The organism is Streptomyces sp. NPDC057424 (assembly GCF_042803315.1).
GTDB lineage: Bacteria > Actinomycetota > Actinomycetes > Streptomycetales > Streptomycetaceae > Streptomyces.
This window is the reverse complement of sequence record NZ_JBHVCP010000005.1, coordinates 167,344-223,036: the sequence shown is the minus strand read 5'-3', so window position 1 is coordinate 223,036 and position 55,693 is coordinate 167,344. Positions and strand designations below refer to the sequence as shown.

Annotated in this window: 55 protein-coding genes and 2 pseudogenes (2 of these 57 running past the window's edge); 25 read left to right on the top strand and 32 right to left on the bottom strand. The window is 71.8% G+C overall.

Going from position 1 to position 55,693, the window contains the following annotated elements:
* The 11 genes and pseudogenes from ACFU3E_RS07525 to ACFU3E_RS07475 all read left to right on the top strand — a co-directional run.
* Positions 1-570, top strand: partial view of a hypothetical protein gene (locus ACFU3E_RS07525; RefSeq protein WP_384153510.1) — the 3' portion only. 3,150 nt of this gene lie to the left of the window's left edge; only the last 570 of its 3,720 coding nucleotides appear in the window; its start codon lies beyond the left edge, outside the window; the stop codon is at positions 568-570.
* Between the two features lie 249 nt (positions 571-819).
* A complete protein-coding gene (locus ACFU3E_RS07520) occupies positions 820-3,492 on the top strand; it encodes an ATP/GTP-binding protein (protein WP_384153507.1) in 2,673 nt (890 codons plus the stop codon).
* Between the two features lie 125 nt (positions 3,493-3,617).
* Positions 3,618-4,511, top strand: a complete 894-nt coding sequence (locus tag ACFU3E_RS07515; RefSeq protein WP_384153504.1) for a phosphorothioated DNA-binding restriction endonuclease — start codon at positions 3,618-3,620, stop codon at positions 4,509-4,511.
* Positions 4,512-4,575: 64 nt separating this feature from the next.
* On the top strand, positions 4,576-4,854 hold the full coding sequence (locus ACFU3E_RS07510) for a CopG family transcriptional regulator (RefSeq protein ID WP_384153501.1): 279 nt from the start codon (positions 4,576-4,578) through the stop codon (positions 4,852-4,854).
* Positions 4,851-5,276: a PIN domain-containing protein gene (locus tag ACFU3E_RS07505; RefSeq protein WP_039657652.1), complete on the top strand. Its 426-nt coding sequence runs from the start codon at positions 4,851-4,853 to the stop codon at positions 5,274-5,276. The genes ACFU3E_RS07510 and ACFU3E_RS07505 overlap by 4 nt, the downstream gene beginning before the upstream one ends.
* Positions 5,277-5,749: 473 nt before the next feature.
* On the top strand, positions 5,750-6,586 hold the full coding sequence (locus tag ACFU3E_RS07500) for a DUF2182 domain-containing protein (RefSeq protein WP_384153498.1): 837 nt from the start codon (positions 5,750-5,752) through the stop codon (positions 6,584-6,586).
* Between the two features lie 249 nt (positions 6,587-6,835).
* Entirely contained in the window at positions 6,836-7,492 is a 657-nt protein-coding gene (locus ACFU3E_RS07495) for a DUF1326 domain-containing protein (RefSeq protein ID WP_384153494.1), read from the top strand.
* 41 nt (positions 7,493-7,533) lie between these two features.
* Positions 7,534-7,713 (top strand): annotated as a pseudogene (locus ACFU3E_RS07490) (hypothetical protein); the annotation flags it as partial.
* A gap of 6 nt (positions 7,714-7,719) precedes the next feature.
* Positions 7,720-8,007, top strand: coding sequence for a hypothetical protein (locus ACFU3E_RS07485; protein WP_384153546.1), 288 nt, complete (start codon positions 7,720-7,722; stop codon positions 8,005-8,007).
* Positions 8,008-8,056: 49 nt separating this feature from the next.
* Positions 8,057-8,620 carry a hypothetical protein gene (locus tag ACFU3E_RS07480; protein ID WP_384153491.1) on the top strand — a complete coding sequence of 188 codons (564 nt, stop codon included), beginning with the start codon at positions 8,057-8,059 and terminating at the stop codon, positions 8,618-8,620.
* Positions 8,621-8,927: 307 nt separating this feature from the next.
* The gene (locus ACFU3E_RS07475) at positions 8,928-9,821 is read left to right on the top strand and encodes a phosphorothioated DNA-binding restriction endonuclease (RefSeq protein ID WP_384153488.1); all 894 of its coding nucleotides are present in this window, start codon (positions 8,928-8,930) and stop codon (positions 9,819-9,821) included.
* Between the two features lie 138 nt (positions 9,822-9,959).
* On the opposite strand, the gene ACFU3E_RS07470 is transcribed toward ACFU3E_RS07475, so the two are convergent.
* Positions 9,960-10,511: a Pycsar system effector family protein gene (locus ACFU3E_RS07470; protein WP_384153485.1), complete on the bottom strand. Its 552-nt coding sequence runs from the start codon at positions 10,509-10,511 to the stop codon at positions 9,960-9,962.
* An 85-nt stretch (positions 10,512-10,596) separates the two neighbouring features.
* Positions 10,597-11,814 (bottom strand): DUF4407 domain-containing protein, encoded by a 1,218-nt coding sequence (locus tag ACFU3E_RS07465; RefSeq protein ID WP_384153482.1) that lies wholly within the window; start codon positions 11,812-11,814, stop codon positions 10,597-10,599.
* Between ACFU3E_RS07465 and ACFU3E_RS07460 the strand changes: the two genes are divergently transcribed.
* On the top strand, positions 11,798-12,364 hold the full coding sequence (locus ACFU3E_RS07460; RefSeq protein ID WP_384153479.1) for a hypothetical protein: 567 nt from the start codon (positions 11,798-11,800) through the stop codon (positions 12,362-12,364). The genes ACFU3E_RS07465 and ACFU3E_RS07460 overlap by 17 nt on opposite strands.
* A 26-nt stretch (positions 12,365-12,390) precedes the next feature.
* Here the strand turns inward: ACFU3E_RS07460 and ACFU3E_RS07455 are convergent, their stop codons facing one another.
* The 5 genes from ACFU3E_RS07455 to ACFU3E_RS07435 form a co-directional block, all read right to left on the bottom strand.
* On the bottom strand, positions 12,391-13,059 hold the full coding sequence (locus tag ACFU3E_RS07455; RefSeq protein ID WP_384153476.1) for a Crp/Fnr family transcriptional regulator: 669 nt from the start codon (positions 13,057-13,059) through the stop codon (positions 12,391-12,393).
* Between the two features lie 228 nt (positions 13,060-13,287).
* On the bottom strand, positions 13,288-13,698 hold the full coding sequence (locus ACFU3E_RS07450; RefSeq protein WP_384153473.1) for a hypothetical protein: 411 nt from the start codon (positions 13,696-13,698) through the stop codon (positions 13,288-13,290).
* A 65-nt stretch (positions 13,699-13,763) separates the two neighbouring features.
* The gene (locus tag ACFU3E_RS07445; protein WP_384153470.1) at positions 13,764-14,468 is read right to left on the bottom strand and encodes a TIGR03943 family putative permease subunit; all 705 of its coding nucleotides are present in this window, start codon (positions 14,466-14,468) and stop codon (positions 13,764-13,766) included.
* Entirely contained in the window at positions 14,465-15,490 is a 1,026-nt protein-coding gene (locus tag ACFU3E_RS07440; protein WP_384153467.1) for a permease, read from the bottom strand. Before ACFU3E_RS07440 ends, ACFU3E_RS07445 begins: the two co-directional genes overlap by 4 nt.
* A gap of 229 nt (positions 15,491-15,719) precedes the next feature.
* Entirely contained in the window at positions 15,720-17,588 is a 1,869-nt protein-coding gene (locus ACFU3E_RS07435; protein ID WP_384153464.1) for a prolyl oligopeptidase family serine peptidase, read from the bottom strand.
* Between the two features lie 103 nt (positions 17,589-17,691).
* Here ACFU3E_RS07435 and ACFU3E_RS07430 point away from each other — a divergent pair, with 103 nt between their 5' ends.
* The 3 genes from ACFU3E_RS07430 (at position 17,692) to ACFU3E_RS07420 (ending at position 19,861) form a co-directional block, all read left to right on the top strand.
* Positions 17,692-18,516 carry a class I SAM-dependent methyltransferase gene (locus ACFU3E_RS07430; protein WP_384153461.1) on the top strand — a complete coding sequence of 275 codons (825 nt, stop codon included), beginning with the start codon at positions 17,692-17,694 and terminating at the stop codon, positions 18,514-18,516.
* Between the two features lie 75 nt (positions 18,517-18,591).
* Complete coding sequence (locus tag ACFU3E_RS07425) at positions 18,592-18,966, top strand: nuclear transport factor 2 family protein (RefSeq protein WP_384153458.1); 375 nt, start codon at positions 18,592-18,594, stop codon at positions 18,964-18,966.
* A 100-nt stretch (positions 18,967-19,066) separates the two neighbouring features.
* Positions 19,067-19,861, top strand: coding sequence for an SURF1 family protein (locus ACFU3E_RS07420; protein ID WP_384153455.1), 795 nt, complete (start codon positions 19,067-19,069; stop codon positions 19,859-19,861).
* A gap of 499 nt (positions 19,862-20,360) precedes the next feature.
* Here ACFU3E_RS07420 and ACFU3E_RS07415 read toward each other — a convergent pair whose 3' ends face one another.
* The 4 genes from ACFU3E_RS07415 to ACFU3E_RS07400 form a co-directional block, all read right to left on the bottom strand.
* Complete coding sequence (locus ACFU3E_RS07415; protein ID WP_384153452.1) at positions 20,361-21,401, bottom strand: hypothetical protein; 1,041 nt, start codon at positions 21,399-21,401, stop codon at positions 20,361-20,363.
* 116 nt (positions 21,402-21,517) lie between these two features.
* Positions 21,518-22,093, bottom strand: a complete 576-nt coding sequence (locus ACFU3E_RS07410; RefSeq protein ID WP_384153449.1) for a SigE family RNA polymerase sigma factor — start codon at positions 22,091-22,093, stop codon at positions 21,518-21,520.
* A gap of 521 nt (positions 22,094-22,614) precedes the next feature.
* On the bottom strand, positions 22,615-23,700 hold the full coding sequence (locus ACFU3E_RS07405) for an aspartate-semialdehyde dehydrogenase (RefSeq protein WP_384153446.1): 1,086 nt from the start codon (positions 23,698-23,700) through the stop codon (positions 22,615-22,617).
* Positions 23,700-24,977 (bottom strand): aspartate kinase, encoded by a 1,278-nt coding sequence (locus ACFU3E_RS07400; RefSeq protein WP_384153443.1) that lies wholly within the window; start codon positions 24,975-24,977, stop codon positions 23,700-23,702. The genes ACFU3E_RS07405 and ACFU3E_RS07400 overlap by 1 nt, the downstream gene beginning before the upstream one ends.
* A gap of 234 nt (positions 24,978-25,211) precedes the next feature.
* On the opposite strand from ACFU3E_RS07400, the gene ACFU3E_RS07395 reads away from it, so the two are divergent.
* Both ACFU3E_RS07395 and ACFU3E_RS07390 read left to right on the top strand, forming a co-directional pair.
* Complete coding sequence (locus tag ACFU3E_RS07395; protein ID WP_384153440.1) at positions 25,212-25,922, top strand: response regulator transcription factor; 711 nt, start codon at positions 25,212-25,214, stop codon at positions 25,920-25,922.
* Positions 25,919-27,313: a sensor histidine kinase gene (locus ACFU3E_RS07390; RefSeq protein ID WP_384153437.1), complete on the top strand. Its 1,395-nt coding sequence runs from the start codon at positions 25,919-25,921 to the stop codon at positions 27,311-27,313. Before ACFU3E_RS07395 ends, ACFU3E_RS07390 begins: the two co-directional genes overlap by 4 nt.
* A 6-nt stretch (positions 27,314-27,319) precedes the next feature.
* Here the strand turns inward: ACFU3E_RS07390 and ACFU3E_RS07385 are convergent, their stop codons facing one another.
* The gene (locus ACFU3E_RS07385; protein WP_384153434.1) at positions 27,320-27,844 is read right to left on the bottom strand and encodes an SgcJ/EcaC family oxidoreductase; all 525 of its coding nucleotides are present in this window, start codon (positions 27,842-27,844) and stop codon (positions 27,320-27,322) included.
* A gap of 173 nt (positions 27,845-28,017) precedes the next feature.
* Here ACFU3E_RS07385 and ACFU3E_RS07380 point away from each other — a divergent pair, with 173 nt between their 5' ends.
* Entirely contained in the window at positions 28,018-28,854 is an 837-nt protein-coding gene (locus ACFU3E_RS07380) for a PhzF family phenazine biosynthesis protein (RefSeq protein WP_384153431.1), read from the top strand.
* Between the two features lie 87 nt (positions 28,855-28,941).
* Here ACFU3E_RS07380 and ACFU3E_RS07375 read toward each other — a convergent pair whose 3' ends face one another.
* From ACFU3E_RS07375 to ACFU3E_RS07365, 3 genes are all read right to left on the bottom strand, one after another.
* Positions 28,942-29,601 (bottom strand): DUF5063 domain-containing protein, encoded by a 660-nt coding sequence (locus ACFU3E_RS07375; RefSeq protein ID WP_384153428.1) that lies wholly within the window; start codon positions 29,599-29,601, stop codon positions 28,942-28,944.
* On the bottom strand, positions 29,594-30,193 hold the full coding sequence (recR, locus tag ACFU3E_RS07370) for a recombination mediator RecR (RefSeq protein WP_003991835.1): 600 nt from the start codon (positions 30,191-30,193) through the stop codon (positions 29,594-29,596). The genes ACFU3E_RS07375 and recR overlap by 8 nt, the downstream gene beginning before the upstream one ends.
* A 94-nt stretch (positions 30,194-30,287) precedes the next feature.
* Positions 30,288-30,629, bottom strand: a complete 342-nt coding sequence (locus ACFU3E_RS07365; RefSeq protein ID WP_078885280.1) for a YbaB/EbfC family nucleoid-associated protein — start codon at positions 30,627-30,629, stop codon at positions 30,288-30,290.
* Positions 30,630-30,905: 276 nt separating this feature from the next.
* On the opposite strand from ACFU3E_RS07365, the gene ACFU3E_RS07360 reads away from it, so the two are divergent.
* Complete coding sequence (locus ACFU3E_RS07360) at positions 30,906-31,664, top strand: SLATT domain-containing protein (RefSeq protein WP_384153424.1); 759 nt, start codon at positions 30,906-30,908, stop codon at positions 31,662-31,664.
* A gap of 331 nt (positions 31,665-31,995) precedes the next feature.
* Here ACFU3E_RS07360 and ACFU3E_RS07355 read toward each other — a convergent pair whose 3' ends face one another.
* From ACFU3E_RS07355 to ACFU3E_RS07345, 3 genes are all read right to left on the bottom strand, one after another.
* Positions 31,996-34,047 carry a serine/threonine-protein kinase gene (locus ACFU3E_RS07355; protein ID WP_384153421.1) on the bottom strand — a complete coding sequence of 684 codons (2,052 nt, stop codon included), beginning with the start codon at positions 34,045-34,047 and terminating at the stop codon, positions 31,996-31,998.
* 77 nt (positions 34,048-34,124) lie between these two features.
* A complete protein-coding gene (locus tag ACFU3E_RS07350; protein ID WP_384153418.1) occupies positions 34,125-34,583 on the bottom strand; it encodes a MarR family winged helix-turn-helix transcriptional regulator in 459 nt (152 codons plus the stop codon).
* Positions 34,580-35,203 (bottom strand): DJ-1/PfpI family protein, encoded by a 624-nt coding sequence (locus tag ACFU3E_RS07345; RefSeq protein ID WP_384153415.1) that lies wholly within the window; start codon positions 35,201-35,203, stop codon positions 34,580-34,582. The genes ACFU3E_RS07350 and ACFU3E_RS07345 overlap by 4 nt, the downstream gene beginning before the upstream one ends.
* A gap of 161 nt (positions 35,204-35,364) precedes the next feature.
* On the opposite strand from ACFU3E_RS07345, the gene ACFU3E_RS07340 reads away from it, so the two are divergent.
* From ACFU3E_RS07340 to ACFU3E_RS07330, 3 genes are all read left to right on the top strand, one after another.
* Positions 35,365-36,720, top strand: coding sequence for an aspartate aminotransferase family protein (locus ACFU3E_RS07340; RefSeq protein ID WP_384153412.1), 1,356 nt, complete (start codon positions 35,365-35,367; stop codon positions 36,718-36,720).
* Between the two features lie 122 nt (positions 36,721-36,842).
* On the top strand, positions 36,843-37,544 hold the full coding sequence (locus ACFU3E_RS07335; protein ID WP_384153409.1) for a GntR family transcriptional regulator: 702 nt from the start codon (positions 36,843-36,845) through the stop codon (positions 37,542-37,544).
* A gap of 121 nt (positions 37,545-37,665) precedes the next feature.
* On the top strand, positions 37,666-38,316 hold the full coding sequence (locus tag ACFU3E_RS07330; RefSeq protein ID WP_384153407.1) for a hypothetical protein: 651 nt from the start codon (positions 37,666-37,668) through the stop codon (positions 38,314-38,316).
* 9 nt (positions 38,317-38,325) lie between these two features.
* Here ACFU3E_RS07330 and ACFU3E_RS07325 read toward each other — a convergent pair whose 3' ends face one another.
* Both ACFU3E_RS07325 and ACFU3E_RS07320 read right to left on the bottom strand, forming a co-directional pair.
* Complete coding sequence (locus ACFU3E_RS07325) at positions 38,326-38,619, bottom strand: hypothetical protein (protein WP_384153404.1); 294 nt, start codon at positions 38,617-38,619, stop codon at positions 38,326-38,328.
* Positions 38,620-38,754: 135 nt separating this feature from the next.
* Complete coding sequence (locus tag ACFU3E_RS07320) at positions 38,755-40,038, bottom strand: adenylosuccinate synthase (RefSeq protein WP_384153401.1); 1,284 nt, start codon at positions 40,036-40,038, stop codon at positions 38,755-38,757.
* A 186-nt stretch (positions 40,039-40,224) separates the two neighbouring features.
* Here ACFU3E_RS07320 and ACFU3E_RS07315 point away from each other — a divergent pair, with 186 nt between their 5' ends.
* Entirely contained in the window at positions 40,225-41,106 is an 882-nt protein-coding gene (locus tag ACFU3E_RS07315; RefSeq protein ID WP_384153398.1) for a diacylglycerol kinase family protein, read from the top strand.
* 14 nt (positions 41,107-41,120) lie between these two features.
* Here the strand turns inward: ACFU3E_RS07315 and ACFU3E_RS07310 are convergent, their stop codons facing one another.
* The gene (locus ACFU3E_RS07310; RefSeq protein WP_384153395.1) at positions 41,121-41,618 is read right to left on the bottom strand and encodes a GbsR/MarR family transcriptional regulator; all 498 of its coding nucleotides are present in this window, start codon (positions 41,616-41,618) and stop codon (positions 41,121-41,123) included.
* A 73-nt stretch (positions 41,619-41,691) separates the two neighbouring features.
* Here ACFU3E_RS07310 and ACFU3E_RS07305 point away from each other — a divergent pair, with 73 nt between their 5' ends.
* Both ACFU3E_RS07305 and ACFU3E_RS07300 read left to right on the top strand, forming a co-directional pair.
* Positions 41,692-42,639 carry an ATP-binding cassette domain-containing protein gene (locus ACFU3E_RS07305; protein WP_384153392.1) on the top strand — a complete coding sequence of 316 codons (948 nt, stop codon included), beginning with the start codon at positions 41,692-41,694 and terminating at the stop codon, positions 42,637-42,639.
* Positions 42,636-44,234 carry an ABC transporter permease gene (locus ACFU3E_RS07300; RefSeq protein WP_384153390.1) on the top strand — a complete coding sequence of 533 codons (1,599 nt, stop codon included), beginning with the start codon at positions 42,636-42,638 and terminating at the stop codon, positions 44,232-44,234. The genes ACFU3E_RS07305 and ACFU3E_RS07300 overlap by 4 nt, the downstream gene beginning before the upstream one ends.
* Positions 44,235-44,281: 47 nt before the next feature.
* Here the strand turns inward: ACFU3E_RS07300 and ACFU3E_RS07295 are convergent, their stop codons facing one another.
* The 11 genes and pseudogenes from ACFU3E_RS07295 to ACFU3E_RS07245 all read right to left on the bottom strand — a co-directional run.
* Positions 44,282-45,502: a cytochrome P450 gene (locus ACFU3E_RS07295; protein ID WP_384153387.1), complete on the bottom strand. Its 1,221-nt coding sequence runs from the start codon at positions 45,500-45,502 to the stop codon at positions 44,282-44,284.
* 51 nt (positions 45,503-45,553) lie between these two features.
* Positions 45,554-46,219: a response regulator gene (locus tag ACFU3E_RS07290; protein ID WP_384153384.1), complete on the bottom strand. Its 666-nt coding sequence runs from the start codon at positions 46,217-46,219 to the stop codon at positions 45,554-45,556.
* On the bottom strand, positions 46,216-47,556 hold the full coding sequence (locus tag ACFU3E_RS07285; RefSeq protein ID WP_384153381.1) for a sensor histidine kinase: 1,341 nt from the start codon (positions 47,554-47,556) through the stop codon (positions 46,216-46,218). The genes ACFU3E_RS07290 and ACFU3E_RS07285 overlap by 4 nt, the downstream gene beginning before the upstream one ends.
* Positions 47,557-47,664: 108 nt before the next feature.
* On the bottom strand, positions 47,665-48,348 hold the full coding sequence (locus tag ACFU3E_RS07280; protein ID WP_384153379.1) for a response regulator: 684 nt from the start codon (positions 48,346-48,348) through the stop codon (positions 47,665-47,667).
* A complete protein-coding gene (locus ACFU3E_RS07275; protein WP_384153376.1) occupies positions 48,345-49,724 on the bottom strand; it encodes a sensor histidine kinase in 1,380 nt (459 codons plus the stop codon). The genes ACFU3E_RS07280 and ACFU3E_RS07275 overlap by 4 nt, the downstream gene beginning before the upstream one ends.
* Complete coding sequence (locus ACFU3E_RS07270) at positions 49,717-50,934, bottom strand: acyltransferase family protein (RefSeq protein WP_384153373.1); 1,218 nt, start codon at positions 50,932-50,934, stop codon at positions 49,717-49,719. Before ACFU3E_RS07270 ends, ACFU3E_RS07275 begins: the two co-directional genes overlap by 8 nt.
* A pseudogene (locus ACFU3E_RS07265) lies at positions 50,933-51,928 on the bottom strand (alpha/beta hydrolase); the annotation flags it as partial. The pseudogene ACFU3E_RS07265 and the gene ACFU3E_RS07270, both read right to left, overlap by 2 nt.
* Before the next feature lie 197 nt (positions 51,929-52,125).
* Positions 52,126-52,989, bottom strand: coding sequence for an alpha/beta hydrolase (locus ACFU3E_RS07260; RefSeq protein ID WP_384153370.1), 864 nt, complete (start codon positions 52,987-52,989; stop codon positions 52,126-52,128).
* Between the two features lie 189 nt (positions 52,990-53,178).
* Entirely contained in the window at positions 53,179-54,336 is a 1,158-nt protein-coding gene (gene kynU / locus ACFU3E_RS07255) for a kynureninase (protein ID WP_384153543.1), read from the bottom strand.
* A 100-nt stretch (positions 54,337-54,436) separates the two neighbouring features.
* Positions 54,437-55,267, bottom strand: coding sequence for a tryptophan 2,3-dioxygenase family protein (locus tag ACFU3E_RS07250; protein WP_384153367.1), 831 nt, complete (start codon positions 55,265-55,267; stop codon positions 54,437-54,439).
* A gap of 150 nt (positions 55,268-55,417) precedes the next feature.
* Positions 55,418-55,693: the 3' portion of a DUF3151 domain-containing protein gene (locus ACFU3E_RS07245; protein ID WP_384153364.1), read on the bottom strand. It continues 138 nt past the right edge of the window; 276 of the gene's 414 nt are visible here — the last part of the coding sequence; the start codon falls outside the window, past its right edge — the gene reads right to left on this strand; the stop codon is at positions 55,418-55,420.

The window sequence follows — 55,693 nt, the reverse complement described above, 5'->3', positions numbered from 1 at the left end:
ACCGTCCGCCCCGACGGCCGCCTCCTCGTCGGTGACGACCAGGTTGCCCGCCTGCCGAGCGGGTCGGTGCAGGCGCACGGCCTCACCCAGGGCAGTGGGACCGCCGCCCTGGCCTTCAGTCCGGACGGCTCCCGCCTCGCGGTCGGCGACTTCACCGGCCGCGTAGCCCTGTGGGACAGCACACTGCGCCACCGTACCGGCATCCTGCGCAGCGTCTTCCCCACCCCACTCGGCGACACCCCCGAAGCCGTCAGTGCCCTCGCTTTCAGCCCTGACGGCGCCACTCTGGCCGTCGCGGGTGACGCGGGCACCGTCCAACTCTGGGACACCGCCACCCAGCAACCCCTCGGCGGACCCTTGACGACCCCCGGCGAAGGGGTCGACTCCCTGTCCTTCAGCCCCGACAGCACCACCCTGTACGTGGCCGGCGACCACGTCCCGCTCCAGCGGTACACGATCGACCCCGCTCGGGTCGTCACCCGTGTCTGCACCCGCGTCGGCACCGACCTGACCCGAACCCAGTGGCACGCGTACGCTCCAGAGATGCCCTACCGCCGCGTCTGCGGCTGACGCCCTCCCTGGGCAACTCTCTCACCGGACCCGGCTTGTTCGCCCGCCCCGGAGCTTGAGGGCCGGTCTCACTCCGTGACCAGCGCTCCTTCTCCAACCTCAACCACGAAACGGACAAGAGCTCACGTTCCGCACTCTCAATGCGCTGCCACGTGCCGGATGTGACCTGCACACGCTGCCTGAATGCGGGCTTGCCAGGCTGCCCTCAAGGGAGCATAGATTGGCTCCAGTTGATCGTCAGGGGGAGCGGTGGCAGGGCGGGACCTTCGAACGCTGTTCAGCTCGAACGACCGGAGCATCGCCGCCAGTGAGGCGTTCACGAACCGGCAGGCACAGTGGCAAGCGGTGACCGCCTGCCTCGCTGAGCACATACGGCACATGACCCGTGCGGACTTCGACGTGGAGGACCTGGAGGCTCCCCGCCGCAACATCCTGGTGTTCCACGGTGTGGGCGGTATCGGCAAGTCCACGCTCTCCCGCAAGATCGAGGCGTCGCTCGCCAGCAGCGAGCACCGTCCTGTGCAATGGGAATCGCCGTCGCACCCCGAGGAGCGGACGCTGCCGGTCCGCATCGACCTCGCGCGCGCTGCGGGCATGGACTTCGAGCGCGTCATCCTCACCATCCGACTTGCCGTCGCCGCGCTCGGCCGGCCGATGCCCGCCTTCGACCTCGCCCTGCGCCGCTACTGGGAGCACAACCACCCGGGCGAACCGATCGAGGACTACCTGCGCCGGGGTGGAATGCTGAGCCGCTTCAGTGCCGCTGCCGCCCTGCCGCAGCAGATGCAGTCGGCCCTCAGCGACGTGGCCCAGGCGCTGCTCCTGCCCGGCACCGTCGGGGGTGCGCTCGCGCACGGGGCTGGCGCGCTCATCAAGGCGTTACGTGAGCGGCGCCAGTCCGTACGCGCCCTCGCCGGCTGCTCCCGTCTGGCCGACCTCCTGGAAGCCGAGCCCGACCTGGACGCCCTCAGCTTCTACCCGCACCTGCTCGCCTGGGACCTGGCCCAGCTCCCGGCCGACAAAAGCGCAGTGCCCGTGATCCTGCTGGACACCTTCGAGGACACCGGCGACCGCACCCACCGTGACTTCGAGCGCCTGCTCCAGCGCGTCGTGTGGCTGATGCCCAACGTGTTCTTCGTCGTCACCGGACGCAACCGCCTTCAGTGGGCGGAGACGAGCCTGGAGGGGCAACTCGACTGGACCGGGCCGAACGCTTGGCCCAGCCTCGTCTCCGATGCAGCACATAGCGGGTCGGGTGTATCCGGCCGCCAGATCCTGATCGGCGACTTCTCCTCCGAAGACTGCGAGGACTATCTGGCCCGCAGGCTCAGCCGCGACGGGCAGCCGCTGATCGTCGAACCGGTCCGCCGGATCATCGCCGAGCGCTCCCACGGGCTACCCCTGTACCTGGACCTGTCGGTCATGCGCTACCTGGAACTTCGGCGCAGTGGCAGGCAGCCGCAGGTCACCGACTTCGACCACGACTTCCCCGCCCTGATCGCCCGTACCCTCAGCGACCTGACCGCCGAGGAACGCCACGTGCTCCGCTCGGTCAGCCTGCTCGACGCGTTCTCTGTTCCTCTGGCCACCCAGATCGCCGGCATGGACCACGACGCGCCCGCCCTACGGCTGACCGAGCGCCCCTTCATTCGGGAGTCCTCCTCCGGTGTGTGGCCCTTCCATGTCCATGACTTGATCCGCGCCGCTATTCGCAACGCGGACGACGGCAGTGACGACCGCTGGTCGGAGCAGGACTGGCAGCGCGCGGCCCAGCGTGCCTTCGGCGCCCTGGAATCGCAGTGGCGCCAGGACCTGCGACGCGACCGCGCCGTGCTGGTCGGCTGTCTCCAGCAAGGGCTACTCCTTGCACGGGACTTCCGTCTCGATCTCGGCTGGCTCGCCGATGCCGCATTCCAGTACGTAGGGGACTCCATCTGGGAACCGCTGGCACTTCCCGCCGCCGATGCCATGTCGTCGGGCGGCCTGCGGACTGCGGCGGACGCCCTGGTGGAAACGCTCAGCGCCATCGCCCGGCGCCAGCACGAACACCGTGAACGCACAGCCGGTCGGCTCTCCGCCGTCCTTGCATCGGAGCTGCTCCCGGATGACCTGGTAGAACTGGCCACGTATTACCTGGCGAAGGCCCAGCGGGACCTCGGCCTGACCGATGATTCGCGGCGCGGCATGCAGCGCGTCGCGTCCGCCGACGGTCGGCTCGCTTCCGCCGCTCGACGGGGCCTGGCACACCTGAGCCGACTGTCCGGAGATTTCCCTGCGGCGGTGGAAGCCGCAGGGAGGCTGGGCTGGGAAGGACGGCACCATCGGGTCCTGGGAGACGTGTGGTGGGTGCAGGGAGACATGGAGCGGGCGACCGCCGCCTACCTGGCAGCCAGGAGCGAGGCCGAAGAACACGGTGCGGCCGGCGAGACCGCCATGGTCCAGGCACATCTCGCCTTCGCCGTCTCCTTCGCCGACCCGCTCCGCGCCGACGATGAACTCGACCTGGCGGACCGGCTGCTGTCCCGCCTCAGCCTGCGCTCCAGCGAGATGACCGCTCGCATCGCCGCACTCGTACGCGACGCCGGGTTCGACGCAGACCTGCCCGACCGGGCGGCCGTCCTGCTCGCCGAAATCGGCGCCTCCGGCATTTCCTACGCCGCGGTGAAACTGCAACTGGCCCTGTGCTTCCACCACGCCGTCCTCGACGCCCAGGACGACCTCACCACCGCGATCACCCGCCTACGCGAACTCACGCAGAGCAGCGACTACGCCTACTACGTCGAAATCGCACACTTCATGGCCGGCCTTCCGTTCCCCGAGCACACCACGCGAGCACGTTGGATCGACGGAGAACGACAGACGCGCGAACGATGGCGGCACCTGGTTGAGACCCGTCGCAGTCGCCTCGGCACGACTCGTTAGGCCGCAACAGGCAACGTCGGCACGAAGCCAGTGACCCCACGGTGTCCGGGCGCCATCTGGGAGTCGACCCGCTCCCCATGCCCCCTCGAAACCACCGCACCCCAACGCCACTACGATCGCCGGTCATGGACTGGCTGGAGCGTGCCGCGAAGCTGAGGCAGTGGAGCAGAAGCGGGACCCGCGCTCCGCACAAGCCGCTGCTGTTCCTGTACGCGCTCGGGCGTTTCCAGCAGGACGCCGACGGTGAACTGCGGTACAGCGCGGTGGAGGACGACCTCAGACGGCTGCTGGCCGAGTACGGTCCGCCCAACAGAACGACGCCCGCCTACCCGTTCCACCATCTGGTGAGCGACGGCGCGTGGGAGGTGCGCACCGATCGCGGACCGGGCAGCCCCGGCAGTGGCGTGCGGGAGCTGCGGGAGGTCGGAGCTGCAGGGCGGCTGACGCCGGAACTACGGGCGGCGCTGCGGCGCGAGCCGTCGTTGGTCGGCCGGATGGCACGGGTCCTGCTCGACCTGAACTTCCCGCCCTCGCTCCACGGCGACCTGTGCGAAGCCGTCGGCCTGGAGCTGGAGCCGACGGAGAGCGAACAGTTCTCGGCCGTGCGCAGGCGGCGGGATCCCCGGATGCGGGAGCAGGTCCTGACGGCATACGAGTACCAGTGCGCCTTCTTCGGCTACGACGGCAGGATCGGCACGGTGCCGGTCGGGCTGGAGGCCGCGCACGTGCGCTGGTGGGCGTTCGACGGCCCTGACGACGTCGACAACGGCCTGTGCCTGTGCTCGCTGCACCACAAGCTCTTCGACAAGGGCGTCCTCGGCATCGGCGACAGCCACCGCATCCTGGTCTCGCAGCGCTTCGTCGGCCACAGCCCCGCCGCCCGCAAGCACGTCATAGCGCTCGCCGGCCGCCCGCTCATCGGACCTCAACCGGGTGCCAGCCCCGTCGCGGCGGTCCACCGCTCCTGGCACACCAGCCAGGTCTTCCACGGCAGCCCACGCCCCGCCACGGCCGCCTGATCGCCGAGCGTCGATCACGTGACCTGCTGGTAAGGAGTGCGATACCGGGAGTATGGTCTCTTGTATGGCGACGAAGAAGGTAACCGTGACGATTCCCGAGGATCTCCTGGACGAGATCCGCGCGGACGCGGCAGAGCGGGGCCTGTCGGCGTATGTCGCCGAGGCGCTGCGCTTCAAGCGTGACCGGGACCGGCTCCGGGAACTGGTCGACTGGCTGCAGGAAGAACACGGCCCCGTCACCGAGGACGAACATGCGGCAGCGCTCGACGAGCTGGAGGAACTCGACGCCGAACACAAGCGGCGTCGAACCACCGGAAAGCACAACGCCGGAGAGGCTGCGTGAAGAAGCGAGCCGGTGAGCACGGACAGCGACCCCTCCGCGTCTTCGTACTGGACTGCGAAGCCCTGTCCCTTGCGGTGCGCGGCGACCGGAAGATGATCGCCTGGCTCGACCTCGCGGCACGAGGGGAAGCCGAGGTGGTGACGTCCCCGATGACACTGGTCGAGGCGTACGACGGCAGAACGACCGAACAGCGCTGGGACTGGGTACTGTCCCGACTTCAGGTCGTCGACATCGGCAAGGACGAGGCCCGCCAGGCGCGTCGACTTCTGGCCGACGCCAAGTTGCACGGCCACAAGTACGCGATCGACGCCGTGCTCGCCGTCATCGCGCGACAGCAGAGGGGACAGGTCACCGTCTTCACCTCGGACGTCGACGACCTGGAGAAGCTGGTCCCGGACACGATCGTCGTCAAGAAGGTGTGACGCGACCCGCGCCCCTCCAGCACCATCCAGGCAGCAGCATCCTTGGGAGCCATCTGGGAGCCGCCCTGCTCTCGAAGCCCCCTCCACGCCACCCGAGACCAACCGGGGCCACCGACCTGACCTGCGCAAACACAATCCATACAGGAAAGATCATTAACCGATCCTCATTCGGGACGAAGAGGTCGTGGGTTCAAATCCCGCCACCCCGACAGTGAAACACCAGGTCAAGGGCCTGATCCTCAGCGAGGATCGGGCCCTTCCTGCTTCTCTGGAGATCGTTTGGGAGAAATCCGGAAGAAGATCTTGGTCGGCTTCTCCCAGGGGGTCACTGCCTGAGCCGACCGAGGCACGTCGACTCAAGTGGCTCGGGCCTGCGCGTTCACGAATCTGACCGGCCGTGAGGCCCGCCTGGGCCAGGTCGCGTCGCAGGTGCACGTGTGCTGTTCTGGAAGCAGCCGCAGGAGGCAACACCGATGCGTCGCAGCCGGACTTCCGCCTTCGTACCCACCCGGTCGCCCGCCCCCACCGGAGCGGGCGGGGGGTTGCTGCCCACGCGGGATCTCGCGGCCGCCTGGATCCTCGTCGTCCTGATCGCGGTGCCCGCCTGGGTGCTGACGATCGGACAGGCCCGGGACATGGGGGTCGAGCCCGGCACCATGGGGATGGCGCTGCCCCTGTTCCTGCTGCTCTGGGTGACGATGATGGCGGCCATGATGCTGCCGTCCATGGCACCGGTGGCCCTCACGTGGGTGCGGGGCATCGGACGGCAGTCCTCGGGCTGGACCCGGGCCGCCCGCTCCATCGAGTTCGTGGGCGGGTATCTGCTGGTGTGGACGGCCTTCGGACTGCTCGCCTACGCGGCCCTGGCCTTCACCGGCGACTTGGTGGACGACCATCCGGCCGCCGGACGCTGGATCGGCTCGATCACCTTCCTGCTGGCCGGCCTGTACCAGCTCGGTCCCCTCAAGCACGTCTGCCTACGGCACTGCCGGGACCCGCTGAGCCATCTGGTGCGCTATGCCGGCTTCCGGCGACCGGCCCGCGACCTGCGGGTGGGCGTCCACCACGGCGCCTACTGTGTCGGCTGCTGCGCCGGACTGATGGTCGTCCTCATTCCGCTCGGCGTGATGAACGTGGCGGCGATGGCCGGACTGGCCTTGGTGATCTTCATGGAGAAGCTGTGGTCCCGGGGCCTGCTTCTCACCAGAGTCGTGGGGGTCGCCTTCCTCGTCCTGGCCCTGCTCGCCCCGTTCCAGGACTGGCTGCTGCCGGGGCTGCAGGGCTCGATGCCGTCAATGGACGGCACGTGATCACCCCTCTACGTGCCAGGTCACTTCCCTGGCGCTCCCGCCGACCTCGTCAGGTGTGGGTCCGCTCGATGAGCGGCTCGGCGCCGCTGCCCACCACAGGGGCGATTGCCGACGTGGACCGGTTCCCCGACCGGGACGTGAGGTGCAAGCTGGAGGGGAGGCCACCCTCCCGATCCCGGGAGCGGGCTCGGGATACGCGGTCTCGCCACTCCGAGTGAGCTCCTTCGGGCTCGGCAGGAGGGAAGCGAGATGACAGAACAGGCCACCACCGTTACGCGCTGGCACCTGGCCGGCGACTGGTTCGACGTGTGCAAGTGCGCCATACCCTGCCCCTGCACGTTCGCGCAGCCCCCGACCTACGGTGACTGCGAAGGCGTACTGGTCTGGCACGTCCGGGAAGGCAGCTTCGGCGACGTACGGCTCGACGATCTCAACGTCCTGATGCTCGGCTCCTTCGAGGGCAACCCATGGGCCGGCACGCATACCGATCCGTACGCCGCGGTCTTCCTCGACGAACGCGCCGATGACCAGCAGCGGGCTGCGCTCGGGGCCGTCTTCGGCGGTGAGGCGGGCGGATGGCCGGCACAGTTCGGGGAGATGTTCCACCCTGAGATGCGTGGCATGGACATCGCCCCCATCCAGGTGGAGATCGACGAGGACCTTGCCACCTGGCGAGCCGAGATCCCAGGCCGTGTCACGGCGACCGCCGAGGCTCTCACCGGCCCGACCACCCCGAACGGCGCACGCGTCCAGGTCCACAACGCCCCGGGCGCCGAAGTGGGGCCGGGCCAGACCGCCACGTGGGGCCGGGCCACCGTCGACCGCGCCGACGCATTCGGCTTCTCCTGGGAACGCTCCGGCAGATCGAGCAAATACTTCCCATTCGACTGGAGCGGCCCTGACTGACGAGTCGGCTGCCCGGCCTGGTTTCGTACGACGGACGGCCTGTGACTCCCTTGGCCCCTCTGGGCCGGGCACCTGCGTGGCCTGGGAAATCCAAAGACGGCCGGGCGCCGTTCCGGTACGGCCGACTCGACGTGGGCCGGGCTCGCTTCCGCGGTGTGCCGCGGTCCGACGGGACGCAGTCAGACCTCGATCGCCTTGCCGAGCAAGCTCGGCAGTCGCGTGTCGCCGTGCGGTGTTTCGAGAAGGACGAGAGCCGCTGCCACCGGCAGGTCGTCCTGGAGACGGTCCGTGAACGGGCCGCCGTGTATTCAGTCGTCGAAGTCGACGTCGAGCCGCTCGGCGCGCCGTCCCTCTGCGCGATCAAGAGGGACCAGGAGGAACGCGGGACCTCGCTCGGCGTCTTCCGGCCCACGGAGGCCAGCTGCCGGCTGACGGCAGCCGAGCCGTGGTCCGACTCCAAGGCCGCACTGGCCGACCAAACTCGACCTGTTCGAGCAGGATCTGGCACCGCTTGAGTGGGTGCCTCTGGACCCCCGCTACGCTTCCGCTGCGCGAGGGCTCTGCATGAAGATCACCAACTGGCAGAAGGGCGGCGGCATCGTGGCGCTCCTGGCCGAATACAGCTGCAAGGCCACACCGGCCCGCCGCGTCGTGGAGGTGTACGACGCCGACGCCTACCTCGGCGACGACGAGGCCATGGCTGCTGCCCGCAGGCAGGTGGTGGCCGGGAACGGCTATCACCTGTACCTCCTCAGTCTGCAACCGGACATCGACGTCGAGGTCGCCATCCGTGTCTGGGACACCCCGCCGGCTCCGCCCGCCGATGCGGAAGGCCATGTCGCCGTGAGTCTCGAGTCCGAAACCGGCATCCTCGTGGTCAACCAACTCGCATACGGCCCTGCAGGAGAAACGGCTCTGCCTCGCCCTGGCGTCTACGCAGGCCACGCCTGGTGGGAAGGCCGCCGCGCGACCGCCGACTACTACGAGAGCAGCCTCGACCGCCCCACGGACGACACCTTCGAAGACCAGCTCACCCAGGCATGGAACAACTGCCCCGTCACCGAACGCTACGTCCTCGACCTCGCCTACATCCGCGAACCCGAACCCGTCGATGAAGACGACCTCTGACATCCGTACGTGCCGGTGTGACAGCCGCCTCGAAAGACGCGCCTCGACGACTGCGAACGCCGGGCATGATGCGCGCTCATGGGAACGGGAGACGACAGCGGCGAGGCGTACGTAGTCGGCTCCCAGCACAAGTCGACTGGCTGCAGGGCGACCCCGGGACGGGCGGCCGACGTGCCGTCATGAACGAGGACCCCCAACGACCGGACACACGGTGGGGCGGAGCCGGGTGCGCTCGCGGCGAGCGCAGGAGGGGCGCAGTACCCCGAACCACGTGATCCGCGGCAACGCGTCGCTACGATCACGGGTCATGGATTGGCTGGAGCGCGCCGCGAGTCTGAGGCAGTGGAGCCGGGATGGGGTACGGGCACCGCACAAGCCGCTCCTGCTGCTGTACGCGCTGGGCCGTTTTCAGGCCGACTCCGAGGGCGAGTTGCTCTACAGCGCGGTGGAAGCCGATCTGAAGCGACTGCTGGCGGAATACGGCCCCGCGCGCGGAACCACCCCCGCCTACCCCTTCCACCACCTGGCCAACGACGAGGTGTGGGAGGTACGCACCCATTGCGGCCCCGGCAGCCCCGGCACCACCGTCACGAAACTGCGGGCCAGCGGCGCCGCCGGGCGTCTGGCCCCCGACCTGCGCGCGGCACTGCGCCGCGAGCCCTCCCTCCTGAGCCGCATGGCAAGGGTCCTGCTGGACCTGCATTTCCCACCCTCGCTCCACGCGGACCTGTGCGAGGCGGTCGGCCTGGAACTGGAGCCGGCGGAGACCGGCGCCCTCACCGCCCCGGAGCGACGCCAGCGCGACCGCCGTATGCGGGAGTTGGTCCTGACCGCCTACGAGTACCAATGCGCCTTCTGCGGCTACGACGGCATGATCGGCACCGCACCCGTAGCGCTGGAGGCCGCACACGTGCGCTGGTGGGCCTACGACGGCCCGGACGACGTCGACAACGGACTGTGCCTGTGCTCCCTGCACCACAAGCTCTTCGACAAGGGCGTCCTCGGCATAGGCGACAGCCACCGCGTCCTGGTCTCCCAGCACTTCGTCGGCCGCAGCCCAGCCGCCCGCGAGAACGTCACCGCGCTCGCCGGCCGCCCCCTCATCGGCCCCCAGCCCGGCGTCCGGCCCGTCGCAGCGACCCACCGCGCCTGGCACACCAGCCAGGTCTTCAAGGGCTCCCCACGCCCCAGCGTCGCCTGACCCGTCACGCCGGACGTAGGGGCGTCGGCGCCGTGCCGGGCTCTGGGAGCCGTCCGGGTGCCAACTCGCTCCGCAAGCCCTTCCGGACCGCCCGGCACCGCCGAACCCCAGCACCCTGCGATGTCCGGGCCAGGGCCGCTAAGTCATGGCGCCCGTCGCAATGCCCAGCAGCGTGAGCGTGAGGAAGGCCGTTCCCCAGGCCAGTGCGTGGCGCAGGCAGCGGTACTTGGTCCAGGCGGTCCGGGAAAGGACCGCCAGCTGGCTCAGGTCCCGGGACACCGGGTCGGTGCGGCGGACCGTCTGTTCCAGGTGGGCGAGGGACATCGCCAGCCTCGCGTCGCCGAAGTAGTGGGTGCGGGAGCGGCGGGGGTGCCCGAGCCGTGGCGTCACGGCCAGGCCCAGCAGGACGAGTGCCGGTACGCAGGCGGCGCAGCCCACCCACAGCAGCAGCTGCGGGACGACCGGGTACTGCCGCGGGGCGATGACACCGCTGCCGATCGCGCCGAGCAGGGCGGTCAGGGCCGCGCCCAGGGTCGCCAGGAGGAGACCGGCCTTGTTGTCGGCCTTCACCAGTTCCTCCCGGGCCTCGGACAGCAGGACCCTGGCGAGTTCCGCGCCGCGGTCGGTCGCGGGGCCGTTGTCGCCGTCCGGCTCGGGGCCCGTGCCGGCGTCGCCTGCGGGTGTGGTCATGCCTCCCCCTTCCCCTCCGTCGGTCGGGCGGCCGCCCCGGGGTGCGGGGCGGCCGTGGTGCTGTGTTCCTCATGCGGGCGGTGCGTCAGACCGTCGATGAGCGGCGGATCTCGTCCTCCAGCGCGTTCACCGCCTGCCGGACACGGATGTTCATCGCGGCCGTGTGCTCCCGGGACGCCGCCTCCGACTCGGCGCGGTGACGCCGGACCTCCTGTTCGATGGCGTCCTGGGCGATCTCGAGGTTCGCCATGGCCCGGCGCTCGCCGAGCCGGACCTCCTCGCCGTGGATCTTGACCGCGCTGTTGCTCTCACTGGTGAGCATCCGGTCGTACGCGGTGTCCCCGCTCAGGTACTTCACCAGCACGGGGAGCATGTCGAGGAGGACGAACAGCAGGCGGACCAGCCAGATGCCGGCGAACAACACCCCGTTCCCGCCGGCCAGTTCGTCGAGCGCCCGGATCCGTTCCAGGACACCGATCTCCTTCTGCTTGGCGCGTTCCTCCTCCAGCCGCTCCTCGATGCCGTCGGCGCGGGCCTTGAGGAACGTCCCGCGGGACGAGGTCAGCTCGGCCTCGATCTTCGAGATGCGGCTGTTCATGCCGGCGAGCCGCTTCTCGTTCTCACTCGTGCGGTGGGTGGTCCGGTAGTCCTGTGCCTTGTCGCGCAGGCGCAGGCACTCGGACGTGCGCTGATACAGGCCGGTGGCGGCGATGCGGATCAGCCGGCGGCACTCGTCCCGCACCTCGGAGTCGATGTCCTCCAGCCTGGCGCTGTCCCGGTCCACCCGCTTCTGCAGGGCGGCGGCGTCCGAGCGCAGGGCGCTCAGTTCCTCGCCCCGTTCGCCGGGCGTCGCGCCGAAGGAGAGGACGTACGTCTTGTCGCAGCCCTCGGGGGTGACGGGCTGCGTCGTGGACGGAACGGGGTTGCAGCGGACGAGGTTCGTGCGCAACCGGTCGATCGCGCCCGTACGGTCGTCCGCGACGCGTTCCTCGATGGCCGTCTGGAAGATGCGCAGCACCAGAGGCTCGGCGATCACCACACCGAGCAGCAGGGCGATCAGCAGACGGGCGACGAGGGGGCCGGCCCGCCGGCGGGCGTTCGGCTGAGGGGTGACCAGCCAGCGGTCGAGGTTGAGTACGAACAGCATCCAGATGACCGTCGGGACCAGGGCCACGAGGGAGACCTTGCCGAGCGCCTCGGTCGCGAAGTTCCACATGGAGAACGCCGCTATGACGGAGGTGCCGAGCACCACCCCGCCGAGGGCGGTGTACTTGCTCCGCTCGTACTTGACCCTGGCCAGCACTCTCCGCACCCTCCCGGGACAGGGCCACGGCCGCCTCGACGACGGGGTCGGTGTCCGGGTGCGCGGCCAGGGCGTCGTAGAGCGGGCGCGCGTTCAGCAGACGCGCCGTCGCCACCACGGCCGTGCCGGCGAAGCCGTTGTCGGCCAGTTCCACCAGCCCCTGGTGGACGACGGCCCGCAGCCGAATCCGGGCCTCGGGGACTCGCTGGGCGTTGTACTCGCGCAGCTCCGCGACGAGGTGACGGACATAGTCGTCGACCAGGCGCGGCTCCTTGCCGTCGACGGGCCGGATCGCCAGCTGCTCGTCGCCCTTGCGCTGGATCTGCCACTGCTCACGGTCCAGTCCGGCTCCTCTGGCGGCGCGGTCGAGGAGCCGTGGCAGGTCGTGCTGTATTTCGGACTGCCTCCGGTCGTTCTTGCTTCCGTAGGACTGTGCGTCCACGGCTATGCAGGTACAGGGACGGAAATCAGGCCACGCAGCCACCCGGTCATTCCTCTCTGGGCAGGCGATGGGCAGACACTGCCCACGAAGTGCTGCCCGAGAGGCTAGGAGAGAGCGCGCGAGGTGATCCCGTATCAGTACGGGTTGTCGGCCACGACTTTGGCGAATTCGAGCAGCTTCGGAACGTCACAGATGGTTATGTTTCGGTAACTGCGTTCCACCAGTCCCTGCGCTGTCAGAGTGGCCAGGCTCTTTTCGGCCGTGTTGAGCTTCAGGCCGGCCAGCGAGGCGAGTTCCTTCTGGGTGAGCGTCACACCGAGGTCGCACCGCCGGCCGTCGCCGTCCGGCACGGGCTGGGCGTAGGCCTGGCTCAACTCGGCCAGAACCCGGGCCAGCCGGGTGAGCGAGTCGTAGGCCTGGAAATCGACCCGTCGCCGGTTGGCCCAGCGCAGCCGGGCGCACAGCATGTGCAGGATGGCCCGCATGGCGTCCGGGTGACGGCCGAGGAAGGTCTCCAGCGCCCGCACCTGGATGATCCGCGCGGTCACGTCGCTGCACGCGATCACCGTGCCGGACCTCGGGCGGTCCTCGAAGGCCGCCATCTCGCCCACCAGGTCACCCGCTATGCGCACGGCGAGCAGCATGTCGTAACCGCTCTCCGCGCTGGCGACGACCTTGACGACACCGCTCGTGATCAACAGGATGTGCCGGCTCTCGTCACCCTGCTGCAGCAGCGCACGATGAGGCGGATAGGCCATCGAGGTGCCCTGGCTCAGGAGTTCTTCGCGCGTCGTGTTCCGCAACCGGCCAAGAAAGGTGGACGGCGGCCACGCGTGATTCACCAGCACCCCCCGACAATCTCACTGCGCGGCGCACCGCGCCGTTCAAGCGTCCGACCATGCTGCCGTCGAGTCGCGCTCCGGCACACGAACAGAGCAGGATGTGGCCTGATTTCCCACTCAACAGCCGGAATTGACCGAACGGGCGTTCCTCGGGGGAGCGGGATGCAGCCCCGATAGCGGGAAAGCCCTCTAGGCCAGCGCCCCGATCAGCGTCCCGGCCAGGGTGAGTGCCAGGAAGGCCGCGCCCCACGCCATCGCGTGACGTATGCGGCGGTGCTTGGTCCAGGTGGTGCGGGACAGGGTGTGCGGCGGGGTGGCGTCCGCCGTGTCCGGACGGGGCCTCGCCGCCAGGCTCAGGAGGACCAGGGACGGGGCGCAGGCCGCGCAGCCGGTCCAGAGGAGGAGTTGGGGGATCGCGGCGTACTGGGTGGGGGTGATGACGCCGGCGGTGATCGCGGTGAGGAGGGCGGTCAGGGTCGCGCCCAGGGTCGCCAGGGTCAGTCCCGCCCTGTTGTCGGCCTTCACCAGTTCCTCGCGGGCCGTCTCGGCCAGGAGCGCCCTGTCGAGTCCCGCCGTGTGCTCGCCTCCGAGTGTCGTCATGGGTCTCCCCCTCGCTGTCCAGCGGCTTTTCCGAGTACCCCGAACAGGAGCCGCTACGCCGCAGTTCAGCTGTTCCACGTCTCGTCGTACGGGTCGTGCGGTGTGGGGACCGGCCTGGCCGCCGTCACCTCCAGGTACGGGATCGGGCCGTTGTTGACCGGGTCCTTCGTGCGGCGGGGGGTGTAGGTGCCGGTGATCTCCAGCCAGGTGTCCGGTCGCAGGACCGGGGGGATGTCGCCCGTCAGGGCGATCTTGACCGGCTGGGCGTCGGCCGCACAGCAGTTGAGGCCCATGCGCACCAGGTAGGGGGTGCCTTTCCGGTCCAGGGTGACGAAGCCGGTGATCTTCAGCCGGCGGTCGTGGAGGGAGCGACCGTCGTCGTAGATCGCGCGGCCGGCGTAGTCGGCCACGGCGAGGCGGAGGGGTGCGTCGCCGGTGGGGAGGGCCGGGAAGCCGAAGGGTTTCGTCAGGGCGGTGCCGGTGTGCGCCGCGCTGTAGGAGCCCAGGGCAGGCGGGGCGACCAGGATCAGGGCGAAGACCGGGAGGGTGAGAAGCCAGGAGATGCGGGGTTCGCGGTGGTGGTCGTGGGCGGCAGTGCGGCGGTCGTACCAGAGGGTGGCCGCCGCCGTGATGACGAGGACCACGCCTGCCAGGAGCACCAGGGGGCGCAGGCCCTCCTTGACGTAGCGCAGGTAGAGGTCGGTCGTGCCGGCGTGCAGGAGGGTCGCGCCGAGCAGGAAGAGGAGGGCCGTCTGGGCCAGGCGGTTCACAGCAGGACCGTTCCGGTCAGGGCCGATACGACGACGGCCAGGGCGAGGGTCGCGGGTGCGAAGCGCAGGGCGAAGGCGCGGCCGAAGGTGCCCGCCTGCATCGCGAAGAGCTTCAGGTCGATCATCGGGCCGACGACCAGGAACGTCAGACGGGCCGTCAGGGAGAACTGGGTCAGGGACGCCGCGACGAACGCGTCCGCCTCCGAGCAGATGGAGAGCAGGACGGCCAGGGCCGCGAGGACCAGGACCGACAGCACGGGGTTGCCGGCCGCGAGGCTCAGCCATTGCGCCGGGACCACGGCCTTCAGGGTCGCGGCGGCCATCGCGCCGATCACCAGGAAGCCGCCCGCGTGCGTCACGTCGTGGCGGACCGAGCCCCAGAAGGCCGCTCCCTTGCCCTGGCCCTCGTACGAGGCGCGGGCCGTGGGGCGGAGCCAGTCCGTGCGGCCGAGGCGGTGCCAGAGCCAGCCCATCGAGCAGGCCACCAGCAGGCTCGCGACGAAACGGGCCAGGACCATCTCGGGATTGCCGGGGAACGCCACGGCCGTCGCCGTCAGCACGATCGGGTTGATGGCGGGCGCCGAGAGGAGGAACGCCAGGGCCGCCGCCGGGGTGACCCCTCTGCGGACCAGGGCTCCGGCCACCGGCACGGACGCGCACTCGCAGCCCGGCAGTACCGCGCCCGCCGCACCCGCGACCGGGACCGCCAAGGCCGGGCGCTTCGGCAGAGCCCGGGCGAAGAACGACGGCGGCACGAACACCGCGATCGCCGCCGACAGCAGCACCCCGAGCACCAGGAACGGCAGTGCCTGGACCATGACCGCGACGAACACCGTCATCCAGCTCTGCATCACCGGCGCGGCCAGGGCCCCGCGGATCGGGTCCTGGAACATCACCGCCGTGAGCAGCACAAGGGTCAGCAGGAGGGGGGAGTTGAGGTGCCGGCCCTCTTCCCCGCCACCGTCCGCCTCGGTGTCCCCGCGCTCGGCGCTGTCCTGCGGGGCGGTCTTCGTGATGGCCACGGGCCCGGTACCTCCGGTGGTGCGCGAGGGCATTCCCCATTCCCTCCCGTTGCGTACGGACGGCGACGGCAGGGCGTTCACGCACCACCGTCCCCTTCTGGAACCGGCCTCCTACGTATGGGCCGGGCCCGGGGGCCGGATGGTCCCGGCGGCTACGCGGCGGGGGCGCGGGGAACTGCGCGGCCCGCCACGGAAGACCCGCGGCCGCCGCCCCGCGCGCATCCACGGGCTACTCGGCGCTCGGCACCCCCTTCACGTACCTCTCCGCGAACTCCAGCTCCAGCCGGACCTGCTTGATCCGTTCGTCCACCACCAGGGAGCCGTGCCCGGCGTCGTAGCGGTAGACCTCGTGTGCCGCGCCTCTCGCCTCCAGGCGCTTGACGTAGTTCTCGATCTGGCGGATCGGGCAGCGGGGGTCGTTGACACCGGCCGAGATGTAGACCGGGGCCTTGACCTGGTCGACGTAGGTGAGGGGGGACGAGGCCTCGAAGCGGTCGGGGACCTCCTCGGGGGTGCCGCCGAGGAGCGTGCGGTCCATCGCCTTCAGCGCCTCCATCTCGTCGTGGTACGCCGTGACGTAGTCGGCGACGGGCACCGCCGCGATGCCGAGGGTCCACGCGTCGGGCTGGACGCCGAGGCCGAGGAGCGTGAGGTAGCCGCCCCAGGAACCGCCGGTGAGGATGAGGCGGTCGGGGTCGGCAAGGCCGGAGGCGACGGCCCATGCGCGGACCGCGGCGATGTCCTCCAGTTCGATGAGGCCCACGCGGTGCTTCAGAGCGTCCGTCCAGGCACGGCCGTAGCCCGTGGAGCCGCGGTAGTTGACACGGATCACCGCATAGCCGTGGTCGACCCAGGCCGCCGGGCCCGCCGCGAAGGAGTCGCTGTCGTGCCAGGTGGGGCCGCCGTGGATGTCGAAGACCGTGGGGAGCGGGCCGGTGGTGCCCTGCGGCTTCTGGACGAGGGCGTGGATGCGGCCTCCCGGCCCCTCCACCCACACGTCCTCCACCGGCACCGAGCCGGGCGACTTCATGCCGGGCGGGTCGAGCACGACACCGCCCGTCGTGGAGCGGACCGCCGACGGCTCGGCGGCCGAGGACCACAGGTACTCCACGCTGCCGTCGGGCCGGGCCGTCGCACCGGACACCGTGCCCGGCGGGGTCGGGATCTCCGACAGGGCCCGGCCGGACAGGTCGTAGCGGAACAGCTCACTGCGGGCCTCGAAGCTGTGGGCGATGAGCAGGCCGCTGCCGTCCGGGTACCACTCGGCGCTGACGTCGCCCGGCAGCTCCAGCGCCAGGTCCGTCTCCTCGCCGGTGGCCACGTCCCACACCAGGGGCTCCCAGCGGCCCCGGCGCTGGTGGCCGATGAGCAGGCGCGTGTCGCCGTCGACGGGGGCGAAGCCGAGGACCTCCAGACCCAGCTCGCGGGTGCCGCCCTCGGTGTCGTCGAGGTCGGCGACCGCCGTGCCGTCGGGGCGCAGGACGCGCAGCGCGGAGTGCATCGCGTCGCCGTGCTCGGTGTGCTCGACGGCGAGGAGCGAGCCGTCGTGGGAGAGGTCCCCGACGCCGGCCGACTCGCGGTGGCGGTAGATCTCCACCGGGTCCTCGCCGGTGCGGACGAGGTGGATGGTCGTGCCGTCCTCGTCCGTGGAGCGGCCCACGACCGCCGTACGCCCGTCACGGCCGAGGGCGAGGCCGGCCGGGTAGGAGGCCTCCAGGCCCGCGGCGGCCGGCTCGTCCGCCCCGCCTTCGAAGGGCTGGCGGCGCCACACGCCGAACTCGTCGCCGTCCTTGTCGTCGAACCACCAGATCCACGCGCCGTCCGGGGACAGCACGCCGTCCGTCGTGCCGTTCGGCCGGTCCGTCACCTGGCGCTGCTCGCCCGTCGACCGGTCCCAGGCGTACAGCTCGTACGTCCCGGTCGCGTTCGAGACGAACAGGGAACGGTCCGGCGCGTCCTCCGCCCAGTCGGGCAGGGACACCCGGGGCGCCCGAAAGCGCTTCTCCCAGTCCGGCATCCGCTCCTGCTGTCCCGCCTGTACCTCTTGCTCGTGCTGGTCCCGCTGGTCCCGCGCTTCGGACCCGTTGCTCTCAGTCATGGCCCCATACTGCCCGCCCCGGGCGGCAATTCGCTGGCGAGGCCCCCAGCCTGTGGATAACCTCCACCGGTCCCCCCCTCCGAGCAGGTCAGGAGTAGCACTCTTGTACTCCCCCACCCCAGCGGACCGGAACGAGGCCAACCGCGCCCACTGGGACGAGCGGGTGCCGCTGCACATCGCCGGTGACTTCTACGATCTCGACACCTTCCGGGCCGGTCGGGACCCCTCGCGTGACTTCGAGCTCGCGGAGGTCGGGGACGTCGGCAACCGCTCTCTGCTGCATCTGCAGTGCCACATCGGCCTCGACACCCTGTCCTGGGCCCGGCACGGCGCCGCCCGCGTCGTCGGTCTCGACTTCTCCGAACCCGCGATCGGCCTGGCCCGCGGGCTCGCGCAGGACCTCGGTCTCGGCCCGGAACGGGCGGCGTTCGTCGCGGCGGACGTGTACGACGCGGTGGCCGCGGTTCCGGATCCGTCGTACGACATCGTGTACACCGGCGTCGGCGCGCTGTGCCGGCTGCCCGACATCGGGCGCTGGGCGGAGACCGCCGCGTCGCTGGTGGCGCCGGGCGGGTTCCTGTACCTCGCCGAGTTCCACCCGCTCACCGACGTCCTCGACGACGAGACCGGCTCGCGGATCACGCACGACGACTTCACCCGTGACGCCTGGGTCGAGGAGCGCGCGGGGTCGTACGCGGCCGAGGGCGCCGAGTTCACGCACGGCCGGCGGGTCGAGTGGCAGCATCCGGTCGGCGAGGTCGTCTCCGCGCTCGCGGCGGCCGGGCTGCGGATCGAGTTCCTGCACGAGCACGACGTGTCGCTGTTCCGGCGGTTCAGGAGCTTCGAGCGGCGGGACGGCTACTTCCGCCATCCGGAGGGCCGGCCGCGGATTCCGCTGATGTACTCGGTCCGGGCCTGCAAGGACTGACCCGCGGCTCACCCCCGGACGGGCGTTCGCGCAGGTCGGGGCCGGTTGTCAGTGGCGGCGTGCACACTTCTCGCCATGACCGATCTGCGCAAGACCGTCGAGAGGTTCTGGGCCGCCGCCGAGTCCCGGGACTGGAACGCGTTCGCGGACACCCTGGCCGAGGACGTCGTCTACACCCTGCCCCAGACGCGGGAACGCATCACGGGCCGGGAGCGCTTTGTCCGGTTCAACCGCGAGTACCCGGGCGACTGGCACCTGCGCGTGGAGCGCGTCGTGGCGGAGCCGGGGCAGGTCGTCACCTGGATCCACGTCACGGTGGGACTCGAGGAGATGTACGCCGTCTCCTTCTTCACCGGGGACGGGGACGGCCGGATATCCGCCGTCACGGACTTCTGGCCCGAGCCGTACGAACCCCCGGCGGGCCGGGAGCATCTGGTCGAGCGGTACTGAACGCCCCTGCGCGTCCCCGCCGTCCGTAACCGGCCGACGGACCCGACCCGTTGCCGACCCCGCGGGCGGGACCTGCCCGACACCCCCGTACCGTGGGGGTGTGTACCGGTTTCTGCTGACGCCCCGATGGTGGGGGATCAACGTCTTCGTGCTGTTGTCCATCCCCTTCTGCATCTTCATGGGGTCCTGGCAGCTGGGCCGGTTCGAGGACCGTGTGCAGGACCATCGCACCGCCACCGAGCAGGTCTCCGAGGCCCGGCGCGAGGCGCCCGGGCCGCTGAAGGAGATGCTGCCGGTGACCAAGGCCACGTCCGGGAAGCTGGTCACCGCGAGCGGGACGTACGGCGAGCAGTTGCTGGTGCCCGGGCGGCGGCTCGACGACGAGCAGGGCTTCTACGTGCTGACGCTGCTGCGGACCGACTCGGGTGAGGCACTGCCGGTGGTTCGGGGATGGCTGCCCGGCTCTGCCGACGCGGCGAAGGTTCCTGCTCCGCCGGCCGGTGAGGTCACCGTCACCGGGGCACTGCAGGCGTCGGAGACGCCGGGGGACAACGGGGTCAGTGCACAGGGCGGGCTGCCGGCCGGGCAGACCTCGGCGATCAGTGCGGCGTCGTTGGTGAATCTGGTGCCGTACGACGTGTACGACGCGTGGGTCACGTTGTCGAAGGGTGACTCGGGGATGAAGGCGGTGCCGGCTGCCGCGCCGCCGGACTCGGGGCTGGACCTGAAGGCGTTCCAGAACCTCGGCTACACCGCTGAGTGGTTTGCCTTCGTGGGGTTTGTGATCTTCATGTGGTTCCGGTTGCTGCGGCGTGAGGTGGAGTTCGCGCGGGACGCGGAGCTGGGGCTGGTGGCGGCTGAGGAGCCTGTCGCTGTGGACGCCGGTGTGAAGTGAGCGGCGTTTCTGCCCGGGCCGGCTGGGCCCGCGGCCCGGCGTAGCGGGGCGCGGACGCGGGCAGCGGCAAACAGCGGGACGCGAGCGAGCAGGTGGGCGCCACGGCTGGGCGGAGCAGCGCCGCGGCCAAGCGGGACGCGAGCAGCAGGTGGGGCGGAGCGGCGTTTTCCGCCCGGGCAGGTGGGTCCACGGCCTGGCCCCAGCGGGGCTCAGGCCCGGCGCCGGCCGAGCGGGACTCGCGCAGCGCCACGGCTGAGCGGCAGCGGCCGGTCAGCGGGAACAGCGAGGTGACGGCCGCCCCGCGCGCAACGGGCTGAGCAGGGCCGGCGCCGGAGCGGGACGCGGGCAGCGGCTGACCGCCGTCGGCCGGGCGAGAACGCCTGCAACGGGCTGAGCAGGGCCGGAGCCGGACGCGGGCAGCGGCTGAGCAGGCCCTGCACCGGCCGAGCGGGACTCGCGCAGCGGCTGGGCAGAGCCTGGTGCTCCCGTGCGGGGGCGGTTACGAGCCCGCCAGTACGCCCGTCCAGTACACCGTCCCCGCGCACGCGTTGGTCACCGTCACCGAGCTCGCACCCGAGCCCGTGGCCGGGGTGTACGTCACCGCCACGCTGCCGTCGACCGTGCCGTCCTCCCTGGCCAGCTGCGGGGCCGTGCCCGTGTCGCCGCCGGTGGAGGTGCCGCTCGTGGCCGCCGGGTCGTCCGACGGGGTGGGGTCGGGGCTGGGGTCGGGGCCGCCGACGCTGCCGCCGGGCGTGGGGCAGGTCTCGGTGGGGACCCAGGCGAACTTCACGTCGTAGCCGATGCCCGGCTGGAGCACCAGCTTGGCGGCTTCCAGCGACGGGTCGGGCAGGAGACCGGCCGCCGCGTCCCCGGCGGTGTGCCGGGCCGCAGCGACCTTGCTGATGTCGGCCGCGCCCTGCGGCAGCGCGCTCACCGAGCCGGGGCCGGTGACCGTACAGGCCGCGCCGGAGACGTTGGTGACGCGGAAGGAGCCGGAGACCGCGCCCGTGGAGTCGGGAGCGTTGCTGCTTCCGGAGGCGGGGCCGAGCTGGGCCGGGGTGCACGCCGGGATGCCGGCGGCGGCGGTGGAGGAGGGGTCGGTGCCGCCCTGGGACGCGCCGGTGGAGGCGCCGGTCCCCTTGCCCTCGTCCTTCTCCTTCTTGTCGTCCTTCTCCTTGCCCTCGACCTTGCCGGAGGAGCCGCCCGCTGTGCTCTCGCCGCCGGCCGGTCCCTTCCCCTCCCCCGAGCCGCCCTGGGTCTCGGAGGCGTGGCCGATGGCGGACGGGTTGGCGTCGGAGCCGGCGGCGTTGGAGACGTGCAGCAGGGCGGGGATCGCGGTGCCGATGAAGAGCGCGGCGGCGGCCATACCGACGACGGCCTGCCGCTTGCGGGTCCGCCGCTGGGGCACCGCCTTCCGCAGATACTCCAGGGTGCCGTCGCGCGGCTCCACCTCCTGCACCACCTGGTGCAGCATCGTGCGCAGGTCCAGCTCGTCCGAGTCGAGCCCCTCGGGGCTCTGGTCGTCGGGGCCGTGGTTCACAGTTCCGTTCCCAGCGTGCGATTGCTTCGGATCTTGCCCGTGCAGCCTTGTCGGCTCGTGCCACTCGAAGGGCTCGTGCCGGTCGCGCCCGTCGCGGGGCGCGCCGTTGCCGTCGCTCATGCCGGCGCCTCCATGGCCAGCCGGAGCGCCGCGATACCGCGCGAGCCGTAGGCCTTGACCGAACCCAGCGATATGCCGAGCGTCTCGGCGACCTGCGCCTCGGTCATGTCCGCGAAGTAGCGCAGCACCAGCACCTCGCGCTGGCGGCGCTGCAGGCCCTTCATCGCCTTGATGAGGGAGTCGCGCTCCAGCTGGTCGTAGGCACCTTCCTCGGCACTGGCCATGTCGGGCATGGGCTTCGACAGCAGCTTCAGGCCGAGTATGCGGCGGCGCAGCGCCGAGCGCGAGAGGTTGACGACGGTCTGGCGCAGGTACGCCAGGGTCTTCTCGGGGTCGCGGACCCGCTTGCGGGCGGAGTGGACACGGATGAACGCCTCCTGGACGACGTCCTCGCAGGAGGCGGTGTCGTCGAGGAGGAGGGCGGCGAGACCCAGCAGCGAGCGGTAGTGCGCGCGGTAGGTCTCCGTGAGGTGGTCGACGGAGGTTCCGGCCGCTACGCCGTCCTCCGCGCCGTCACGCTGGTTGGGTAGGCGGGCCGGCCGCGCTGCGGGCACGGGCGCGATCACCGGCATGCCACCGGGCGTACCGGCCATGCGGGGTCGTAGAGCCGCCGGACGGGGCGGTCGAAGGACCGTGCCACGTGCCGCGCTGAAGTCGAGTACCTCTGCCACGCCTGTTGGACACGCTGACCCCTGTGAGGGTTGTACGCGCCGGGCATCACTTTCACGCCGACCGTCGCCGTCGACGGTCTACCCGCGTCAGGCAGCACAACCAATGGTGCAAGAAATGCCCTCATGCGTCCCGCTCTTCCCCTATGTCCAGATGTGAACGGACGTCCCCACGCCCGGTTCCAGGCGTCCCCACGCCTGACGAAGCGCTCCCACGGCCGAAGAGGCGACCGCAAAGACGCTCCCCGCCCTTCGCACGGTTGCGGAGAACGGGGAGGTAAATCCTCTGATGCCGAAGCGCCATGGACAAGTGGTCCGGACCATCGACCGGCTCACATGCCTTACACAGATCCTACAAACCACCTCTGACATCGGCCGGGAGTTTCCGCGCCGCGAAAGTTCACGAAACCCGGGCGGCCGCCCGGTCAGGACAGCTCGGCCGCGACCAGCTCGGCGATCTGCGCGGTGTTGAGCGCGGAACCCTTGCGCAGGTTGTCCCCGCACACGAACAGTTCGAGCGCCGTGGGGTCGTCCAGCGCCCGCCGGACCCGCCCGACCCAGGTCGGGTCGGTGCCGACCACGTCGGCGGGGGTCGGGAACTCCCCCGCGGCCGGATTGTCGAACAGCACGACACCGGGCGCCGTGGCGAGGATCTCGCGGGCCTTGTCGACGGTGACCTCGCCCTCGAAGCGGGCGTGCACGGTCAGGGAGTGCGTGGTGATCACCGGCACCCGGACGCAGGTGACGGCCACGGGAAGGCCCGGCAGGCAGAGGATCTTGCGGGACTCGTCCCGCACCTTCAGCTCCTCCGACGACCAGCCGTCCTCACGCGCCGTGCCGGCCCACGGCACGACGTTCAGCGCGACCGGCTCCGGGAACGGCCCGGTGTGGTCCCCGACGGCCCGGCGTACGTCACCGGGGTGGGTGCCCAGCTCCGTACCGGCGACCAGGGACAGCTGCCGGCGCAGGGTCGCCACACCCTCCCGTCCGGCGCCGCTGACGGCCTGGTACGAGGAGGCGACCAGCTCGCGCAGCCCGAACTCGGCGTGCAGCGCGCCCAGGGCCACGATCATGGAGAGGGTCGTGCAGCTCGGGTTGGCGATGATCCCGCGCGGGCGCATCCGTACGGCGTGCGGGTTGACCTCGGGCACCACCAGCGGCACGTCCGGGTCCATCCGGAACACGCCGGAGTTGTCGACCACCACCGCGCCCTTCGCGGCGGCGAGGGGCACCCACCGCTCGGCGACCTCGTCGGGGACGTCGAACATGGCGACGTCGACCCCGTCGAAGGCCTCTTCGGTGAGCGCCACGACCTCGGTCTCCTCGCCGCGCACGGCCAGCTTGCGGCCGGCCGAGCGCGGGGAGGCGATCAGCCGGATCTCGCCCCAGACGTCCGCCCGCTGGGACAGGATCCGGAGCATGACCGTGCCGACGGCTCCGGTCGCCCCCACCACGGCAAGCGTCGGACGCCCGGACCGTCCGGCCCGGGCGTCCTGTCGGAGGTCGGCCATCAGCGGCCGGTGCCTCCGTAGACGACGGCCTCGTCGCTGTCGGAGTCGAGCCCGAACGCGGAGTGCACCGCCCGGACCGCCTCGGGCACGTCGTCGGCGCGCGTGACGACCGAGATGCGGATCTCGGAGGTCGAGATCAGCTCGATGTTCACGCCCGCGTCGGACAGGGCCGTGAAGAAGTCGGCCGTGACACCCGGGTTGGTCTTCATGCCGGCGCCGACGAGGGAGATCTTGCCGATCTGGTCGTCGTAGCGCAGCGAGTCGAAGCCGATACCGGCCTTGTTCTTCTCGAGCGCGTCGATGGCCTTGCGGCCCTCGGTCTTCGGCAGCGTGAAGGAGATGTCCGTCAGGCCCGTGGAGGCGGCGGACACGTTCTGCACGACCATGTCGATGTTGATCTCGGCGTCGGCGATCGCGCGGAAGATCGAAGCCGCCTCGCCCGGCTTGTCCGGCACGCCGACGACCGTGACCTTGGCCTCGGAGGTGTCGTGCGCGACACCGGAGATGAGAGCCTGCTCCACCTGCTTGTCCCCTTGCGTAATCGGCTCGCTGCTGACCCATGTGCCCTGGAGTCCGCTGAAGCTGGACCGGACGTGGATCGGGATGTTGTACCGGCGGGCGTACTCCACACAGCGGTGGAGCAGCACCTTGGACCCGGATGCCGCCAGTTCGAGCATGTCCTCGAAGGAGATCCAGTCGATCTTCCGGGCCTTCTTCACCACGCGCGGGTCGGCGGTGAACACGCCGTCGACGTCGGTGTAGATCTCGCAGACGTCGGCGTCGAGGGCGGCGGCGAGAGCCACCGCCGTGGTGTCGGAGCCGCCGCGGCCGAGCGTGGTGATGTCCTTGGTGTCCTGGCTGACGCCCTGGAAACCCGCCACGATCGCGATGTTGCCCTCGTCCACCGAGGTCTTGATCCGGCCCGGCGTGACGTCGATGATCCGGGCCTTGTTGTGGACCGAGTCGGTGATGACACCTGCCTGGCTGCCGGTGAACGACTGGGCCTCGTGGCCCAGCTTTTTGATCGCCATGGCCAGCAAGGCCATGGAGATCCGCTCTCCGGCGGTCAGCAGCATGTCGAGCTCGCGCCCGGCAGGCATCGGGGAAACCTGCTCGGCGAGATCGATCAGCTCGTCCGTCGTGTCGCCCATCGCGGAAACCACGGCAACCACCTGGTTGCCGTTCTGCTTCGCTTCCACGATTCGCTTGGCGACGCGCTTGATGCCCTCGGCATCGGCTACGGAGGAGCCTCCGTACTTCTGCACGACAAGGCCCACGTGCGCTCCTCGCTCAATCCGTCTCTATCCGCTCATACGCATTCGTACCGCGGTCGGCTCAGTCTAACGAGCGTCCGAAAAACCCCTCCGCGATATCGCATGGTGAGATCTCGGCCCGCCCGTCCAGAGTCGCTCCTGCCCATCTGGGCACAGGCCACTCGAGAAAGTGCCCGGCGTCACAATCGCACCCGGCTCGGTCCCGGTCACACAACTTTCAAGCACTAGGGTTCGGCTGTGCGCGTACTCCTGGTGGAAGACGATGAACCGGTCGCCGAGTCCCTGCGCCGTGGCCTCAGGCGCTACGGCTTCGAGGTCGAGTGGGTCACCACGGGCGAGGCGGCCCTGAAGCACGAGGGCCCCTACGACGTCGTCCTGCTGGACCTCGGCCTGCCCGACACCGACGGCCTGGACGTCTGCAAGGCGCTGCGGGAGCGGGGCGACGTCCCGATCATCGTGATCAGCGCCCGCAGCGACGAGACGGACCGGGTGGTCGGCCTGGAGCTCGGCGCGGACGACTACGTCTCCAAGCCGTTCGGCGTCCGGGAGGTCATCGCGCGGATAAGGGCGGTGATGCGCCGCACGCGGCCCCGCACCCCCGCGGGGGCACCCGACGCCGGCCCCGACCGCTACGGCACCCGCCTGACGGTCGACCGCAAGGCGGCCCGGGTGCGCCTGGACGGCGAGGAGGTCGCCCTCGCGCCCAAGGAGTACGACCTGCTGGCCTTCCTCACCGAGGAACCCGGGGCGCTGATGTCGCGCGAGCAGATCATGGAGGCGGTCTGGGACGCGAACTGGTTCGGGCCGACGAAGACGCTGGACGTGCACGTGGCGGCGCTGCGGCGCAAGCTCGCCGGGGCGATCACCATCGAGGCGGTGCGCGGGGTCGGCTTCCGGCTGGAGATCACCGATGAGTCCGGCACGGGCGGGAGCGGCACCGCCTCATGATCCGCCAGCTCGTCCGCAGCTACGTCCTGCTCGTCGCGGTCGCCATCGCCCTGTTCACCGTGCCGGTGGCGTTCACGCTCACGGACCAGCTGCGGAATGACACCAGGTCGGCCGTCCTGCGCGAGGCCGACGCCATGGCCCTGCTGCTGGGCGACGGCCGGGCCGCCTCCTGCCAGGCGCTGGAGGAGATGGCCCGGGCCTACGACGACGAGATCCAGGTGACCCGCACCGCGAGCTGCCCGGCGGACCTGCCGCGGCCGGCGGCGGACGCGGCGCTGGCCAGGGCCCTGGAGGAGGGCACGCCCACGACCGACTGGGGCTCCTCCTTCATCTGGGGCCCCGAGCTGGTGATCACGGTGCCCGCCCGCGCGGCCGGCACGGACCGGGTCGTCGGCGCCGTACGCATCGTGTACTCCACCGGCGAGATGACCGACCGCCTCTGGCAGATCTGGGGCTTCCGGGCGATCCTCGCCGTGCTCGTCCTCGGGGTCGCCGCCCTGCTCGGCGTCGCGGTGGCCCGGCGCCTCACCCGCCCGCTGCGCCAGCTCAACGACATGGCCAGCAAGTTCAGCGACGGCGATCTGACCGCCCGCTCCCCCGTGACGGGCCCGCCCGAGACCCAGACCCTGGCGCGCACCCTCAACCAGGGCGCCGAACGCCTGGACACCCTGATCGCGGCCCAGCGGATCTTCGTCGCGGACGCCTCCCACCAGCTGCGCACCCCGCTCACGGCGTTGCGGCTGTCCCTGGACAACATCGCGGACGGGGTGGAGGACGAGTTCGTACGGGAGGACGTGGAGCAGGCGACTGCGGAGGTCGTGCGGATGAGCCGGCTGGTCAGCGGGCTGCTGGTGCTCGCCAGGGCCGAGGCGAAGGTGACGGCGGCCGAGCCGCTCCCGCTGATGGACATCGTGCGGGAGCGGCTCGCCGTGTGGAGGCCGGCCGCCGACGAACGCGGAGTCACCATCGCGCTCGGGGGGAGTGCCGACGGCCGGCTGTCCGTGCTGTCCAGCCCGGGTCATCTGGACCAGATGCTGGACAACGTGCTCTCCAACGCCCTGGAGGTCTCGCCCGACGGCGGGACGATCACCGTGCGGGTGGAACCGAGGGGCGACGTGGTGGCGGTGTCGGTCCTGGACGAAGGGCCCGGCATGTCGGACGCCGAGAAGTCCCGCGCGTTCGACCGTTTCTGGCGCGGCCAGGGCCTGACCGGGAAGTCCGGCTCCGGCCTCGGTCTCGCCGTCGTCAAACAGCTGGCGACGGACGACGGCGGGACCGTGGCGCTGACGGACGCTCCCCCGGTCTCGGCTTCGCTCGACCGGGGGCACCCCCAGGGTGGCGGCCTGTGCGTGACGATCACGCTACGGGCGTCCCACCGGGGCGGCGGCTGACTCCGCTCAGCCCTGCGGCATCTTCGAGGAGTGGTGGTTCACGATGAGCCACGTGCCGTTCGGCTGCTTCTCGTAGGCGTAGGTGTAGCGGGCCTTGACGGTGCTCTTCTCGCCCGTGTCGTGGTCGGTGAGCGCGAACTCGTAGACGCCGGTGTCGATGACGGTGTCGCGGTCGAGGACGTTGACGACGGACTCGGTCTTGGTCCCGACCGGCTTGCTCTGCAGGAAGTGCGCGAAGTAGTCGACGATTCCTGCTCTGTCCGTGCGCACCTGGTTGGAGACGGTCGGCAGCAGGACCGCGTCCTTCGCGTACAGGTCGGCGACCTTCTCCGGGTCACCGGTCTGCAGCGCGGCGTTCCAGTTGTCGAACAGCCCGAGCACCTGCGCCTTGGTCACCGGCTTGACGTGCTTCGTGCCCTTGCTCCCGGAGTCGGCCCCGGCGGTCCCGGCGCCGAGGGCGAAGGAGCCGGCGGCCAGGACTGCGGTGGCGGCGGCGACGGCTATGCGCCGGCGGGCGGGGCGACGGTTCATGTCATCTCCAGTGCGATCGAGGGGAGTCGTCCTGCCTCCGCGTTGCTCTGCGGGGGAAGTGACTCCAGACTCGCGCTTCGCCGGTTAGGGGCTGTGCAGCCCGCGTACAGGGGGCGTACAAGGAGCCCCCAAATCACTCGGCGTGACCGGGGGCCGGGCGCTACCGTCGGGGCATGGAGATACTGCGCTACGTGGCGTTCAGCACGGATCCGGAGGGCGGCAACCCCGCGGGGGTGGTGCTCGACGCGAGGGGGGCCGACGACGCGGTGATGCTGGCGACGGCCGCCGAAGTCGGCTACTCGGAGACGGCGTTCGTGGTGGAGCCGGGCGACGGCTCCCTGGACGTCCGGTACTTCAGCCCGCTGGCGGAGGTGCCGTTCTGCGGCCACGCGACGATCGCCATGGCCGTGGCGCACGCGGAGCGGCACGGCACCGGGCGGCTGCTGCTGCGCACCCCGGCGGGCCCGGTCACCGTCACCACGGACCGCGCGGCCGACGGCACCCTCGTGGCGACCCTGGTGAGCGTCGCGCCGCGCACCGTCCCCCTCGAGGAGGCCGACCTCGCCGAACTGCTCGCGATCCTCGGCTGGTCCGCCGAGGACCTGGACCCGGCACTGCCGCCCCGCGTGGCGTTCGCCGGGGCCTGGCACCCGATCGTCGCCGCCGCGAGCCGGGAACGGCTGGCGGACCTGGACTACGACATGGCGGCGCTCACCGCCCTCATGGCCCGCAGGGACTGGACCACGATCGACCTGGTCCGGCGGGAGTCACCCACCGTCTACCACGCCCGCAACCCCTTCCCGCCCGGCGGCGTGGTCGAGGACCCGGCGACGGGAGCGGCGGCGGCCGCGTTCGGCGGTTACCTCAGGGAACTCGAACTCGTGTCGGCCCCCACGACACTGACGATCCATCAGGGCGCGGACATGGGCCGCCCGAGCACGATCACCGTGACGGTACCGGCGGGGGCGGACACGGGGATCGGCGTGACCGGGACGGCCGTACGGCTCTGACCCGGGACCTGTCCGTAGGCCGTTCCCAGGTACGACGCGAGGAGTTGCCGGGAGCGGCCGAGGCCTGAGCGCCGCCGCTCGGGGCGGCTACTTCGCCGGGCGCAGCCCCAGCGGCCCGGCGATTTCCTCGGCCATGACGCGGCCCGCCTCGATCTCCAGCGTGTCGTCGCCCATGCCCTGGTCCGTGTCCAGGCCGTCGAGTTCCGCGAGGGGCTGGTTGAGGCGGACGTGCGCGAGGACCGACTGGAGGGCCCTCAGGCTCGCCGAGGCGGTGGAGCCCCAGTTGGAGAAGTAGGAGAACTGCCACCACCACAGGGCCTCCGAGGTGCGGCCCGCCCGGTAGTGGGACATGCCGTGGCGCAGGTCCGTGATGACGTCCGTGAGGTCGTCGGAGATGCGGGCCGGGACCGGGGCCTTGCGGGGCTCGTAGGGGTCGAAGACCTCGGAGTAGACGTCGATCGGATCCAGCAGGCGGGCCAGGTTCTCGCGGAGCTCGTCGACGTCCGGCTCGGGGCCCGTGTCGGGTTCATAGCGCTCGTCGGGCACGATGTCCTCGTGCGCGCCGAGCCGGCCGCCGGCCAGGAGGAGTTGGGAGACCTCCAGGAGGAGGAAGGGCACTGCCGATTCCGGCTCGTCGCCCTTCGCGACCTCCGTGACGGCGACCAGGAAACTCTCGATCTGGTCCGCGATCTGGACCGCGAAGTCGTCCGGGTTCTGGTCGGTCGCGTGCAGCGTGGCGTCAGACATCTAGGAGTCGTCTCCCCTCGAAGGCGCGTCCGAGGGTGACCTCGTCCGCGTATTCCAGGTCCCCACCCACCGGGAGGCCGCTGGCCAGGCGGGTGACCTTCAGGCCCATGGGCTTGATCATGCGGGCGAGGTACGTCGCTGTCGCCTCGCCTTCGAGATTCGGGTCCGTGGCCAGGATCAGCTCGGTGACCGTCCCGTCCGCCAGGCGGGCCAGGAGCTCTCTGATGCGCAGGTCGTCCGGGCCGACACCGTCGATCGGGCTGATCGCGCCGCCCAGGACGTGGTAGCGGCCCCGGAACTCACGCGTACGCTCGATCGCCACGACGTCCTTCGGCTCCTCGACCACGCAGATGACGGCGGGGTCGCGGCGGGTGTCGCGGCAGATGTTGCACAGCTCCTCCTGCGCGACGTTGCCGCAGGTCGCGCAGAAGCGGACCTTCGCCTTGACCTCCATCAGGGCCTGCGCGAGGCGCCGTACGTCCGTCGGCTCGGCCTGCAGGATGTGGAAGGCGATCCGCTGGGCGCTCTTCGGACCGACGCCGGGCAGCCGTCCCAGCTCGTCGATCAGGTCCTGGACCACGCCTTCGTACAACGGACTGCCCTTCCTGGGTCTTCGGGGTCGGTACGCACCGTCCCGTACGTACCGTAGTTGTCTGCCGCCCGTCCGAGGAAGGCGGTGCGCCGGGTCAGAACGGCAGACCGGGGATACCGCCGCCGCCCAGACCCTGCGCGAGCGGGCCCAGCTTCTGCTGCTGGAGCGCCTGCGCGTTCTCGTTGGCCGCCTGGACCGCCGCCACGACCAGGTCGGCGAGGGTCTCGGTGTCCTCGGGATCCACCGCCTTCGGGTCGATCTTCAGGGCGCGCAGCTCGCCGGCGCCGGTGACGGTGGCCGTCACCAGACCGCCGCCCGCCTGTCCGTCGACCTCCGTCTGCGCCAGTTCCTCCTGCGCCTGTGCCAGGTCCTGTTGCATCTTCTGGGCCTGCTGGAGCAGCTGCTGCATATTGGGCTGGCCACCACCGGGGATCACGATCAGCTCCTTGCTCGGTACGGGTTTTCCCGTTCGGCACGAGCCTACGTGGTCAGGGCTGCCCTCGCTCCAGCACTCTTTCGAGTGAGTCCCCCTCGCGCCCTATACCCGATCAAGGAATACTTCCGGGCGGAAAAGAGGCGAAAGCTACGTCTTCGCCACCCATTGGGAGGTAGGAAGAGTCGGGCGCGTACAGGGTGCGGGCTTTCGTCCATCGCGCAGCGTGATCGGTGAGTGCACCGTACGTGGTCATTCGTGGTCAGTGAGGAGTGCCGGGTGGGTCAGCCGGAGATGCAGCCCGAGGGGCCGCCTCAGGACGGGCGGGGCGAGCAGGCGGCGGCCGGGCTGCGGCCGGGCGATCTGACCGGGCGGGTCTTTCCGCTCGGGGACTGGGGCGAGCCGGCGGTCCGGCTGGACGAGTTGTACCGGTGGGTGGAGCGCGGGGCGCTGCGGACGGCGGCCTGGTATCTCGCGGACCGTGTGTGGAAGCGGCGGTGCGCGCGGGTGCTGCGCTGCGGGACCGCGGCCGGGGCGGTCACCGGGGTCGCACTGCCCCTGCTGGATCTGACCGGGGCCGCGGGCGGGATCGCGCCCTGGGGGTGTCTGGCGCTGCTGCTGGGGGCGGCGTGCATGGCCGCCGACCGGTACTTCGGGGTGACGTCCGGGTGGATGCGGGACGTGGCCACCGCGCAGGCCGTGCAGCGGCGACTGCAGGCGCTGCAGTTCGACTGGGCGGCGGAGAGCGTGCGGGAGGTGCTGGGGCCGGCGGAGGGCACGGCCGGCGAGGCCGCCGAGCGGTGTCTCGGGGTGCTGCGGAGGTTCTCCGAGGACGTGACGGAGCTGGTGCGGGTGGAGACGGCGGACTGGATGGGGGAGTTCCGGACGGGGTGCGCCGCGCCGGTGGCGTTGCAGGCGGTGGTGTTCCCGGGGCCGGGGCGCGGGGCCGAGGTGGGGGTGAACGGGCGATTCACGGTGCCGCCGCACGGGGGGACCCGGCCGAACATGCCCCGGCAGCGTCCGCCCGAGCCGCGGTGAGCCGGTCGGGATGTGCTGGTGCTCGGGGTGCGGCTGAGGCCGGGTGGGTGGGCAGCCCGGCGCGACGAGGTGCCGCTGCGCCCACCCGCGCCAACCTCGGCGGCACACCGGTCCTCGCGCAGGCCGGGCAGACCGGCCGGCTTCGGGCCGTCCGGCAGGGCGACCACCGGCGGGGAGCCCCCTGAGTGCCCCCGCTGTCCCCGCTGTCCCCGCTGCCGCCGCCCGGACGATTCGGTCGTCCGGGCACCGTACGGCCGCACGAGCGCGTATCCGGTTCTCGTCGGCCGGAGTCCGCCCGGTGTTCAACGACCTCGCAGGGGGCCGGAGTCGGTCACTGTCTCGTGTAGGTCAGCCGTTCCCCGCTGCTCGTGTTCACGCGCTCGAGCGTGCCGTCCGGGAGGAGGGTCACCTCGGTGGCCGCGCCCGGGGTGCAGGCGGTGCGCGGCTGCCCGACCTTCACGGTGGACGGGCCGATCGCCAGCGCGCCGTCGCTGCCGGGGTCCGCGGTCAGCCGCCCCTCGAACACGCAGTGGTAGGTGCCACCGCCCCTGGTCGGGCCGTCGGCCACGAGGGACAGCACCGTGTCGCCCGGTTCGCCCTGCTGGAGGGTGAGCGAACGGCTGTGCTCGCCGTCGGCGTTGTCGATGGTCGTGTTCCAGGTGCCGAGGTACCCGGCCAGGATCGCGCCGCCCGCCGGGGAAGGGGAGGTGTCCGGCTGCGAGGTCGTGGGGGACGGGCCGGGGGTGGTCGGGGGCGCGCCCGTGCTCTGCGTGGGGCCGGGGCCGTCGTCGGCCCGGTCCTCGCCGCCGCCCTGCATCAGCGCGTACACCGACCCGCCCGCCGCGAGTGCGACGACCAGGGCGATCACGACGAGCAGCGCGGTGGAACGGCCGCCTCCTCCCTGCTGCGGCTGCGGCTGCGGCTGCGCAGGACCGTACGGCGGGGTCGTTCCGTAGGGCGGTGGGCCGTAGGGCGGGGTGGAGCCGAGGCCGCCGTAGGCCGGGTGGGGCGGGGCGACGCCCGGGGCACCGGGCTGGGGGTGCTGCTGGGGGTAGCCGTACGCCGGGTACGGGGGCGGGGGCGTCGGCATCTGCGGCTGCGGCTGGTCCTGTGGAGGGGACGGGACACCCGTGCCCCGGGGTTGCCGGGGCACGGGGGGCGCGCTCGGCCCCGCGACCATGGTGGGCAGATGACTGACCGGCGGGCCCTCGCCCGGCAGACCCGGCGACGGCGGGCCCGCGGGCGCGGCGGGCGCGGCGGGCGCGGCGGGCGCGGTCACGGGAGCCTGGGGCGGCGCGGGGTGCGGCGACGACTCGTCGGCGGCGGGGGCGTGTTCGGGGGTGGGGCCAGGGCCGGGGTTCTCGCCGGGACCGGAACCCCGCCGGCCGGCAGCCGGCCCGGGAGAACCGGCCCCCTCGGCGGAGCCGGTCCCCTCCGGATCCTCGGCGTCCAGCAACCGCACGGCGTGCCGGCCCAGTTGGGCCACCAGCGCGCTCGGAAGCCACGGGTCGAGGGCACGGCCGTCGGAGACGGTGTCGTCCGCACCGGTGCGTTCCAGGACGCGGTCGAGGGAGGGCCGGGCGGCGGGGTCCTTGCGCAGGCAGTCCCGGACGAGGTCGGCGATGCCCTCGGGCACGCCCTCCAGATCCGGTTCCTCCTGGGCGATGCGGAACATCAGGGCGTGCACGCCGCTGTTGGCGGTGCCGAAGGGCAGGGCGCCGGTCGCGGCGTAGGCGAGGACCGAGCCGAGGCAGAACACGTCGCACGCCGGGGTGATGCGGTCACCCCGCACCTGCTCGGGCGCCATGAAGCCGGGCGATCCGACGAGCGCGCCGGTGCGCGTGAGCCCGCCGTCCGTCACGGTCTCCAGGGCGCGTGCGATACCGAAGTCGATGACGCGCGGGCCGTCGATGGTGACCAGCACGTTGGACGGCTTGAGGTCGCGGTGGACGATGCCGGCGGCGTGGATGTCCTTGAGCGCGTGCGCGAGCCCGGCCGCGAGGATGCGGACCGTCCGCTCGGGCAGGGGGCCGTGGTCGTGCCCGACGACGTGCTGGAGACTCGGCCCGGCGACATAGCCCGTGGCGACCCACGGCACGGCCGCCTCGGTGTCCGCGTCGAGTACCGGAGCCGTCCAGTACCCGCCGACCCGCCGCGCGGCCTGCACCTCCTGCCGGAACCGCTCCCGGAACTCCTCCTGCGCGGCCAGTTCCTCGCGCACGAGTTTCACGGCGACGGTACGGCCCCGCTCCGAGCGGGCCAGATACACGTGCCCCATGCCCCCCGCACCGAGCCGCGCCAGCAACCGGTAGGCGCCGATGCTCCCCCGGTGCTCAACGCCTGGGGGCACCCCCAGCGGATCCCCGGGCCCCAGCTTCTCCATCGCTCCGCCTTCCCCCCCATACGTGAGCAACAGACCGAGAATAGTGCGCGGCCGGGGCGGGGTGGCCTGGGCGACCTCTACGGTTCCGTAACAGGCGGCCCGGCCTGGTCGAGCACCTTGGACAGCCGTTCCAGCATGCGCACCGCCTCCGTCAGCTCCGTCTCCCCGAACGCCTCGGCCAGCCGGTCGGCGAACGCCGCGTGCCCGGGGTCGATCCGGGCGGTCGCCGCACGCCCCTCCGCGGTCGGTGCGAGGAGCTTGGCGCGGCGGTGCGCCGGGTTCGGCCGGTACTCCGCGAGACCTCGCTCGACCAGCAGGTCGGCGATGCGCTGCACGCTCTGCCGTGTGATGCCCATGGCGCGGGCGATGCCGGAGACGGGCAGCGGCTCCGCGAGGACGGCGCCGAGCACCTGCCACCGGGCGGCGGTGAGCCCGGCGGGCCGGGCCAGTTCCTCCGCCACGGCGAGGAACTGGCCGTTGAGCCTGAACACCCCGAGGGCGCTGCGGCTGAGGAGGTCCTGACGCTCGTGGCTCACAGGGCGCCGGCCTTCTCCAGCACCCCGTACGCCGTCGCGTCGGAGTCGTGGAACAGCCGGTACCAGGCATCCAGCACCTCACCCTCGTAGACCCCGAGCATCCGGAGGATCTCCCGGGCGAAGGCGACGGGTTCGGTCGGGCCCGCGGTGATCAGGCCGCTGTCGGTGACGGCGTCGGCGTCGGCGTAGCGCCCGCCGCCCGCGTAGCCGGTCGCGGCCAGGTAGAAGGAGACGGCGCTGGTGTGGTCCCGGTCGTCGAGCAGGCCCTCCCGGGCGAGTCCGGCGGTGGCGCCGCAGATCGCGGCCACCGGGACGCCCGCGTCCAGGAAGGCCCGGGCCTTGCGGGCGAAGGGCGCGAGCCGGTCGCCGGTGTCCCAGAGGCCGGCGCCCGGGAGGATCAGCAGCGCGCTGTCCCCGGGGCGTACGTCGTCCAGGGCCAGGTCGGGCTGGATGCGCAGTCCGCCGATGCTCTTCACCGGGGCCGTGGACGGGCCGACGGTCCGGATCTCGTGGCCGGCGCGGGCGAGCTGGGCCGTGGCGTGGCCGGTCTCCCAGTCGGCGAGGGTGTCGTAGACGGCGAGATGGACGGGCTTGCTGTGGCGGCCGGTGGTGGCGTTCATGGCTCCTCCTCGGTCCCGTGCGCTTATGACAGTATCCTGTCATCACGACAGCAGGCTGTCAATGCACTTCCTCCGGCCTGGACAACCTGTCGCGGTTTGCCGCCGACGCCCGACAGGCCGCCGATTTCACCGCCCTCTCCCCCGCGCCTACGCTCGCCCGCATGACCCCTCAGCCGAACCCCGAAGCCGGTGCCGCCGTCAAGGCCGCCGACCGTGACCATGTGTTCCACTCCTGGTCCGCTCAGGAACTCATCGACCCGCTCGCCGTCGCCGGAGCCGAGGGGTCGTACTTCTGGGACTACGAAGGCCGGCGCTACCTCGACTTCTCCAGCGGGCTCGTCTACACGAACGTCGGCTACCAGCACCCGAAGATCGTCGCCGCGATCCAGGAGCAGGCCGCGCGGATGACGACGTTCGCACCCGCCTTCGCGGTCGAGGCGCGGTCGGAGGCCGCCCGGCTGATCGCCGAGCGGACCCCGGGCGACCTGGACAAGATCTTCTTCACCAACGGCGGCGCCGACGCCGTCGAGCACGCGATCCGGATGGCCCGTCTGCACACGGGCCGCCCGAAGGTGCTCTCGGCGTACCGCTCCTACCACGGCGGCACGCAGCAGGCCGTGAACATCACCGGCGACCCGCGCCGCTGGGCCTCCGACAGCGGCACGGCCGGGGTCGTGCACTTCTGGGCGCCCTACCTGTACCGCTCCCGCTTCTACGCCGAGACCGAGGAGCAGGAGTGCGCGCGGGCGCTGGAGCACCTGGAGACGACGATCGCCTTCGAGGGGCCCTCGACCGTCGCGGCGATCATCCTGGAGACGATCCCGGGCACGGCCGGGATCATGGTCCCGCCGCCCGGCTACCTCGCCGGGGTGCGGGAGATCTGCGACAGGCACGGGATCGTCTTCGTCCTGGACGAGGTCATGGCCGGGTTCGGGCGGACCGGTGAGTGGTTCGCGGCGGACCTGTCCGGCGTCACGCCCGACCTGCTCACCTTCGCCAAGGGCGTGAACAGCGGGTACGTGCCGCTGGGCGGGGTCGCGATCTCCGGTGCCATAGCGGAGACGTTCGGGAAGCGGCCGTACCCGGGTGGCCTGACGTACTCCGGGCATCCGCTGGCGTGCGCCGCCGCCGTCGCGACGATCGGCGTCATGGCGGAGGAGGGCGTCGTCGAGAACGCGGCCCGGCTGGGCGCGTCCGTGGCCGGGCCGGAGCTGCGCGCGCTCGCCGAGCGGCATCCCAGCGTCGGCGAGGTGCGCGGTGTCGGCATGTTCTGGGCGCTGGAGCTGGTGCGCAACCGCGAGACGCGGGAGCCGCTGGTGCCGTACAACGCGGCCGGTGAGGCGAACGCACCCATGGCCGCCTTCGCCGCCGCCGCGAAGAAGGGCGGGCTGTGGCCCTTCGTGAACATGAACCGGACGCACGTCGTGCCGCCCTGCAACATCAGCGAGGCGGAACTCAAGGAGGGCCTCGCGGCGCTGGACGCGGCACTCTCGGTCGCGGACGAGTACACGGCGTAAACACCTGTAAACCCGCCAGTAACCGGCATCCTCGCGCCCCATTCGAACGCGTAAGGTGGCGTGCTCGTAGATATGCACGGACGCGCACGCCACCCGAACGTGACGAGGGAGACGCCCTGACCATGCCCGCCAGCTCCGGCAACGGCGCCGTGACGCGCAGCACCCTGCGGCAGCAGATCGCCGATGCTCTTCGTGACGAGGTGCTGGCCGGGCGGCTCCAGCCGGGGCAGGAGTTCACGGTCAAGGAGATCGCCGAGCAGTACGGGGTGTCCGCGACGCCGGTGCGGGAGGCCCTCGTCGATCTCTCCGCGCAGGGGCTCCTCGAAGCCGACCAGCACCGCGGCTTCCGGGTCCACGAGTACTCGGTCGAGGATTTCCGCGGCATGATCGAGGCCCGCGGGCTGGTCATCGAGGGGATGTTCCTGGCTCTGACCGAGGGCCGGCCCAACGCGGTGCGGCCGGACGATCCCCGGGCCGCCGCCGTCGTCGCCGGGGTCCGCAGGCGCGGCGAGGAGGCGCAGCGGGCCGCCGCGGCCGGTGATCTCAGCGTCCTCATCGGCTACGACCTGCGCTTCTGGCGCGAGCTCGGCGCCTGTTTCGGCAACCCCTACCTCGCCGACTTCCTGCACCGCCTGCGCGTCCAGACCTGGGTCTGCGCGGTGCAGCACCTGCGCCGGCTCACCGATCTGCGCGGCGAGCTGTGGGCCGGTCACACCGAGCTGGTCGACGCGCTGATCGCCCGGGACAACGACACCGCGCGGGCGATCATCGCCCGCTACAACACGCACTCGCTGGCGCTGATCGAGCGGCTCGCCTCCGGATGACCCGCGTCGCATCTGCCGGTATGGGTATGGGACATGCACGGCAGGAGCCGCGACCGTGCCGCACCGCTACCCTTCTTGACCACCGTGCTACCCGACCACCGCGCTGAGCGAGGAGCCTTCTTTGGCCTGTGACCTGTGGCTGGTACCGCTTGTCGACGTGTTGTGCCACACGCCCGACAACCCGTTCGCCGAGGAACTCGCGCAATACAACAAGGTGCTCGCCGAGGCCGGGCTGCCCCCGGTGCCGGTGTACCAGTACATGCCGGGCCTGTCCGGCGACGTCGCCCCGGTCGCGGGCTTCGACTACGACGCGCTGCACTTCCTGCGCCGCGTCTATCTGCTCCAGGTGTGCGGCCTGCCGGTGACACCCGTGGACGAACTCGGCGGCGACTACGAGCAGTTGCTGGAGATGTTCGAGTCCACGGCCCAGCAGTCGCACCTGGTCTGGCACTACGACCACGCGGGCGCGTACGTCCCGGTCGACTTCCCGAGCCCGCTCGCCGACGACGCCCTTCTCGCGGGTGGCGGACCGCTCGGGTCCTCGCACGCCCTGCTGCGCGAGCTGGAGCTGGTCGCGCCCGCCCTGGGCATCGACCCGGCCAACCCGCCTGCGGCCCCCCAGCCGCCGCTCGCCCCGACCGAGCTGGAGGAACCGGCCGTCCCCGCCCCGTACGACCCCAGCCCGTTCGCCCGGGAACGGCACGTCTGGCTCGGCCTGCACGCGGCCGTGACCCGCAGCCTCGCCCAGGGGTCGATGATCGTCTTCAGCTGAGCCGACGGCTCAGCGTCCCAGCTGGGAGAGGCCCTTCTGCACGTCCTCGGCGTTCATCACCGGCGTGTAGGTGACCTCGGCGTTGAGCTGGAGGAAGAAGGGCTCGCTGAGCACCGGCATCTGCGAACTGTCCTGCATGTCGAAAACCATGTAGGCGGTGCGCTTGCCGTGGTCGGAGGTGAAGTAGGCCGCCTCGGGCTTGATCTGTTCCAGCGACTCCTGGAGCAGCTTCCCCAGGGTGCCGTTGCGGATGGCCTCGTTGGCCTTCTCCGTGTCCATGGATGCCTTGAGCAGTACGCGCATCGCACTCACCTTCTCCTGGTCGGCGTACGCGGGGTCGTGGCATCCAGCCTATGCCCGTTCCCGGCGGCTCTCCTTGCGAGCGAACGCCGGCCGCCCCCCGTGGGTACGGAGGGCGGCCGGCGGACGTGGGGCGCGTCAGAGGAACGAGTTGATCTCGATCGTCTCGTCCCGGCCCGGGCCCACGCCGATCGCGGAGATCGGGGCGCCGGACATCTCCTCCAGCGCCTTGACGTACGCCTGGGCGTTCTTCGGCAGGTCGGAGAAGGACTTGGCCTTGCTGATGTCCTCGCTCCAGCCCGGCAGCATCTCGTAGACCGGCTTCGCGTGGTGGAAGTCGGTCTGGGAGTACGGGAGCTCCTCGACGCGCCTGCCGTCGATCTCGTACGCCACGCAGACCGGGATCTGCTCCCAGCCGGTGAGGACGTCGAGCTTGGTGAGGAAGAAGTCGGTCAGGCCGTTCACGCGGGTCGCGTAGCGGGCGATGACCGCGTCGAACCAGCCGCAGCGGCGGTCACGGCCGGTGGTGACACCGCGCTCCCCTCCGATGCGGCGCAGCGCCTCGCCGTCCTCGTCGAACAGCTCGGTCGGGAACGGACCGGCGCCGACGCGGGTCGTGTACGCCTTGAGGATGCCGATGACCCGGCTGATCTTCGTCGGGCCGACACCGGCGCCGGTGCAGGCACCGCCCGCGGTCGGGTTCGAGGACGTCACGAACGGATACGTGCCGTGGTCGATGTCGAGCAGCGTGCCCTGGCCGCCCTCGAACAGGACGACCTTGTCCTCCTCCAGCGCCTGGTTGAGGACCAGGACGGTGTCGGCGACGTACGGCGCGAGCTTGTCGGCGTAGGCCAGCAGCTCCTCGACCACCTGGTCCACGGCGATCGCGCGCCGGTTGTAGAGCTTGGTGAGGACCTGGTTCTTGACGTCGAGGGCCGCCTCGACCTTCTGCGTGAGGATCGACTCGTCGTACAGGTCCTGCACCCGGATCCCGACGCGGTTGATCTTGTCGGCGTACGTCGGGCCGATGCCGCGCCCGGTCGTGCCGATCTTCCGCTTGCCGAGGAAGCGCTCGGTCACCTTGTCCACCGTCACGTTGTACGGGGTGATGATGTGCGCGTTTCCGCTGAGCAGGAGCTTGGACGTGTCGACGCCACGCTCGTTCAGACCGCTCAGCTCGGAGAGCAGGACCGACGGGTCGACGACGACGCCGTTACCGATGACCGGCGTGCAGCCGGGAGACAGGATTCCGGAAGGGAGGAGGTGCAGTGCGTACTTCTGGTCACCCACGACCACCGTGTGGCCGGCGTTGTTGCCGCCCTGGTAGCGCACTACATAGTCCACGGAGCCACCGAGAAGGTCGGTGGCCTTTCCCTTGCCTTCGTCACCCCACTGAGCACCGAGCAGCACAAGTGCGGGCACGCGCGTACACCCCTTCCGGGCGGGGCATGTCCATGGTCGAGGGCGAACGCGGAGAATAGGCAGCCGCGTGCACCGCGACCGCCGTTGGCCGCCAACCGTCGGACCGGATGCCCCGGAATAGACGAAGCCCCTGGCGCAATAGCGCAAGGGGCTCTTGCACAAAGATGCTACCCGAGGAAGCGAGGCATGGCCGAGGTGGCGACTTCCGCGACGTCCGAGCAGCTGTTGGTGGTGGTCGACCCGGTCGCCCGTAAGTCGGACGGTGAGTCCGTCCGGATCGCGAAAGACGTGCTCGGGGCGGGTGCCGGTATGAAGCTGTGCCTGCCGGACGGGCCGGAGGAGTTCGCCCGGGCGCTGGCCCGGCGGGGCTCGCGGCGGCCGGTGGTGGTGGGCGACGACCGGGCCCTGATCCGTGCGGTGGCGCTGCTGCACCGGCACCGGGAGCTGGCCGGGTGCGCGCTGTCGGTGGTGCCGGTCGGGGGCGCGCTGTCCCTGGCCCGGTCGCTGGGGGTGCCGACGGGGACGGTGGCGGCGGCGCGGGCGGTGCTCGACGGGGTCGAGCGGCGTATGGACCTGATGGTCGACGACAGCGACGGGGTGGTGCTCGGCGCGCTGCGGATACCGCCGTCGCGGCCCGCTCCGGCCGGGACGGGCCCGCAGGCCCCGCCGGACCCGGACGCCGTGCCGGGCCGCCCCTGGCTGCGGACCTGCCAGTACCTGGTCCGGACACTGGTGCCGGCCGGCCGGCCGTCCCGGCTCGCCGCCGCGCCCGAGCCGGGGCCGTCCCGGCTGCGGGTCGAGGTGGACGGGGAGACCCTCGTCGACCTGAACCAGCCGGTGGAGGCGGTGTCGGTGTCACCGGCCGCGGCGGGGATCGCGTCGGTGGAGGTCAGACCCGTGTCGGTGGGCGCGGAGGCCTCACCGCTGCTGGCGGAGGGCCGCACGGTGACGGTATCCGGGGCGCACTTCCGCTACCGCGCGGACACGGTGGTGTCGGGGCCGGTGCGGACCCGGACGTGGGTGGTGCGGGAAGGGGCGTGGGGGCTGACCGTGCCGGCGGGGCCGTGAGCCGCACCCGCTCGTCATTCCTGCCCGAACGTCTTCTCCCGGTGCACGCGCCAGCGTTCCATCAGCTCCGCGAGTTCGCTCTCCATGAACTCGAAGAAGGCGAGCGTCTCGGAGATGCGGCGGCCGGCCGGGGTGCCGGCGCCGAGGCTGGTGACCCCGTCGCGCAGGGCCACCTCCCAACGCTTGAGGACGGCATCACGGTTGGCCAGCGCCTCGTACCACTGGTCTCCGTGCACCCGGTAGCGCTCGCGGCGCGAGCCGGGCTCCCGCTCGCGCGAGACCATGTGCGTCTGGGCCAGGTAGCGCACCGCGCCGGACACCGCCGCGGGACTGATGCGCAGCTGCTCCCCCAGCTCGGCGGAGGTCATCGAGCCCTCGTCGGAGGCGAGGAGCGCGGCGAAGACCCGGGCGGGCATCCGCTGCATCCCGGCCTCGACGAGCTGCGCCGCGAAGGACTCCACGAACTTCGACACGGCCTCCGCGTTCCGGTCCCTCCCGGCTGATTCCGTCATCCGCCCATCCTATCGATGATTTATACGCTTCCTTAACTTCACAAATTTCTGAAGCAAGCGTACGTTCTGGAGCATGACGAAGGCCATCACCGTCTCCGGACTGCACAAGTCCTTCGGACGGACGCACGCACTCGACGGGCTCGATCTGGAGATCGCCGCGGGCGAGGTCCACGGCTTCCTCGGCCCCAACGGCTCGGGCAAGTCCACCACCATCCGTGTCCTGCTCGGCCTGCTGCGCGCCGACTCGGGCGCCGCGCAGGTGCTCGGCCGCGACCCGTGGACGGACGCGGTGGAGGTGCACCGCCGGATCGCCTACGTCCCCGGGGACGTGACGCTGTGGCGCAACCTCTCCGGCGGCGAGGTCATCGACCTCTACGGCCGACTGCATGACGGGGGCCGCGCACAGCGCGTCAGGCAGGGTGGCGGTGGGCGACGGGCGGGCGGCCTCGACCCGCGGCGCCGCGCGGAACTGATCGAGCGCTTCGAGCTCGACCCCACCAAGAAGGGCCGCACGTACTCCAAGGGCAACCGGCAGAAGGTCGCCCTGGTCGCCGCGTTCGCCTCGGACGTCGACCTGCTGATCCTGGACGAACCGACCTCGGGCCTGGACCCGCTGATGGAGGGGGTCTTCCAGCGCTGTGTGACGGAGGAGCGCGACCGGGGCCGGACGATCCTGCTCTCCTCCCACATCCTCAGCGAGGTCGAGGAGCTGTGCGACCGGGTGAGCATCATCCGCAAGGGCCGCACGGTCGAGAGCGGCTCGCTCGCCGACCTGCGCCACCTGACCCGCACCAGTGTCGTCGCCGAACTCGCGGGCCCTCCCAACGGGCTGGCGAACCTGCCCGGCGTCCACGACCTCGACGTACAGGGGCACCGGGTCCGGCTCCAGGTCGACACCGACGGGCTGGACGCCGTCCTGCGGTCCCTGAGCGAGTCGGGCGTGCGGTCGCTGACGTCCGCACCGCCCACGCTGGAGGAGCTGTTCCTGCGGCACTACCAGGACGAGGCGGCCACCCGATGACGGCCTTCGCGGTGCGGCCCGGCAGCTCACACCAGCTGACCGGCACAGGGACGCTGCTGCGCTTCGCCCTGCGCCGTGACCGGCTGATGATCCCCGTGTGGGTCGCGGTGAACGCGCTGATGGTCCTCTCCATGCCGGGCACGCTGGAGGGCCTGTACGGCACCCCGGCCGAACGCGCCGATCTGATCCGGCAGATGGAGACCAACTCCTCGCTGCGCGCGATGATCGGCCCGGTCTTCGGCGACTCGCTGGGCGCCCTGACGGCCTGGCGGGTCGGCATCTACGCCGGTGCCCTGGCGGCCGTGATGAGCCTGCTGGTCGTCGTGCGGCACACCCGGGGCGAGGAGGAGAGCGGCCGACAGGAGCTGGTGGCGTCCGGGACGGTGGGCCGCCGGGCCGCCCTGACGGCGGCCCTGCTGGCGGCGGCGGTCGCGAACACGGTACTGGCGCTGCTGGTGACGGCGGGCCTGGCCGGGCGGGGCGCGACCGGGGCCCTGGCCCTGGGGCTCGGGATCGCCGGGGTCGGGATGGTCTTCGCCACGGCGGCGGCGGTCGTCGCGCAACTGACGGAGAGCGCACGCCTGGCACGCGGTCTGACCGCTGCGGTGCTCGGGACCGCGTTCGTCCTGCGCGCGGCGGGCGACTCGGCGACGGACGACGGCTCGTCGGTCCTGACCTGGCTGTCACCGCTGGGCTGGCTGGAGAACCTGCGGCCCTACGCCGGCGAACGCTGGTGGGTGCTCGCGCTCCTCGCCGGGTCGGTGGCCCTGCAGGGCGCAGTGGCCTACGCCCTGGCCGGCCGCCGGGACCTCGGCATGAGCTTCCTGCCCACCCGGCCGGGCCCCGCGTCCGGCCGCCTGGGCAGCGCGGGCGCCCTGGCCTGGCGGCTGCAGCGGGGCGGCGTGCTGGGCTGGAGCACCGGCTTCTTCCTGGCCGGGGTCGTCTACGGCGGCATGACCGAGGGCGCGGCCGACCTGGTGGGCGACAACGAGAACGCCCGGCGCGTCATCGAGCGCATGGGCGGCCAGGCCGGCCTCACGGACGCGTTCCTGGCCTCGATGGTCGGCATGCTGGGCCTGGTCGCGGCGCTGTACATCGTGGCGTCGGTGCTGCGCCTGCACGGCGAGGAGACCTCGGGCCGGGCGGAGCCGGTGCTGGCCAACGCCGTGGGGCGGCTGCGCTGGGCCGCCGGGCACCTGGTGATCGCCTTCGGCGGCGCCGCCCTGATCATGCTCCTGGCCGGACTCGGCTTCGCCGTCGGCTACGGCAAGGAGACCGGCCCGATCCTGGGGGCGTGCCTGGTGCAGCTTCCCGCGGTGTGGGTGATCGGCGGGGTGGCGGTGCTGCTGCACGGGCTCCGGCCCCGGGCCGCCATGGCGGCGTGGGGCGTCGCCGGGGCGGTGCTGCTGATCGGCTGGGTCGGGCCCGCCCTGGACGCACCGCGGGCGGTGCTGGACGTCTCGCCGTACGGGCACCTGCCGAAGCTGCCGGGCGGATCCATGGAGTGGGGGCCGGTGCTGGTGCTGACCGGCGTGGCGGTGGTGCTGGTGGCCGGGGGGCTCGCGGGATTGCGGCGGCGGGACATGGCGGCCTGACCAGCGGGCAGCACACCGACCAGGCACCTGGTCATCCGGTCGCGTGGTCACCCCACCGTGACGGCCAGCCCCTCCAGTCCCCTGATCACGAAGTTCGGTTTCCTCTCGGGCTCCGCGGCAAGGCGCAGCGTCGGGGCCCGCTCCAGCAGCGCCCCCATCGAGGCCGCCAGTTCGATGCGGGCCAGGGGTGCGCCGATGCAGTAGTGGATGCCGGCGCTGAAGGACAGGTGGGGGTTGTCCGCGCGGGTGAGGTCGAGCGCGGACGGGTTGTGGAACACCGCCGGGTCGTGGTTGGCGGAGCCGAAGAGCATGGCGATCTCCGCGCCGCGCGGAATCGTCGTGCCGGCGATCTCGATCTCGTCCAGGACCCAGCGTTCGAAGAGCTGGAGCGGGGTGTCGTAGCGCATCAGCTCCTCGACCGCTGAGGGGATGAGCGTGTGGTCCGCGCGCAGCATCTCCAGCTGGGACGGGTTGCGGAACAGGGCGTACCAGCCGTTGACCGTGGAGTTCACCGTGGCCTCGTGGCCGGCGTTGAGCAGCAGGACGCAGGTGGAGATCATCTCCTGCTCGGTGAGGCGGTCGCCCTCGTCGTGGGCCTCGATGAGACCCGAGATGAGGTCCTCGCCGGGCTCCTTGCGGCGGGACGCGATCAGCTCGCGCAGGTAGTCGGAGAACTCGACCGACGCCCGCACCGCCTTCGCCGCCGTCTCCTCGGACGGGCTCAGCTCGTACATCCCGCAGATGTCCGCCGACCAGGGGCGCAGCGGGGCCCGGTCGGACTCCGGGATGCCCAGCATCTCGGCGATCACCGCGACGGGGAGGGGCTCGGCGACGTCCTTCAGCAGGTCGCCGCCGCCCGCCGCGACCAGCGCGGAGGCCAGTTCGTCGGCCAGGCCCCGCACATACGGCTTCAGCCGCTCCACCGTGCGCGGCGTGAACGCCTTCGACACCAGGCGGCGGATCCGGGTGTGGTCCGGCGGCTCCAGGTCGAGCATGCCGTGGTCGTTGAGGGTGTGGAACGGCTCCTGCTCCGGCGGGGGCGCGGTACGGCCGAACTCCTCGTGCGTGAACCGGTGCTGGTACGTCCGGCCGAGGCGCCGGTCGCGCAGCAGTGCCGAGACGTCCGCGTGGTGCGGGACGAGCCACTGGTTCGTGGGCTCGAAGTAGTGCACGCGGCCCCGGGCACGCAACTCGGCGTAGGCGGGGTAGGGGTCGGCGAGGAAGGCCGGGTCCCACGGGTCGAACCCGAGGTCAAGAGCAGCTGCCATGAACGGACGCTAGCCCGGCACCCCCCACTCTGACCAGAGGGTGCCCGCCCGTCACCCCGGCGTCACCAGCCGCGCCTCGTAGGCGAACACCGCCGCCTGGGTCCGGTCCCTGAGGCCCAGCTTCACCAGGATCCGGCTGACATGCGTCTTGATCGTCGACTCGGCGACGAACAGCCGCTGCGCGATCTCCCCGTTCGACAGGCCCTGCGCGATGAGTACCAGCACCTCCGTCTCCCGGTCGGTGAGGTCCCCGTAGGCCGCCTGCGCGGAGGGCATCAGGCGCGGGGTCTCGGAGAGCTTGGAGAACTCGGTGATCAGCCGCCGGGTCACCGACGGGGCCAGCAGCGCCTCCCCCGACGCCACCACACGCACCCCGTCGGCGAGCTGGCGGGCCGAGGCGTCCTTGAGGAGGAAACCGGAGGCACCCGCGCGCAGCGCCTGGTACACGTACTCGTCGAGGTCGAAGGTGGTGAGCACCAGCACCTTTGCCGCGCCGTCGGCGGCGGCGATCTCGCGGGTCGCCTCGATGCCGTTCAGCTCGGGCATGCGGATGTCCATCAGCACCACGTCCGGGGCGAGCTCACGGACCTTGGCGACGGCCTCCCGGCCGTTCACCGCCTCGCCGACGACCTCGATGTCCGGCATCGCGTTCAGCAGGACCGAGAAACCCTCGCGCACCATCATCTGGTCGTCCGCGATCAGGACGCGAATGGTCATGCGTCGTCCCCGTCCGGCAGGGCGACCGGCAGGAACACCGCCACCTCGTAGCCTCCGTCGTCCGTCTGGCCCGCCGTCATCTCGCCGTTCAGCATCGCCACGCGTTCCCGCATGCCGGTGATGCCGTGCCCGGCGCCGGGCGAGGGCTTGATCAGACTCGGGTTCGGCGGCGGGCCGTTGACCACACGCAGGCCCAGGCCGCCGAGAACGTACCCGATCTCCACCCGGGCGCCCGCCCCCGGCGCGTGCCGCAGGCTGTTGCTCAGGGCCTCCTGCACGATCCGGTACGCCGACAGCTCCACGCCCTGTGGCAGCTCCCGCACCGCTCCCGTCACCGCCTTCTCCACGGTCAGCCCGGCGTCCCGGACATTGGCCAGCAGCCCGTCCAGGTCGGCGAGCGTCGGCTGCGGGGCGTCCGGGACCTCGTAGTCCTCGGCGCGGACGACGCCGAGCACCCGGCGCAGTTCGGTCAGGGCCGCCACCGCGTTCTCCCGGATCGTGGCGAAGGCCTTCTCCAGCTCCGGCGGCGGGTTCTCCACCCGGTAGGGCGCGGCCTCCGCCTGGATGGCGACCACCGACATGTGGTGGGCGACCACGTCGTGCAGCTCGCGGGCGATCGTCGTGCGCTCCTCCAGCAGGGTGCGGCGGGAACGCTCGTGCGCGGTGACCGTCTGCTGGGCGGTGACCTCCTGCACGGCGTCGCGGCGGACGTGCCAGACGGTGACGCAGAGCAGGATCACCGCCGAGAAGACCAACATGGGTGCGGAGTTGGTGCCGTACATGTCGTTCGGGCCGATGCCGGTGTCCGCGACGAGGGCGTACAGCGCGGTCAGCGCCCACATCCACCCCGCCGTGCGCGGCCTGGTGCGTATCGCCACGACCGTCAGCACCGTCAGATGGCAGGCGAAGCTGCCGGCCGCCCAGGGCCATTCGCCCCAGTGGCTTCCCAAAACGGCGACGATCGGCGTGGAGACCATGGACGCCCAGAACGCGCCGACCGGCCGCACCATGGTCAGCAGCACGGGAATCGCGCAGAGCGGACCGAGCAGCACCGGCGGGCCGCCGGAGTCCGCCGTGGCGAAGGCCATGGTGATCAGGGCCACGGCGGTGATCACCGCGTGCGGGAGCCACGCCGCGTACTCCCGCAGGCGCCCCGGCAGCCGCCGGACCAGCCGTCCGTCCGTGCGCCGGCCCGGCAGCGGCCGGTAGGCGAAGGCGTCGTGGAAGAGGTCCTGCCGCAGTCCGCGCAGGGAGTCCACGGCCACCCGGTACTCCGGGCTGCGCGGCTTGGCCCCGTCCTCCGGCGGCGGGGTCTGCATGTGAATCGTCTCGGTCACGTACAGAACGGTAGGCGTACCCCGGACTCACGGTCGTCCCCAGTGAGAGGGGTCACCACGGGTCCCTCTCAGGTACTACGGGGGCGACCAGGGGCGACCGGCACCGCCTCAGTACCCCGACGGCCGCACCAGACCCGACTCGTAGGCGAACACCGCCGCCTGCGTGCGGTCCCTGAGGCCCAGCTTCACCAGGATCCGGCCGACGTGGGTCTTCACCGTCTGCTCGGCCACGAACAGGTGCCGGGCGATCTCCCCGTTCGACAGGCCCTGCGCGATCAGGGCGAGCACCTCCGTCTCCCGCTCGGTCAGGTCGCCGACGCGCTCCTTGAGCGGGGCGCGGGGCTTGCCGTCGAGCCGGGAGAACTCGGCGATGAGCTTGCGGGTGATGACCGGAGCGAGCAGCGCCTCCCCGGCCGCGACCACCCGGACCGCCTCCGCGAGCTGCTCCGACGACGCGTCCTTCAGCAGGAACCCGGAGGCTCCGGCGCGCAGCGCGTCGTACACGTACTCGTCGAGATCGAAGGTGGTGAGCACCAGCACCCTGATGTCCGGGTGCGCGGTCGTGATGCGCTCGGTGGCCTCGATGCCGCCGATCCCGGGCATGCGGATGTCCATGAGGACGACGTCCGGGGCGGTCTCGGCGGCCTTCGCGATGCCGCCCTCTCCGTCCTTCGCATCGCCTACGACCTCTATGTCGGGCTGGGTGCCGAGCAGCACGGTGAAGCCCTGCCGGACCATCGCCTGGTCGTCGACGATGAGAACCCGGATGGGGTTGCCGGTGCCGCTCGTCATGAGGTCCCTTTCCTGGGGGCCGTGATGTGATCGGTGCCCGGGGCGTCGGCGGGCGGGGTGTCCGGGAGGAAGGCGGTGACCTTGAAGCCGTCCCAGTGCCACGGGTGCGCCGTCATGGTGCCGCCGAGCATCGCGACCCGCTCCCGCATGCCCAGCAGTCCGTGTCCCGCCCCCGTCGACGGCGGAGGCGGTCCGGTCGGGCGGCCGTTGACGATCTCCACCTCCAGGCCGTCCGGCTCGTAGGTGAGACGGACCGTGATCCTCGCTCCGGGCGCGTGCCGCAGGGCGTTGCTCAACGCCTCCTGCACGATCCGGTACGCCGACAGCTCGACTCCGGGCGGCAGCGGACGCCGCTCGCCGTTGATCTCGGTGAGGACCTCGCGGCCGACGGCCCGGGTGTTCTCCACCAGTGCTTCGAGCCGGTCGAGCGTGGGCTGCGGGGCGTGCGGTGAGCTCTCGTCGCCCGCGTCGGCGAACGGCTCCCCGGGCCCGGGGTGCTCCGAGCGCAGTACGCCCAGCACCCGGCGCAGCTCGGTCAGCGCCTCCAGGGCGTTCTGCCGGATGCCCGCGAGGTTCTCCTTGAGTTCGTCGGGCGGGTTGGCGACGAGGTGCGGGGCGACCTGCGCCTGGATGGAGATGACCGACATGTGGTGGGCGACCACGTCGTGCAGCTCGCGCGCGATGCGGCTGCGCTCCTCCAGCAGGGTGCGCCGGGTGCGCTCCTCGGCGGTGAGCGTGGTCTGCTCGACGAGTTCCGCGCGGGCCTCGCGACGGCCGCGCAGGGCGGTGCCGAGGACCACGACGACGGCGAAGAGGGTGACCGCGAGCACCCCGGTGGGCGAATAGCCGGCCGCGCCCAGCAGCCCTTGGGCGACGTAGGTGAGGAGCACGGTCAGCGCGAGCGCCTCGACGGACACCCGGGTGCGCACCCGCAGGGCGAGCAGCAGCAGCAGCGCCATGTGCCCGATGATCCCCGCCGACGTCCAGGGCCAGGTGAAGTCGGGGGCGCCACCGGCCAGCAACTGGCGGCGCACCTCGAGGGCGCACAGCAGCATGGCCGTTGTCGAGAGCCACCACGCCGGGATGGGCCGCCACAGCGCGAACACCATGGCACCGCCCTGCGCCAGCCCGAGCGGGAAGGCGATCTGCGGGCCCACCCCGCCGTGGTCGACGAGCTGCGCCACCGCGCCGAAGGTGACACCGAAAGCGGCCAGGCACACCAGCCCGTGCGGCAGCCAGCGCAGCCAGGTGGAGGGCGGCAGCGGGTCCGCGCGGGCCGTCCACAGGTCCTGGCGCAGCACCCGCAGCCAGCCCCCGACCCGCGCTCGCAGCGCGCGGCCCGCCCCCGTGTCCGTCACGCGGCCCAGCCTAGACATGGCGCGCCTTCGACGCCGTCCCCCGGTCGGCCGGGCGGTGCGCCCGCACCACCCGCGGCCTGCGGCCCCGGCCTGCGCCGCCTCGCTGGAAGGAGCGGAAGGCGGACCAGCAGACTGCGAGGGCCAGCGCGAACACGGGCAGCCACAGCAGCCGGGCCCCGACCCAGCCGAGACCGTCGGGCACCGTGTGCAGACCGGGCAGCCTGCCCACGAGGAGGCCGGTGGCCGTCGTGGCCATGAGGGCCGTCTGGTGCCACAGGAAGACGGTCATCGCGGAGAGGTTGACGAGCGCCACCGCCGCCCACGCCACGGGCCCGCGCATCGCGTGCCGCAGCCGCTCGCGCAGCAGCAGGGCGAGACCGCACTGGGCCAGCCCGAAGGTGACGACGGCCAGCGTCGGCGGGTCCAGGTTGGACCTGCCCTCGCCGGGGACGCCGACCATCGCCGCCGGATAGCCCGCCCACGCGACGAGCGCCGCGGTCGCCGCCGCCCCGGCAGCCAGCAGGACCCACCCCGCGCGCCGGCGCTCCAGCTCGCCGCGGGTCCAGGCCGCGCCCAGGGTGTAGGGCACCATCCAGCCGGCCGCCACGTTCACCCAGCCCAGCCAGGACGGGCCGCCGAAGCCGAGGCGCAGCAGGTCCACGTGCAGGACGACGGCCAGCGGCCAGAGCGGGTTGAGCCGGGTGAGCAGCGGGGTCGCCGCCGTCAGGGCCGCGAACACCACGAGGAACCACATCGGGGACAGGGCCAGCTTCACCAGCGTGCGGACCGTGCCGAACTCGGCGCCCGACAGCAGCAGCGCGACGGCGGCGACCGTCCACAGGCCGAGGACGGCCGCTACCGGTAGGAGCAGCCGGGAGAGCCGGGCCGCCAGCCAGCGGTGGTACGGAATCCCCTGGGCCCGGGCCGAGACATGACTGCGGGTGGCCACATGGCCGCCGACCAGGAAGAACACCGCGAGCGTCTGGAACAGCCAGGAGACGGGCGTCAGCCAGGGCATGTGCTGGAGAGGGCTGGCCGTGCGCAGCGTGCCGCCGTCGGCCACCAGGGCCGTGACCAGCCAGTGCCCGAGGACGGCACCGAGGACGGCGGCGGCCCGCAGGGCGTCCACGGCCCGGTCGCGGCCGGGTGGGGTGGCCGCGCCGATGCGGTCGGCACCACGGCGCGCTCCCCGCCGGATGGCGCGTACGCGTACGCCGATGTGAGTCATGGGTCACCGCCTCGGTCTCGCCCAGGACGATCCGGGCCAGGTTGGTCAGGGAGGTGGAGCCGGGGCTGAAGTACTCGCTGTGGCCGACGTCGCCGGCCGCGAAGGCCCGGGCGCCGAAGGCCGGGGAGACGGGGTCGGTGCCGAAGCCGACGTCGGTGCCGAACAGCTCCACGCTGAGGTGCGGTACGTGCTCGACCCAGTCGTCGGCGCCCCGGGCCGCCCAGACGCGGGCGCGGGTGTGCAGGGCTGCGGCGGTGTCCGCGCCGGTGCCGGGACTGCCGACGAGCGCGATGTCCTCGATGGCGAGACCGGCGGCGGAACGGCCGCAGACGACCGAGCCGTAGGAGTGGCACAGCAGCGAGATACGCGGTCCGCCGCCGGCTATCGCGCGCAGGTCGGCCACCAGCGCCCGCAGCTGCGGGGCCGCCTGCTCCGCCCTGCCGGTCGTCGTGACCGTCGCGCTGACCGTGCCCGGCGTCTCGTAGCCCAGCCATGCCACGACCGCGGTGTGGATGCCCGCCGGGGCCTGCCGGGCGAGCTGCCGGTGCAGGGCGGCGGCCGCCGCGTGGAACCGGCCGTAGGTGTCGAGACTGGTGTCGGAGCCGGGGACCAGGACGGCGATCCGGTCGGCCCGGGCGAGGTCGCCGAGGACCTCCGTGACCCGGCCGGAGCCGCGGCCGTCGAACCGGAGCAAGTGCCTCGCCGGGGCGGCCAGTTGACGGTCCGTCGCGGCACGGCCCCGGTCGTGGTGGACGGCGGCCGTGCGGGCCGCCTCGGCGGCGTTGGCCCGGTTGGCCGCGTACGCCTCGTCGAGCGTCGACGCGCTGAGAGGTGCGAGCCGGGCGGGGGCCGGTGCGGGGGTCTCCGGCCGTACGGCCGCGGAGAGAGGGAACACCAGGGCGCCCGTGATGAGGGCGGCGAGCGCGGCGCGGCGCCACCGTCCGGCACGGCGTCTGCCGCCGTCGCCACGGCGGTACTTCGGTGCGGACCCCATGGTCGTCCCCCTCCAGCGCACCCGGCCATCGGGTCTGCATGGAAGGGAAGTTACGGAGCGGGGGACCTCGTCCGCGTCACACCCGGGAACTCACCTGCGGCGTAGCTCTCAGGTACTACGGGTATGACCGGGGCCCCCGCTTACGGGTGTGCCCGGGCCGCCGCCTGCAGCCGGATCACAGCCTCGGAGAACGCCGCTCACCAGGCCAGCTGCGCGATCTCCTCCACCACCACCGCGCACGCGTCCGCCGCCGGGTCGATGAGCGGGAAGTGCCCCACGTCCTCCAGCAGCGTCACCCCCACCATCTCCCCGGCCTTCGCCGCCGCCCCTGCGTACGACTCGGCGACCGCCTGCGGCACGTCGAGGTCCGTGCGGCCCTGGACGAGGGTGGTGGCGATGCCGGTGGGCAGCAGCAGCGCGGGGTCCGCGTACGGCTGCCGCTCCGCGAAGTGCTCGTCTCCGCCCAGGAGCTGACGCGCGGCGCCCCCGCACACGTCCAGCTTGTCGGCGATCGCGAGATCCGCGATCGGGGCGAGGCCGACGACGCCCCGCAGTGACACCGGGCTGCCGCTGCGCCAGGGCGAATCGGCCGGCAGGACGTGCCGGGCAGCCCCCCAGAGCGCGAGATGTCCGCCCGCCGAGTGGCCGGTGAGGACCGTACGCCGCGGGTCGGCCTGCGGCAGCACCTCCCGTACCAGCGCCGGAAGGGCGTCCAGCGCCGCGGCGACGTCGTCGAGGGTGTCGGGCCAGCGGCCCGCGAGGGAATCCTCGCCGCCGCCGCGCCGGTACTCGGCGCTGGCCACGGCGAACCCGCGGCGGGCGAGGAAGTCCGCGAAAGGGCTGATGTGACGCCGGTCGTAGGGCGCCCGCCAGGCACCGCCGTGCAGCACGACGACGACCGGGGCCGGTCCGGGGCCGCCCGCCCGGCGCGGCGCGAAGAAGTCGATCACCTGGTCGGGGTGGTCGCCGTAGGCCGCGGTGGCGTCGGGGTCGACGGGCGCGTGGGAGAAGGCCGACTTCTCCTCGGCAGCGGCCCGTGCTGCTGCGACGTCGTCCGTCATGCTCCAACCTTCCAGCGATGAACCGTACGCGGCGGACCAGTTGAGGGTTCCAGCCGTTGGCCGGGACGGTACCAGGCGCGTGACGTGCGGGGACATGGGGATGTCACGCTCGGTGAAGACCAGACGGGTCTGCCGTTCGGGCGACGGCGGGACCGGGACACCGCAGAGACGTCCCGGCGCCGCCGCCGCTCAGGCCAGCGTCCGCGCCAGCGCCCGGGCCGCCCGCTCCACGTCGGCGAACCCGACGTACAGCGGGGTGAAGCCGAAGCGCAGCACGTCCGGCGCCCGGAAGTCGCCGACCACGCCCCGCTCGATCAGCCGCTTCATCACGTCGGCGGCGTCATCGCAGCGCAGGGCGATCTGGCTGCCCCGCTCCTCGTGCGCCACCGGCGTCACGCACGCGACCCGGCCCTCGGGCACGTACGCCGCCACGCACTCCAGGAAGAAGTCCGTCAGCGCGAGGGACTTGGCCCGCACCGCCTCGGCCGACACCCCGTCCCAGACCTCCAGGGCCGCCTCCAGGGCGAGCATCGAGAGGATGTCGGGCGTACCGACCCGGCCGCGTGGGGCACCGGGCGCCGGTTCGTAGCCGGTGCGCATGCCGAACGGCTCGGCGTGCGAGTTCCAGCCGGGCAGCGGCGAGTCGAAGCGGCCCTGCAGCTCCCGCCGCACGTACAGGTACGCCGGTGAGCCGGGCCCGCCGTTCAGGTACTTGTAGGTGCAGCCGACCGCGAGGTCGACGCCGTGCTCGTCCAGCCCGACCGGCAGTGCGCCGGCGCTGTGGCACAGGTCCCAGACGGCGATCGCCCCTGCCTCGTGCGCGGCGGCCGTCAGAGCGGGCAGGTCGTGCAGCCGGCCGGTGCGGTAGTCGACGTGGTTGAGCAGGACGGCGGCGGTGCGGGCGCCCAGCGCGGCCGGGACGTCCGCCGGTGCCACGGGCCGCAGGGTGCGGCCGGTCATGCGGGCGGCGGACTCGGCGATGTACCCGTCGGTGGGGAAGGTCGTCGCGTCGACGAGGATCTCGTCACGGCCCTCCCCGGCCATCCGTACCGCGCCCACGAGTGCCTTGAAGACGTTGACGCTCGTGGAGTCGCCCACGACGATCTGACCGGGCGCGGCCCCGACCAGCGGGGCGATCCGGTCACCGATCCGCTCGGGCGCCGTCCACCAGCCGCTCTCCTCCCAGGACCGGATGCGCAGCTCGCCCCACTGACGGCGTACGACGTCCCCGACCCGGCCGGGGACGACGGAGGGCAGCGCGCCCAGCGAGTTGCCGTCGAGGTAGACGACCTCGTCGAGGACGAACTCGGCACGCTTGCCGGCCAGTTCGTCGACGGCGTCCAGCATCCGCGCGCGCTCCGCCTGCTCGGACAGCTCCGCCGGCTCAGGCAGTTCCGCCGGCTCAGGCAGTTCCGCCGGCTCAGACAGTTCCGCCGGCTCAGACAGCTCAGACATGGGACCGCGCCGTCCACAGCTCGGGAAACACGTTCTTCTGCGCGCGCTTCTCCAGCCAGGCCACCCCGGCGGAGCCGCCCGTGCCGGTCTTGGCACCCATCGCGCGGCGGGTGGCGACCAGGTGGTCGTTGCGCCAGCGCCACACCAGCTCGGCGACATCGCTCAGCGCCTCGCCCAGCCGGGCGACCTCGTCGCTCTCGTCACCCGAGTAGACGGCCGTCCAGGCCGCCTCCACCTCCGGCGACGGCTCGTAACGCTTCGCGACGTCGCGCCGCAGCACCGCCTCCGGGATGTCGTGCCCGCGCCGCGCGAGCAGCCGCACGACCTCGTCGTACAGGCTCGGCTCGTGCAGCGCCTTCTCCAGCTCGGCGTGCACACGCGGGGCGCCCCGGTGCGGAACGAGCATCGACGCGGACTTGTCGCCGAGCAGGAACTCCATGCGCCGGTACATCGCCGACTGGAAGCCGGAGCCCTCTCCGAGGGCGCTGCGGTACGAGTTGAACTGGGCCGGCGTGAGCTGGGCGAGCGGCTTCCAGGAGTGGTTGAGCGCCTCCAGCTCGCGTACGGACCTCTTGAGCGCGGCGATGGCGGTGGGGATGTCGTCCCCCCTGAGCGCGCCTGACGCCGTCTCCCACTCGTGGACGATGACGGTGAACCACAGCTCCATCACCTGGGTCGTCACCAGGAAGACCATCTCTCCGGGGTCGTCGGAGAGGGTGTGCTGGAGGTGGGTGAGTACGTCCGCCTTGACGTAGTCCTCGTACGGCGTCGTGCCGTGGAAGTCGAGATGCGGGGTCTCGGGCTCGTGAGCCTCGTGGGACATCGCTGTCTCCTGCGTATTACTCCGGGTAGCGGTCCGCCCCTGCCGAATCCGACACGGGGGCCCCGGTCCCCAGGGGCATCTTCCGCAATCGTCCCCCGAAACCGCAAGGCCCGCCTTTCGCGGACGGGCCTCGCGTACACGGACCGTGTCTCAGCCCAGGACCTGCGCCGCCGTCGGCGAGGAGTCCTTCAGGAACTGCGAGCAGCGCTCGTACTCCTCCTGCTCGCCGATCGCCTGCGCGGCGCGGGCGAGGGCGTGCAGGGCACGCAGGAAGCCGCGGTTCGGCTCGTGCTCCCACGGCACGGGGCCGTGGCCCTTCCAGCCGCTGCGGCGCAGCGCGTCCAGACCGCGGTGGTAGCCCGTGCGGGCGTACGCGTAGGACTCCACGGCCGCGCCGCGCTCGAACGCCTCGTCGGCGAGCTGCGC

Excerpts from the sequence above, each read along its gene's own strand:
- ACFU3E_RS07515 (WP_384153504.1), top strand. The coding sequence starts at position 3,618 with ATGGACTGGCTGGAGCGTGCCGCGAAGCTGAGGCAGTGGAGCAGAAGC.
- ACFU3E_RS07510 (WP_384153501.1), top strand. The coding sequence starts at position 4,576 with ATGGCGACGAAGAAGGTAACCGTGACGATTCCCGAGGATCTCCTGGAC.
- ACFU3E_RS07500 (WP_384153498.1), top strand. The coding sequence starts at position 5,750 with ATGCGTCGCAGCCGGACTTCCGCCTTCGTACCCACCCGGTCGCCCGCC.
- ACFU3E_RS07495 (WP_384153494.1), top strand. The coding sequence starts at position 6,836 with ATGACAGAACAGGCCACCACCGTTACGCGCTGGCACCTGGCCGGCGAC.
- ACFU3E_RS07480 (WP_384153491.1), top strand. The coding sequence starts at position 8,057 with ATGAAGATCACCAACTGGCAGAAGGGCGGCGGCATCGTGGCGCTCCTG.
- ACFU3E_RS07475 (WP_384153488.1), top strand. The coding sequence starts at position 8,928 with ATGGATTGGCTGGAGCGCGCCGCGAGTCTGAGGCAGTGGAGCCGGGAT.
- ACFU3E_RS07470 (WP_384153485.1), bottom strand. The coding sequence starts at position 10,511 with ATGACCACACCCGCAGGCGACGCCGGCACGGGCCCCGAGCCGGACGGC.
- ACFU3E_RS07450 (WP_384153473.1), bottom strand. The coding sequence starts at position 13,698 with ATGACGACACTCGGAGGCGAGCACACGGCGGGACTCGACAGGGCGCTC.
- ACFU3E_RS07435 (WP_384153464.1), bottom strand. The coding sequence starts at position 17,588 with ATGACTGAGAGCAACGGGTCCGAAGCGCGGGACCAGCGGGACCAGCAC.
- ACFU3E_RS07425 (WP_384153458.1), top strand. The coding sequence starts at position 18,592 with ATGACCGATCTGCGCAAGACCGTCGAGAGGTTCTGGGCCGCCGCCGAG.
- ACFU3E_RS07410 (WP_384153449.1), bottom strand. The coding sequence starts at position 22,093 with ATGCCGGTGATCGCGCCCGTGCCCGCAGCGCGGCCGGCCCGCCTACCC.
- ACFU3E_RS07405 (WP_384153446.1), bottom strand. The coding sequence starts at position 23,700 with ATGGCCGACCTCCGACAGGACGCCCGGGCCGGACGGTCCGGGCGTCCG.
- ACFU3E_RS07390 (WP_384153437.1), top strand. The coding sequence starts at position 25,919 with ATGATCCGCCAGCTCGTCCGCAGCTACGTCCTGCTCGTCGCGGTCGCC.
- ACFU3E_RS07385 (WP_384153434.1), bottom strand. The coding sequence starts at position 27,844 with ATGAACCGTCGCCCCGCCCGCCGGCGCATAGCCGTCGCCGCCGCCACC.
- ACFU3E_RS07380 (WP_384153431.1), top strand. The coding sequence starts at position 28,018 with ATGGAGATACTGCGCTACGTGGCGTTCAGCACGGATCCGGAGGGCGGC.
- ACFU3E_RS07375 (WP_384153428.1), bottom strand. The coding sequence starts at position 29,601 with ATGTCTGACGCCACGCTGCACGCGACCGACCAGAACCCGGACGACTTC.
- ACFU3E_RS07355 (WP_384153421.1), bottom strand. The coding sequence starts at position 34,047 with ATGGAGAAGCTGGGGCCCGGGGATCCGCTGGGGGTGCCCCCAGGCGTT.
- ACFU3E_RS07345 (WP_384153415.1), bottom strand. The coding sequence starts at position 35,203 with ATGAACGCCACCACCGGCCGCCACAGCAAGCCCGTCCATCTCGCCGTC.
- ACFU3E_RS07340 (WP_384153412.1), top strand. The coding sequence starts at position 35,365 with ATGACCCCTCAGCCGAACCCCGAAGCCGGTGCCGCCGTCAAGGCCGCC.
- ACFU3E_RS07335 (WP_384153409.1), top strand. The coding sequence starts at position 36,843 with ATGCCCGCCAGCTCCGGCAACGGCGCCGTGACGCGCAGCACCCTGCGG.
- ACFU3E_RS07325 (WP_384153404.1), bottom strand. The coding sequence starts at position 38,619 with ATGCGCGTACTGCTCAAGGCATCCATGGACACGGAGAAGGCCAACGAG.
- ACFU3E_RS07315 (WP_384153398.1), top strand. The coding sequence starts at position 40,225 with ATGGCCGAGGTGGCGACTTCCGCGACGTCCGAGCAGCTGTTGGTGGTG.
- ACFU3E_RS07310 (WP_384153395.1), bottom strand. The coding sequence starts at position 41,618 with ATGACGGAATCAGCCGGGAGGGACCGGAACGCGGAGGCCGTGTCGAAG.
- ACFU3E_RS07305 (WP_384153392.1), top strand. The coding sequence starts at position 41,692 with ATGACGAAGGCCATCACCGTCTCCGGACTGCACAAGTCCTTCGGACGG.
- ACFU3E_RS07300 (WP_384153390.1), top strand. The coding sequence starts at position 42,636 with ATGACGGCCTTCGCGGTGCGGCCCGGCAGCTCACACCAGCTGACCGGC.
- ACFU3E_RS07295 (WP_384153387.1), bottom strand. The coding sequence starts at position 45,502 with ATGGCAGCTGCTCTTGACCTCGGGTTCGACCCGTGGGACCCGGCCTTC.
- ACFU3E_RS07290 (WP_384153384.1), bottom strand. The coding sequence starts at position 46,219 with ATGACCATTCGCGTCCTGATCGCGGACGACCAGATGATGGTGCGCGAG.
- ACFU3E_RS07280 (WP_384153379.1), bottom strand. The coding sequence starts at position 48,348 with ATGACGAGCGGCACCGGCAACCCCATCCGGGTTCTCATCGTCGACGAC.
- ACFU3E_RS07275 (WP_384153376.1), bottom strand. The coding sequence starts at position 49,724 with ATGTCTAGGCTGGGCCGCGTGACGGACACGGGGGCGGGCCGCGCGCTG.
- ACFU3E_RS07270 (WP_384153373.1), bottom strand. The coding sequence starts at position 50,934 with ATGACTCACATCGGCGTACGCGTACGCGCCATCCGGCGGGGAGCGCGC.
- ACFU3E_RS07260 (WP_384153370.1), bottom strand. The coding sequence starts at position 52,989 with ATGACGGACGACGTCGCAGCAGCACGGGCCGCTGCCGAGGAGAAGTCG.
- kynU (WP_384153543.1), bottom strand. The coding sequence starts at position 54,336 with ATGCTGGACGCCGTCGACGAACTGGCCGGCAAGCGTGCCGAGTTCGTC.
- ACFU3E_RS07250 (WP_384153367.1), bottom strand. The coding sequence starts at position 55,267 with ATGTCCCACGAGGCTCACGAGCCCGAGACCCCGCATCTCGACTTCCAC.